This is a genomic window from Pseudomonas sp. AA-38 (genome assembly GCF_029457475.1).
Lineage (GTDB): Bacteria > Pseudomonadota > Gammaproteobacteria > Pseudomonadales > Pseudomonadaceae > Aquipseudomonas.
Genome location: NZ_CP120359.1, coordinates 2520910 through 2577292, shown reverse-complemented (window position 1 = coordinate 2577292; position 56383 = coordinate 2520910). Strand labels below are relative to the sequence as shown.

The window sequence follows — 56383 nt, the reverse complement described above, 5'->3', positions numbered from 1 at the left end:
GTTCATCGGTGAGGGATCAAGCATGAAGTTTCCTGCGCATGAACAGCAAAAAAACAACCAGATTTTCTTCCATCGCCATCCTCGAAAAGAGCCGATATACGGCACTTAAAATAACCTGAACACCTCACCGTCTGGATTGCCTGAATAATTGCAAGGGCAATAAAGCCATTGCACGGAAATATCAAACTCAGGAGGGCCATGACATGGCTGCTAACAAGAATCCGGGAAACTTTGCAAACGACCGCGAAAAGGCTTCCGAAGCCGGGCGCAAGGGTGGCAAGAACAGCGGAGGCAACTTCGCCAATGACCGCCAGCGTGCCTCGGAAGCCGGACGCAAGGGAGGCCAGAACAGTCACGGCAGCCGTGACTCCTGAGCCGTCTGCAAGGCCCGATTTCTCGGGCCTTGCATTATTTCCCAAAGCTGCAAGACCGTGATCGAAAAAAGCCTGGATAAGGGAGAGAGACCATGAACGCCATCGATCTTTTGAAGCAGGATCATGAGACGGTAAAGGCACTGCTCGAACAACTGCAGGATACCAGCGAGCGCGCCGTGCAGACGCGCAAGAAACTGGTGGCGAAGATAGAGCAGGAATTACAGATTCATACCGCACTGGAAGAGCGCATCTTCTATCCGGCTTTCCGTGAGGCCGGCAAGAAAGAAGAAACCGTGATGACCAGTGAAGCCAAGGAAGAACACCGTGCCGTGGATTCTTTGGTATTGCCCGATATCAAGGAAACTTCACCCTCGACCCTGGAGTTCGCTGGGCGGGTGAAAGTGCTCAAGGAATTGCTCGAACACCATATCGAGGAAGAAGAGAGCGACATGTTTCCGCAAGCCAGCAAACTGCTCGGTAAACGCCGCCTGGAGGAACTGGGCGAGCAGATGCAGGCCATGCGCAAGACCCTCGAGAGCGAATCGAAAAAACGCGCCGCTTGAGCCAAGGCGGGGGCCCTGGGCTCCCGCCTCGTGCTCATTGCCGGCAGGTAAGACGCAGGGCCACGCAGGCGATGCGCTCCACCTCGGCGTAAGCCTGATTCTGCAACTCCTCGCCGAACACGTCCGGATCGATCTCTTCGTACTGCCAGTCCCAGCCCGTGTCGCGCAGCGACAGGGCGATGGCGTTGAACAGCGCATCCTCACCCTTGACGATCGCCACCCCACTGTACAGCAGCAGGGTGCCGCCCGGTGCCAGGCGCTCCATGGCGGTGTCGAAGATCGCCAGCGACAGCGCACTGCCATGGCGACCACCGCCATGGCGATAGGTGCGGCGCAGCGGATCGAGCATGTAGGGCGGGTTGGCGATGATCAGGTCGAACTGGCCGTCCACGTCGCGCAGCAGATCGCTGTGCCGGGCCTGCAGGTTGAACAGGCCGGCCAGGCGCGCGTTGACGGTGGTGAAGGCCAGCGCTTCGGGGTTGATGTCCAGGGCCAGCACTTCGCCCTGGGGCCGCGCCAGGGCCGCGCAGATGGCGCCGGCGCCACTGCCGCAACCGATGTCGGCGATACGCCGGATGGGCCGCCGTTCATGGGCCAGGTGCGCCTTGAGCAGGCGCACGAAACGGTAGGTGTCGGGGCCGAAGAACACCGCATCGGCCTGCTCGGTGGGAAAGCCGGCATGCAGGTAGAGTTGTTCATCCAGGCTCGACCAGCGCACCCGGCTGCGCCAGAGATCCCCACAGGGTTGCAGCACCCCGGCGCCACGCATCGCCGTCATGATTGGCTCATCCAGCAGTTCCAGCGAGAAGGGCCGGTTCCAGCCGAATACATCGCGCAGATCGCCGGCCAGGGCTGCATCCGCGCGGGCATTGACCCGTTCGTGGGTCAGTGGCGTGGGCGTGATGAAGTGGTAACCGCGTGCCCGCAGCAGGCTGCCCAGTTGCAGCAGGGCGATGTCGCGTTCGCAGGTCGGGGTCAGGCCGCTTTCGTGCATGGTGTTCTCCAGGTTCAACGGGCCTGTTGCAGCAGGTCGCTGAACAGCCGTGTGGCGGCCAGGCCGGCCACGCTGGGGTGGCGGGCCGGGGCCAGCAGTTCGATCAGACGCGCTTCGCGTTCGTCCGGTTGCAGTGCCCTGAGTTCGTCGCTCAGCGCCTGGCGTTCGGCCTCCTGCAGGGGGGCTTTGGCAGCGGCCGCCGGAAGGCTCAGCACCTCCTTGTGCGGGGGGCGGCGCAAGCTCAGGGTAGGGGCCTGGTCGCCAGCGATCCAGTCATGCAGCAACTGCCGCTCATAGGGGGTGAAAACGCCGAACATGGCTGCCCCTTCACCCTCCACCAGGCGCCAGAAGCGGCTATGGCTGGGGTCGCGATGGCGCCTGATCCAGCCATGACGCTGCAGGGCATCGAGAAAGGCCTCGATGCTTTCGGGCGCTGCCAGCCACTGGTTCACCGTGCGCCCGCCGATGCGGCAATGATCCGAGTGCGCCTGGGCGGCGAAGGGGCGTTTGCCTTCGAGCATGCGCACCAGCTCCTGTTGCAGGTCGAAACCTGCGATCACCGCGCACGAACCGCTGCCCAGATCGTTGAGGCGATAGCCGAGGCGCACGCGGCGGTAGAAGTCCTCGGCATCGCCCACCTGCGGCAGGTTGTCCAGCACGCTCTGCACCGCCTTGGCGGCATGGCCGCTGGCGGCGTTGTCGATGGTGACGTGGAGCTGGAAATAATAGGGGTCGATGCCCAGCTCCTTGAGCTCGTAGGCGCTGATCAGCAGGTGCAGCGGCAATTGTTCGTAGCCGAGGTTGTAGCCGATCACCTCCGGCAGGAAGGTCTCGGCCTGCAGGCCGAGCGCTAGCTGGATGGCGCCCTGGCGATAGAGCCCGTCGTCCAGGGCACTGGGCTGCTCGCAGCCTTGCGCCGCCAGCAGCCGACGGTACAGCAGTACGTGATTCTGCGCGGCCAGGCCGTCGCCCAGCTCTTCCAGATAGGTGCGCACCAGTGGTTGCAGGCGCAGGTCGCGCCAGTACGGCAGGCAGCCATAGAGCCAGGCGCCATCGACCTCCTTGGTGGGTGCCACTGCGCGCAGGAAGTACAGAGCCTGAGCGCGCCCGGCGAAGTACCGTCGGGGGCCACCGGCATGGCGTTCGGCGAGGTAGGCCGCGTATTCGGCGCCGACCTGTGCAGTGTGCAGGCGCGACCACTGGGGCAGCTCGGCGGGCACTTCGGGCAGGTCGCAGGGCAACTGCGCCGCGTCCTCCAGGCTCGCTTCGAGAACGGCCCGTGCCGCAGGCGCACCCGGTCGTGCCGCGAGCAACTGGCGGTAGCTGGCTTGCCAGGGGCCGCTCTCCGGGACTGGGCGCGCAAGCTTGGCGAGCGGCGTGGCGAGGCTGGCAATCGGCATGGATGGTTTCTCCTGTGGCAGGGCCATGTTCTGTCTAGGAGGGGCCGGTTCGGACAAAGATTCCACCTAAATCTCGGCCTGCGGGCGCTCCGTCCGATGGGTTGAACCTGGCAGCCTCGGAGCGGCTCCATCACTGCACCCACCCATGCGAGCAGGCCATGACAGACAGCAGTTTCGGCATCGAAGAGGAATTCTTCCTCACGGATCTGGCCACCAGGAAGGTGGCCCGCGATGGTCTCGACACCTTCGCCGCGACGTGCCGGCAGGCACTGGGGACAGGGTTCACCCGGGAGATGTTCGCCGCCCAGTTCGAGGTGGTGACGCCGGTTTTGCACGACCTCGCCGCAGCGCGCCAGTACCTGAGCCAGGCGCGCCGCTGCCTGGCCCGCCTGGCGCAACGCCAGGGCTGTGGCATCGTCGCCGCCGGCAGTCACCCGCTACCAGACGATCTTCGACGAGTACCGCCTGGTCGCCAGCCGCAGTGTGCTGGCGGGCTTGCACGTGCACGTCGGGGTGCCCGAGGGCGTCGACCGCATCCGCCTGATGAACCGGCTCATACCCTGGTTGCCGCTGCTGCTGGGCCTGAGCGCGTCATCACCCTTCTGGCAGGGGCAGGCGTCGGGCCTGATGAGCTATCGCCAGGCGGTGTGCGATGAGTGGCCACGCATGGGCATCCCTGATCACTTTCGCGACGAGCATGCCTACCAGCAGTATCTGCAGGTGATGACCGACACCGGCTGCATCGCTTCGGCGGCCAACCTGTGGTGGAACATCCGCCCCTCGCTGCGCTACCCGACCCTGGAGCTGCGCATCGCCGATGCCTGCCCCGACCTGGACGATGCGCTGTGCATCGCCGGGCTATTCCGCGCCATGCTCGAGCACCTGTTGGCCACGTCTCACCCGGCCTGGGTGGATGACCCGCTGACCCGCACCCTGACCCTGGAGAACCGCTGGCGGGCCAAGCGCCGTGGTGTGCGCGGTGACTTCATCGAGCCGGCCAGCCGCCGCAGCCTGCCATTCCAGGCCTGGTTGGAACGGGTGCTGGAGCAGATCGGCGAACGGGTGCCGGCCGCTGACCAATGGATACTGGCCCGCGCCCGCCGCCTGGCGCGCCAGGGTGGCAGTGCCGAAGCGCAGTTGCGCAGCTACCGGCAGGCCCGTGCTGCCGGCCTGGGCCATGGCGAGGCGTTGTGCAGCCTGGTCGATGAGTTGATGGTGCAGAGCAGCCTGGCGCCATCCGGCGGGCTGGAACGCAATCCGGCCACTGGCCCGATTGTCTGAACCTTTGCTGGATGGTGGTGCTTCTAAAACACACAGGGGCTGTATCGGCTCCGTCACTGACCAGGAGAACATGCCATGTCATCACTCACTCATAACGTCCACCGTCTGGAGCGTGCGGTTTCCCTCGCCACTGGCCTCACCGCCATAGTCGCTGGCGTATCCCGTGGGGGCGCTGGGGGCGTGCTCAAGGCGCTGGGCGGTGCCGTGCTGGTGCAGCGCGGGCTGACCGGGCACTGCGTGGTCAAGGGGATGGTCAGCGATCCCAAGGCCGAGATCGAGTGCCTGCGCCAGCGCATCGCCGACATGCGGGCCGCACTGCCCAAGGTGCACGAGCAGAGTGCAGCGAGCAGGGCGCCCCACCAGGAGTCCAAGCTCGACCATGCCGTGGAGGAAACCTTTCCGGCCAGCGACCCGATTTCGCCCTGAGTCGAGGCGTCGAGCTAACGCGCGGCGGCTGTATGCCGCCGCCCGCACAGGAGATTTGCCATGCAAGACCGCAATGACAAACCACTGGATTTCCAGGACGACCAGCAAGCGCAGGACGAGCGCACTGCGGAGCGCCAGGCAGGGCTGACCGGCGCCGCCACCCAGGGGCAGAGCGAGCACGAGGACAACGTCAGCCTCGATGATCTCAGCCCGGACACCCTGATCGATGACAGCGGCGCTCGTTCCCCGCACGAGCCGGGCGGCGATCGGCCCATGGACGAGGAACTCAGCGTGGTGGACGAGACCGAGGTGGACCTGGGCATTGGCCTGGACGAAGCCGAACTGGCCCGCTCCGCGCCGCTCGACGGTGAGCCGTGGAGCGACGAGGTAGTCGAGGGCGATGGCGATGACCGCGAATGAATGCCTACATTTTGCGCAGCGCTTCCAGCAGTTCCTGCTTGCGCATGCGTGAACGGCCGGAGAGATCACGCTTGCGCGCCAATTCCATCAGTTCGTCACGGCTCATGGCCTCCAGCTTCTGCCCGGGGCGGGGCACGCCCTGACGCGATTTTGCCGCACGGCGCGCAGAGGATTCGCGCGCCGCTTTTTTCTCCGCACCGCTGGTGCTGCGGCCCGATCCGCCGGGCTTGTCGCCGCCACCGGACTGCTTGTTGACCGTGGCCCAGGCACGCGCTTCGGCTTCGTCCTCCGGCACGCCACGGGCTTTGTAACTGTCCTCGATATGCTCGGCCTTGCGTTTCTGCTTGTCGCTGTACTTGGCTTTGCTACCCCTTGGCATGGTGCTTTCCTCCAGGCGGTTTCGGCCGGATTGCCGATTTCCTAGCAGGAGAAACGCAGGGCAGCGGATTGGTTCCCCGCCCTGGATGAGCGGCCAGGCAAATCCGGGCGAACCCTCACCAGTCTTGGCGCTCAGACAAAGAAAACGACTTGAGGCGGGCGTGCGATGGATCTGGCTGAAACTCTGCTGGCCACCCTGAAACTGGAGCTGGCCGACCTGCTGCAGGTCGAGCACCTGCTACGCTCCAGCCTGCGCCTATTGCTGGCCATGCTGCTGGGTGGCCTGCTCGGCTACGAGCGTGCGGTCACCGGCAAGGCCGCCGGGGTGCGCACGCACATGCTGGTGTGCCTGGGCGCGGCCATCTTCGTCATGGTGCTGGAGCAGGAAGGCGCCGCCGGCGATGCTATGAGTCGGGTGATTCAGGGCGTGGCCACCGGCATCGGCTTTCTCTGCGCCGGCACCATTCTCAAGGGCAACAGCCTGGCCGACGTCAAGGGCCTGACCACCGCTGCCGGGCTGTGGTCGTCGGCGGCCATTGGCGTGGCGGTCGGGGTTGGCAGCGAGGCCATCGCCGTGTTGGCGACGTTGCTGGTGTGGCTGGTGCTGCGGGTGATTCCGCAATGGGTGGATTCGCCGCACAGAAACGGCAACTCCTGAGCAAGATAAGGTTCTTTGCAGAGTCTCGGGAAAATCAGCATTGATACTGGACTGGCAAGTTTGTGTGTTGTTTCGGTGTTCAAGCTGCTTATCGGTGTTTAGCTGATGTCTCCCATTTCGCCCCCCGGCGACCTTCTTTTGTCAAACGCCACAAAAGAAGGCAAAAAGGCCAGGCCCCGCCATCCGGCCCCGGCTGCGCCGGGGTTCGTTCGCTCCATCGCTGCTCCGAGGGTCGGCTTACAAGGGCCATCCCTGGCCCTTTAAGCCTCTCGCGGCATCCATGCCGCTCGCCCCTCTGCGCAACGATTCCACTCACCCTTCTGAAGGGGCCATTCGCGCACCTGAGCGAACCGGCGCTCCAAGGCATGCCCGGCGTGTTCTGGTAACAGCGAAGTCACGACGTGGCCGTCGGTTAAACCAAAACTTTCATTCGCGTAGGGCGTACTCGCGAAGCAGTACGCCGTTGGCAGTACGGGACGTAGGTTGTGGTGCCGAACTCGGCATGGCCCGGCGGACTGTTCGCTGGCGCTACGAGCGGTCGGCGCCCCGATCCGCCCTACGGCTGACCTCATGTTCAACCACTCAGTGCTACTTCTGGGTTACCTCGGGTTCAGGCGCGTGCAGAGCCCGCCCAGGAGGGCGAACGCAATCGTCGTGGAAGAGGTTGAGCGGCATGGATGCCGCGAAAGCCGCGATGGGCCATGGATGGCCCACCGCGGCGGGCCTCTGGAACGGCGATGGAGTGAGCGAACCCTCGCGCAGCGAGGGCCGGATGATCGGGCGGAGGGTTTGGTTACTTTGCCCGCAAAGTGACTCGCCCGGGAGGGCGAAACCAGAGACATCAGCAAAAACGCGGCAATTCAGAACGGGCATGTAAGCCCCCCGCAACAACCCGAAACCCAACACACAAACTTGCCAGTCCGGTACCAACCAAGCACTCCCCCCAAAGAATGCCAAGAACCGCAAAAAATCCCTGAACTTTAGGCCTCGGCGCCGCCTCGGAATTTCAGGCCCCGGGTTTTCCGGGGCGCTCGTTTCCACCGCGCGAACACGCCGTTTGCCAGGCGCAGAGGAGCCAGGATTCATGCTGCCCCCGCACTCCATCGACGACACCCTCGCCAAGGCGCTGACCCAACCACGCCTGGCCATCGAGGCCGTGCAACCCGTGCTGGAGGCGGGGCGCTTCGCCGCCAAGTGCCTGTGCGGCCGGGCGCTGCCGGTGAGTGCGGTGATCTTCGCCGATGGCCATGATCAGCTCGCCGCCGATCTCCTCTGGCGCAGTGGCGAGCAGGCCTCCTGGCAGCGCGTGCCCATGCAGGCGCTGGGCAACGACCACTGGCGCGCCACGCTGCGCATCGACCAGCCAGGCCGCGCCGAGTTCGCCATCGAGGCCTGGCTGGACGTCTACGCCAGCTTCCGTCAGGAGCTGGTGAAGAAACTCGGTGCCGGCGTGCCGGTGGAGCTGGAACTGCAGGAGGGCGCGCACCTGGTCCGGCGCATTGCCGCACAGGCCCCGGAGGCATTGCGCGACGAGCTGGCCGCGCTGGTGGAGCGCATGGAGGCCGCGCAATCGCAGGCCGAGCGCGAGGCGGTGCTGATCGACCCGGCGGTCAACGAGCTGATGCGCCGCGCCGAATACCGCCCCCATCTGCTACGCACGGCCAATTACCCGCTGGATGTGGAGCGCACCCTGGCCGAATTCGCCGGCTGGTACGAGCTGTTTCCCCGTTCGCTGGGCGAGGAGGGGCGCCACGGCACCTTCGCCGATGTGCAGGCGCGCATCCCCGAGATCGCCGCCATGGGCTTCGACGTGCTGTATTTTCCGCCCATCCACCCCATCGGCCGCAGCCATCGCAAGGGGCCGAACAACAGCCTGAGCGCCGGGCCGGCCGACCCCGGCAGCCCCTACGCCATCGGCAGCGAGGAGGGCGGCCACGACGCCGTGCACCCCGAGCTGGGCAGCCTGGAGGACTTCCGCACGCTGGTGCGCGTGGCCCGCGAGCATGGCCTGGAGGTGGCGCTGGATTTCGCCGTGCAGTGCTCGCCGGATCACCCCTGGCTCAGGGAGCACCCCGGCTGGTTCAGTTGGCGCCCGGACGGGAGCATCCGTCATGCCGAGAACCCGCCGAAGAAGTACGAGGACATCGTCAACGTCGACTTCTACGCCGAGGCGGCCATCCCCGACCTCTGGCTGGCATTGCGCGACGTGGTGCTGGGCTGGGTGGAGCAGGGCGTGACGCTGTTTCGCGTCGACAACCCGCACACCAAGCCGATGCCGTTCTGGGAATGGCTGATCGCCGATGTGCGCGCACGCCACCCGGAGGTGATCTTCCTCGCCGAGGCCTTCACCCGCCCGGCGATGATGGCGCGCCTGGGCAAGCTCGGTTTCAGCCAGAGCTACACCTACTTCACCTGGCGCAATACCAAGGCCGAGCTGCAGGCCTATTTCGAGCAGCTCAACCAGCCGCCATGGCGCGACTGCTACCGGCCGAACTTCTTCGTCAACACGCCGGACATCAACCCCTATTTCCTGCAGCGTAGCGGGCGCCCGGGTTTTCTCATCCGCGCCGCCCTGGCCTCCATGGGCTCGGGGCTGTGGGGCATGTATTCGGGCTTCGAGCTGTGCGAGGCGGCGCCGGTGCCGGGCAAGGAGGAATACCTCGACTCGGAGAAGTACCAACTGCGCCCGCGCGATTACCAGGCCCCCGGCAACATCAACGCCGAGATCACCCGGCTCAACCAGATCCGCCGCGACAACCCGGCCTTGCACAGCCACCTGGGCTTCGCCGCCTACAGCGCCTGGAACGACAACATCCTGTACTTCGGCAAGCGCACCGAGGATCTGCGCAACTTCATCCTGGTGGCCGTCAGCCTCGACCCCTACGACGCGCAGGAGGCGCACTTCGAGCTGCCGCTGTGGGAACTGGGCCTGCCCGACGATGCCGCGCTCGACGGCGAGGACCTGATGAACGGCCACCGCTGGACCTGGCACGGCAAGGTGCAGTGGATGCGCATCGAACCCTGGCACCTGCCATTCGGCATCTGGCGCATCCGCGCCCCTCACTGAACAAGGAGCGGCCGACATGGCCAGACGCAAAGCCGCCAAGACCTTCCTCAACGACCCGCAGTGGTACAAGGACGCGGTGATCTACCAGGTGCACCTGAAGTCCTTCTTCGACGCCAACAACGACGGCATCGGCGACTTCAAGGGGCTGATCGACAAGCTCGACTACATCGCCGAACTGGGCGTCAACACCCTCTGGCTGCTGCCGTTCTATCCCTCGCCACGGCGCGACGACGGCTACGACATCGCCATGTACCGTGGCGTGCACCCGGACTACGGCAGCCTCGCCGACGCCCGGCGCTTCATCGCCGAGGCCCATCGGCGTGGCCTGCGCGTGATCACCGAACTGGTGATCAACCACACCTCCGACCAGCACCCCTGGTTCCAGCGCGCCCGCCGTGCCAAGAAGGGCTCCAAGGCGCGCGACTACTACGTGTGGTCCGACAGCGACGACAAGTACGCCGGCACGCGGATCATCTTCATCGACAGCGAGAAGTCCAACTGGACCTGGGACGCCGTGGCCGGGCAGTACTTCTGGCACCGCTTCTACTCGCACCAGCCGGACCTCAACTTCGACAACCCCAGGGTGGTTGAAGCGGTGCTCGGGGTGATGCGCTTCTGGCTCGACATGGGTGTCGACGGCCTGCGCCTGGACGCCATCCCCTACCTGATCGAGCGCGATGGCACCAGCAGCGAGAACCTGCCGGAGACCCACGCGGTGCTCAAGCGCATCCGCGCCGAGCTGGACGCGCGCTACCCCGACCGCCTGCTGCTGGCCGAGGCCAACCAGTGGCCGGAGGACACCCGGCCCTATTTTGGTGGTGAAGAGCACGGCGAAGGCGACGAATGCCACATGGCCTTCCACTTCCCGCTGATGCCGCGCATGTACATGGCCATCGCCCAGGAGGATCGCTTTCCCATCACCGACATCCTGCGCCAGACCCCGGAGATCCCGCCCAACTGCCAGTGGGCGATCTTCCTGCGCAACCACGATGAGCTGACCCTGGAGATGGTCACCGACGACGAGCGCGACTACCTGTGGAACTACTACGCTGCCGACAGCCGCGCGCGCCTCAACCTGGGCATTCGGCGGCGCCTGGCACCACTGGTGGGGCGTGACCGGCGGCGCATCGAGCTGCTCAACAGCCTGCTGCTGTCGATGCCCGGCACGCCGACGCTGTACTACGGCGACGAGATCGGCATGGGCGACAACATCTACCTCGGCGACCGCGACGGCGTGCGCACGCCGATGCAGTGGTCGGTGGACCGCAACGGCGGTTTTTCCCGCGCCGACCCGGCCAGCCTGGTGCTGCCGCCGATCATGGACCCGCTGTACGGCTACCAGACCATCAACGTCGAGGCCCAGTCACGCGATCCGCACTCGCTGCTCAACTGGACGCGGCGCATGCTTGCCATCCGCAACCAGCACAAGGCCTTCGGCCGTGGCAGCCTGGAGATGCTGGCGCCGAGCAACCGGCGCATCCTCGCCTACCTGCGCCTGTACACCACCGACGATGGTGTCGAGCAGCGCATCCTCTGCGTGGCCAACCTGTCCAGCGCGGCGCAGGCGGTGGAACTGGAACTGGCCGACTACCACGACCGGGTGCCGGTGGAGATGGTCGGCGGCGCCTCCTTTCCGCCCATCGGCCAGTTGCCTTACCTGCTGACGCTGCCGCCCTACGGCTTTTACTGGTTCTACCTGGCCGATGCCTCGCAGATGCCCAGTTGGCACCTCAAACCGGTAGAGCGCATGCCCGAGCTGCAGACCCTGGTGCTGAGCCGCAACCTGAGCGAGGTGCTCGAAGGCCGGCCGCGGCAGATCCTCGAACGCGAATCGCTGCCGCTGTACCTGCCCAAGCGGCGCTGGTACGCCGCCGGGCGCCTGGCGGCCGGCGCGGTGCGGCTGCTGTACGTCGTGCCCCTGGGTGCCCAGGCCGACGCGCCGATGCTGGCCGAGCTGGAAGTGCAGGGGGAGGCCGGCGTGGAGCATTACCGCCTGCCGCTGGCGGCAGTGCCGGAACGCGCCGTTGGCAACGACCTGCCGCAGCAGATGGCCCTGGCGCGCCTGCGCCGTGGCCGTCGGGTGGAACTCTTGACCGACGCCTTCAGCCTGCCGCAGTTCAGCCAGGCGATCCTCGCCCTGCTGCGCGAGCAACGGGTGCTGCCCAGCACCGCCGGGGAAATCCAGTTTCGCGCCGAACCGGCGCTGCTGGCCCTGAATGGCCTGGATGAAAGCCCGTTCAAGCTGCTTTCGGCCGAGCAGTCCAACAGCTCGGCGCTTGTGGGCGAACAGGTGCTGCTCAAACTGCTGCGTCGCGGCTTCGCCGGCATCCACCCGGAAGTAGAGATGAGCCGCTTCCTCGGCGAGCAGGGCTTCGCCCATGTCGCGCCGCTGCTCGGCGAAGTGCTGCGGGTCGACGAGCAGGGCCAGCCGCACACCCTGCTGGTGCTGCAAGGCTACCTGGACAACCAGGGCGATGCCTGGCAGTGGACGCTCAACACCCTGGAGCGGGCGCTGCGCGACGCGCTGAACGCCGGCATGAGCGAGCCCGAAGTGGATGCCCTGGGCGAGTTGGCCACCTTCTGCGCCGTGCTCGGCAAGCGCGTCGGCGAGATGCATGCGGTGCTGGCCCGGCAGGTGGACAACCCGGCCTTTGGCAGCCAGCTCAGCGACACGCCGGACTGCGCCGCCTGGCAGGCCTCCATCGGCGCGCAACTGCAGCAGGCCCTGCAGGCCCTCGAACGCCAGCGCGAGGCCTTGCCGGCCGCCAGCCGCGAGCTGGCCGACTGGCTGCTGGCCCGGGCCGACGCCCTGCAGCAGGCCGTCGAACGCCTGAGCCGGGACATGGCCGGGGGCCTGCGCATACGCGTGCACGGCGACCTGCACCTGGGCCAGGTGCTGGTGGTGCAGGGCGATGCCTACATCATCGACTTCGAGGGCGAGCCCAACCGCACCCTGGAGGAGCGCCGCCAGCGCCACAGCCCGTTCAAGGACGTCGCCGGCATGCTGCGCTCCTTCGACTACGCCGCCGCCGTGGCGCAGCGCAACGCCGGCGGCCTGGACGGCAATGCCGAGTCGCAGCAGGCGGCGCAGCTGCTGGCCCGCTACCGCGAGCAGGCCTGCGAAGCCTTCCTCGACGCCTACCGCCTGGCCGCCGCCGGGCTGCCCCACGAATGGCACGCGCGCGACGGCGAGTCCGCCGCCCTGGCACTGTTCTGCCTGGAAAAGGCCGCCTATGAAATCGTCTATGAGAGTGGGCACCGCCCCGACTGGATCGACGTTCCCCTCCACGGGCTGGCACGGCTGGCCCGCCAACTGATCGAGGCAACCCCGTGAACGAAGCATCAATCGAACGTCTCAGACGGGCCGAGGAGGGCGACCCCTTCGCCGTGCTCGGCCCCCATGCGCAGGCCGACGGCACCCTGGTGCGCGTCTGGCTGCCCGGCGCCGAGGCTGTCGAACTGCTCGATGCGGCCGGGCAACTGCTGGGCCCCATGACCCGCCGCGACGACGACGGCCTGTTCGAGCGGCTGCTGGCCGAGCCGCAGGCCTACCGTCTGCGCATCCACTGGCCCGGCAGCGTGCAGGACGTGGAAGACCCCTATGCCTTCGGCCCGCTGCTCGGCGAGCTGGACCTGTACCTGTTCGCCGAGGGCAACCACCGCGAGCTGTGGCATTGCCTGGGGGCGCGCCCCTGCGAGCACCAGGGCGTGCCCGGCGTGAGCTTCGCCGTGTGGGCGCCGAATGCCCGACGGGTGTCGGTGGTCGGCGACTTCAATAGCTGGGACGGCCGTCGCCACCCCATGCGCCTGCGCTACCCGGCCGGGGTGTGGGAACTGTTCATCCCGCGCCTGGCGGCGGGTGAGCGCTACAAGTACGAGATTCTCGGCCCCCACGGCCTGCTGCCACAGAAGGCCGACCCCCTGGCCCAGGCCAGCGAGGCGCCGCCAGCCACCGCCTCGCGTGTGCCGCGCGGCGAGCCCTTCGCCTGGCAGGACGCGCAGTGGATGGAGGAGCGCGCGCAGCGCCACCGGCCCGATGCGCCGCTGGCCATCTACGAGCTGCACGCCAGTTCCTGGCAATGGCAGGACGAGCGCACGCCGAACTGGGACGAGCTGGCCGAGCGCCTGATTCCCTACGTGCAGCACCTGGGCTTCACCCATATCGAGCTCATGCCGATCATGGAACACCCCTTCGGCGGTTCCTGGGGCTATCAGCCGCTGTCGATGTTCGCGCCCACCGCGCGCCTGGGCGATCCGGAGCGCTTCGCAGCCTTCGTCGACCGCTGCCACCGCGCCGGCCTCGGGGTGATCCTCGACTGGGTGCCGGGGCACTTTCCCAACGACCCCCACGGCCTGGCCGAATTCGACGGCACTGCGCTGTACGAATACGCGCACCCCTTCGAGGGCTACCACCCGGACTGGAACACCTGCATCTACAACCTCGGCCGCAGCGAGGTGCACGGCTTCATGCTGGCCAGCGCGCTGTACTGGCTGCGCGAGTACCACATCGACGGCCTGCGCGTGGACGCCGTGGCCTCGATGCTCTACCGCGACTATTCCCGTGCGGAAGGGCAGTGGATCCCCAACCGCCATGGCGGTCGCGAGAACCTGGAGACCATCGAATTCCTCCAGCAACTCAACGAGGTGGTGCGCAGCGAGGTGTCGGGGGCGCTGGTGATCGCCGAGGAATCCACCGCCTGGCCGGGCGTCAGCCGGCCGGTGAGCGAGGGTGGCCTGGGCTTCAGCCACAAATGGAACATGGGCTGGATGAACGACAGCCTGGGTTACTTCCAGACCGACCCTCTGTACCGCCGCCATCATCACCAGCAGATTACCTTCGGCCTGCACTATGCCTTTTCCGAGCGCTACATCCTGCCGATCTCCCACGACGAGGTGGTACACGGCAAGCACTCGCTGATCGGCCGCATGCCCGGCGATCGCTGGCAGCAGTTCGCCAACCTGCGCCTGTTCCTCGCCCTGATGTGGACGCACCCGGGCAAGAAGCTGCTGTTCATGGGCTGCGAATTCGCCCAGTGGCGCGAGTGGAACCACGACCAGCAACTGGACTGGTATCTGCTGCAATACCCCGAGCACACGGCCGTGCAGGCGCTGGTTGCCGAACTCAATCGCCTGTATCGTCAGGAGCCGGCGCTGCACCAGTGGGACGAACGGCCGGAGGGCTTCCAGTGGCTGATCGGCGACGACGCGCACAACAGCGTGTTCGCCTGGCTGCGCCGGGGCGAAGACGGCCGGCCGCTGCTGGTGGTGCATAACGGCACGCCGCAGGTACTCAGTGACTACCGCATCGGCGTGCCGCAGGCGGGGCGCTGGCAGGTGCTGCTCAACAGCGACGAAGGTCGCTGGTGCGGCTCCGGGGCGGGCAGCCAGGGCGAACTGCACAGCGAGCAGGTGGCCGCCCACGGCCAGGCGGATTCGCTGAACCTGCAATTGCCGCCGTTGGGGAGTTTGGTGCTGGGGCTGGGATGAACTGTGTTTAAGCTGCTTATCGGTGTTTAGCTGATGTCTCCTGTTTCGCCCCCCGGCGACCTTCTTTTGTCAAACGCCACAAAAGAAGGCAAAAAGGCTTGGCCCCGCCATCCGGCCCCGGCTTCGCCGGGGTTCGTTCGCTCCATCGCTGCTCCGAGGGTCGGCTTACAAGGGCCGTCCCTGGCCCTTTAAGCGGGGCCGCCATCGGTATCTCGCGGCATCCATGCCGCTCGCCCCTCTGCGCAACGATTCCACTCACCCTCCTGAAGGGGCCATTCGCGCGCCTGAACGAGTATGCACTCCATAGGTTGCTCGGCGTGTTCTAGTAGCGATGAAGTCGCGATTGGGTCGTCGAGTTAAACCAAAACTTTCATTCACGTAGGTTCATTCGCCTGGATAGCTTTCCGGCTTTCAGCCGGCATCCTGGTCAGCCCTAAGGCTGACCCATGTTCAAGCACTCCGTGCTACTTCTGGGTTACCTCGGGTTCAGGCGCGTGCAGAGCCCGCCCAGGAGGGCGAACGGAGTCGTCGTGGAAGAGGTCGAGCGACATGAATGTCGCGACGACTGCATGGATGCAGGAGGTAGAGCGACGCAGGATGCCAAAGCCGAGAGCCGCGATGGGCCAGGGATGGCCCACCGCGGCGGGCCTCTGGAACGGCGATGGAGTGAGCGAACCCTCGCGCAGCGAGGGCCGGATGACCGGGCGGAGGGTTTTGGTTACTTTTCCCGGGCCGGCCATCCGGGGCAAAAGTGACTCGCCCGGGAGGGCGAAACCAAAAATATCAGCAAAACCGCGGCAACTCGGAACAAGCACCGAACAACAGCAAGCCAACACAAACTTGCCGGCCCGGTGCCAAAACCGATTACCCCGATACCCGATATCACTATCCAGAGCCCACATGGGAGAGGCTTCAGCTAGGACTATCGCCCGTAGTTGGAAGCATCTCCTACAAAGGCATACAGCGAAACACCTCAATGCGCGCTCGACACCCCACGCAACAAGGTGTCATTGGCCTGGCGACTATGCCCGGAGGCAATATTCCCCAGCGACACCACCCCAACCAGACGCTTCTCACGGTTGAGCACCGGCAAGCGCCGTACCTGGATGTCGGCCATGTTGGCCGCCACATGCTCGACATCCTCGTCGTCGAAACAGTAACGCACCTGGCCACTCATTACCTGGCGTACCGGCGTGTCGCCGTCCAGCCCGGCGGCCACGGCGCGGATGGCGATGTCGCGGTCGGTGATCATGCCGACCAGACGATCACCTTCGTTGACCAGCAGCGCGCCGCTGTCGATGTCCGCCATCAGCGTGGCAGCCTCGCGGATGCTGCGCTCGGGTTCCAGGGTTTGTACGTTACGGGTCATTAGTTTGCTGATTTTCATGGTTGCGCTCCTATAGGGCACATCTAAAAACTACCTGCGTTGCCATCGCTGCGTTAAAAACAGGCTCGTGCGCGAGTCCGATCAAAATGCTCATTTACACTGCGTAAACTGCGCTTTTTCGCCTGTTTTTGCCTTGCGCTGGCTGCCTCGTCTACGTTTTTATAAGTGCCCTCTCGTGAGTGAAGGGCGAATGCCCAATGACCTGCCGCCGGCACTGAGCCGGCTCAGGAATAACGCACCTGATGGTGCGGATAGTTGCCGACGCGCGCGCCAATCACCATTTCGCTGACCCAGTTGATCAGTAGCCGTGTATAGGCCTGCTGGTCGTGATCCTGGCTCAGGGCGTGGTCGGCGCCGTCGAGAATGCGGTGGGTGAGCGAGTGCGCGCGCTCGAAGGCGGCGCGGTAGCTCATCAGGGTGGCGTGCGGCACGTAATCGTCGTGTTCGGATTCCACCAGCAGCACATCACCAGTGAACTGCGCGCAGGCGGCCAGCGCGCGATTGTCCCTTGGGCTCAAGGCACGCTGGCGGTACTGGGCCAGCCGCGCCACGTCGAGCTGGCGCTTGGGCAGGTGCCATTGCTCGTCCCAGTACAGCGCCGGCACGCGCAGGGCCAGCCAGCGCACGGCGCGGCAGGCACTGAGCAGGGTGGCCAGGTAGCCGCCGTAACTGCTGCCGATCACCGCGATGCTAGCAGTGTCCACCGCCGGATGGGTGAGCAGCCGGTCGTAGGCGGCGATGAGGTCGGCCAGGTTGTGTTCGCGGGTCACGCTTTCGCGCGCGGCGATGGTCTTTTCATGGCCGCGCAGGTCGAAGGTCAGGCAGATGCAACCCAATGCGGCGATGCCCTTGGCCCGCGCCAAATCGCGTTGCTGGCTGCCGCCCCAGCCGTGCACGAAGAGCACGCCGGGTACCTTGGCTGCCGGCTCCAGCAGGGTGCCGGCGATGGCCTGGCCATCCACCCTGATCTCGATGCTTTCGCTGACGGCGCTCATGCCTGGCTCACCTTCACGTATTTGCTGATCGGCCCCAGTTCGCTGCCTTCTCCTTCGTACAGGCAGATGGCGCCTGCCGGCGGCAGCCCCGCGCCGTAGAACTCATGGGTGGAGGCCTGCAGTTGTTGCAGTTCGGGCTGCTCGATGAAGGCTTCCAGGGCAAAGATCTCCGCAGGGCTGGCCCCGCCGATGCGCCAGGACTGTTCCAGCACGCCGCTGCGCGGTCGCCCCATAGCGTTCAGGCCCTGGGCCACGTCGTAGTTGCGCCGCGACGCGCGAATGCTCGGGTAGGCGTCCATGGCGGCCAGCTCGAAGATGCGCGCCTGTTGCACCGCCAGACGTATATCGCGTGGCAGGTCGAGGCTCATCAGCCTCAGGTAGTCGCCGCGCACCAGGGTCAGGCTGGAGCCGCCATAGACCGGCTGCCCGGCATTATCGCGGGTCAGTTGTTGGGTGCCGTAGTAGCTCAGAGTGGTACCCGCCACCTGGATCTGCCCGACGCTGTAGGTGGTCGGTTGCTGCAGGTTTTCCTCCAGCACCAGGCCGTCTGCCTCCAGGGCTTGCTCGTCGAGGCTGGCCAGCGCCGCTTCCAGCTCACCGAGCGTGCGCACCACCTGTTGCCCACGGCCAGCCGTGGCATTCACCGGCTTGAGCCGCAGCGGGCCGTCGCGCAGCAGGCGCAGCCCGGCTTGCCGAGCATCCTCGGTGTGGAAGACGCTGAAGCCGGGCAGGGTGACGCTGGCGATCTGTTCGCCCAAGGCCTGCGACCAGCCCTCGGGCATGCACCGGGCCCCCTCGGGCAAGGTATGGCTGATGGCCTTGGTGGCCATGAACGCCTGGCCCACCTGGCCGCCGAAGAAATCCTCCGGCCCGGCGATGCCCAGCGCGGACTGATCGCCCACCAAGGTGTCTTCGGGGAGGAAATAGCACTGGCTCGCGGCATGCTCGTCGGCCTGGTAGAGGCCGAGAAAGGGGCAACCAAGCAGCACTGCCAGCTTCTCGCCGAGCAGGCGCTGCACGGCGCGTTCGTGGGCCATGTGGCGCCCCGTGCCTGGCAGCAGGGCCAGACCCTGGTAGAGGCTCATGGCTCCTCCCGCCAGGTGCCGCCGCTGCTTTGGCAATCGATGCGCACCTGCTTCAGATCGTCGCCGCGGTAGTAGTGAGTGATCACCCGGGCGTCGTTGGGCACCGCCGGGCGCGGCTTGCCCTGATTCTCGTCGAAGGAGCGGTAGTTGCTCAGCGTTTCCTGGGTCAGCGCCGCCTCGCAGCGGCCGACGCTGCCTGTGGCGCACTTGGCCACGCGCTCTTGGCGCTGGTCGATCATCGTGCCGCCCTGATCGCCGCAGGCCCAGTCGATGGTGCCTTCGTCGACGCCGCTGAACTCGTAGCACAGCTCCTCGGCCACGGCCGGCACCGCCGTGCTCGAGGGCTCGGCGATGACATGGCAGGCCTCGGCCAGCGCCTCGCTGGCGGCCAGGCAAGCCAGCACGAAAATGGGAATGGCAGCTTGCATGATGCTCTCCTCGATCTGGGCATTTATGGATTGGGAGATCGGCCCGGCGAGGGAAGTTCAGGGTTTTGGATGACTGGGGTGGGGCAGGGTTGGCGATGGGGTGGTTGTTCCATGGGACTCTGCGTGCTTGAACATGAGGCAGCCGGGCGGACCGGGACGCCGGCCGCTCGTAGCGCCAGCGAACAGTCCGCCAGTCCATGCCACAGCTCGGTACCACAGCCCTCCAGAAAAACCCTGAACTCGCACCGCCTCCCGGAGCCACAAGAGTAGGGCCCGGCCTCGCCGTGCCGGCCAGAAGGATGAGAAGAGGGAGGGCGAGATGAGCGAATCACAAGTACGAGACGAAGGCGTGGTTGCCGGCTTCAAGGCGGCGATCCTGGCCAAACTGCGTTATGCCGTGGGCAAGGATCCGGCCAATGCCTTCGACCACGACTGGTTCGAGGCCCTGGCCCTGGCCACCCGCGACCACCTGATCGATCACTGGGAAGAATCCAGTGCTCAGGTCACGCGCCAGGACAGCAAGCGGGTCTATTACCTGTCGCTGGAATTTCTCATCGGCCGCCTGCTGATCGACAACCTGAGCAACCTCGGCCTGCTCGACGTGGCACGCCAGGCCATGGCCGAGCTGGGGGTGACGCTGGAGCGCATCCGAGAGGTGGAGCCGGACGCGGCGCTGGGCAACGGCGGCCTCGGCCGCCTGGCCGCCTGTTTCATGGAGAGCATGGCCACCCTGGGGCTGCCGGCTCATGGCTACGGCATCCGCTACGAACATGGCCTGTTCCGCCAGGCCATAGTCGACGGCTGGCAGGCCGAGCAGACCGAAACCTGGCTGGATTTCGGCAACCCCTGGGAGTTCGAGCGCCCGGAGGTGGCCTACCGCATCGGCTTCGGCGGCGGCGTGGTGACCCTGGAAGACGAAGGCGGCTCACGGCAGTTCTGGCAACCCCAGGAAAGCGTGCGTGCCATCGCCTACGACACCCCCGTGCTGGGCTGGCGCGCCGCCTCGGTCAATACCCTGCGCCTATGGCGCGCGCGCGCCGAGGAAGACCTGCAGCTCGACCGTTTCAATGCCGGCGATCACTTCGGCGCGGTGGCCGGCGAGGTGAGGGCCGAAAGCATCTCCCGCGTGCTCTATCCGGCCGACGACACCGAGGCCGGGCAGGAACTGCGTCTGCGCCAGGAATATTTCCTGGTGTCGGCCTCGCTGCAGGATCTGCTGCAGCGCCACCTGCGCCTGCACGGCGACCTGCAAGCACTGCCGCAGCGGGTGGCGATCCAGCTCAATGACACCCATCCGGCCATCGCCGTGGTGGAGCTGATGCGTCTGCTGGTGGACGAGCACCGCATGCCCTGGGCGCAGGCCTGGTCATTGACGGTGGCCTGCACGGCCTACACCAACCACACGCTCTTGCCCGAGGCCCTGGAGTCCTGGCCAGTGGCGTTGATGGAGCGCTTGCTGCCCCGGCACCTGCAGATCATCTACCTGCTCAATGCCGAGCATATCGATGCGCTGCGCGCCAAGGACATCCATGACTTCCAACTGCTGCGCGCGGTGTCGCTGATCGACGAGGACAATGGCCGCCGGGTGCGCATGGGCAACCTGGCATTCATCGGCGCGCACAGCATCAATGGCGTGTCGGCGCTGCACACGCGGCTGATGCGCGAGACGGTGTTCCGCGACCTGCATCGGCTATACCCGGGGCGGGTCAACAACAAGACCAATGGCGTGTCCTTCCGCCGTTGGCTGTTCCAGGTCAACCCGGCGCTTACCCACCTGTTGGTGGACGTGCTGGGCGAGCCGTTGCTACAGCGCCCCGAGGCATCGCTCGAGGCACTGCAGCCCTATGCCGAGCAACAGCCGTTCCGCGACGAATACGCCCTGTGTCGGCAGCGCAGCAAGGAAGCACTGGCCGAACGGGTGCAGCAGCAACTGGGCATCACCCTGGATACCACGGCGATCTTCGACGTGCAGGTCAAACGCATCCACGAGTACAAGCGCCAGTTGCTCAACCTGCTGCATACCGTGGCGCTGTACCAGGCCATCCGCAACGACCCGACCACCGACTGGGTGCCTCGCGTCAAGCTCTTTGCCGGCAAGGCCGCGGCCAGCTACCGCCAGGCCAAGCTGATCATCAAACTGGCCAACGACATCAGCCGCACCATCAATGACGACCCCACCGTGCGTGGCCTGCTCAAGGTGGTATTCATGCCCAACTACAACGTCAGTCTGGCCGAGGCGATCATCCCGGCGGCCGATCTGTCCGAGCAGATTTCCACTGCCGGCCTGGAGGCGTCCGGCACCAGCAACATGAAATTCGCGCTCAATGGTGCGTTGACCATCGGCACCCTCGATGGCGCCAATGTGGAGATGAGCGAGCGGGTCGGCGAGGACAACATGTTCATCTTCGGCATGACCGCGCAGCAGGTGCAGCGGCGCCTGCGCCAGGGGCAGAACATGGGCGAGGAGATCGCCGCCTCGGAGCGCCTGCGCGCCGCGCTCGAAGCGATTCGTGCCGGGGTGTTCTCACCGGAGGATCCCACGCGCTACACGGATCTGATCGACGCGCTGTACTACCACGACCGCTTCATGGTGTGCGCCGATTTCGACGCCTATTGGCACGCGCAGCGCGAGGTCGACCATCTCTGGCGGCAACCGCAACGCTGGTGGCGTGCCGCGGTACTGAACACGGCGCGCATGGGCTGGTTCTCTTCCGATCGCACCATCAGCGAATACGCGCGCGATATCTGGCAGGTGCCATTGCTCGCGCGCGATTAATTAGGTTCTTCGTGGAGCCGTGGGGAAGTCAGTCTTGACACTGGACTGGCAAGTTTGTGTGTTGGTTTGGTGGCTTGTTGGGTGTTCTGGACGCCGCTGCGGTGTTTGCGGGGGACTCCTTGTTTCGCCCCCTCGGGCGACTCACTTTTCTTTGAACTGCGCAAAGAAAAGTAAGCAAAAGAAACGCACCCCCGCCATCCGGAACTAGGCGTCCCCGTCATGCTGCGCTCGACTTCCCTCACTCCGGCACCGCTCCGGGGTCGGCTTACAAGGGCCATCCCTGGCCCTTTAAGCCTCTCGCGGCATCCATGCCGCTCGCCCCCTGCGCAATGCCTACGTTCGGCCTCCTGAAGGGGGCATTCGCGCGCCTGAGAGGACAGATATGCCAGGTTAGTCCTGCGTGCTCTGGCGGCTGTGAAGTCACGATGTAGCCGCCGAATTAAACCGATAGTTTCATTCGCGTAGTTTCAGCGTGCCGGCCTGTGGCCGGCATCTCGGTCAGCCCTACGGCTGACCTCGTGTTCAAGCACTCCGCGCTAATTCTGGGTTACCTCGGGCTCAGGCGCGTGCAGAGCCCGCCCAGGAGGGCGAACGGAATCGTCGTGGAAGAGGTAGAGCGACATGGATGTCGCGAAAGCCGCGATGGGCCAGGGATGGCCGACCGCGGCGGGCCTCTGGAACGGCGATGGAGTGAGCGAACCCTGGCGCAGCCAGGGCCGGATGACCGGGCGGAGGGTTTTGGTTACTTTTGCCCGTCAAAAGTGACTCGCCCGGGAGGGCGAAACCAAAAACACCAGCAAAAACGCGGCAATCCGGAACAGGCATCAGAACAACCAACACACAAACTTGCCAGTCCGGTGTCAACCAAGCATTCCCCCAAAAAATGCGAAGAAAACCATTAATTAGGGGGCGGCGGCTCAGCGCTGCACGCGATGCGCCGGCGTGGTGCCGCGCTTCTTCGGGTGCTGGATGCGCGTGACCTGGATGTCGGTGAATTCGTTCGGCCACTCGAAGGTGTGCAGCGCGCTCAGGTAGACGCGTGCCTGCTCGGGCGTGATCTGCTCGCGATTCGACTCCACCTCCACGCTGTGAGGTTGGTTGTGCAGGATGTAGCTGATCAGGTGCAGGGGCTTGGCCATCTCGTGTCTCCAGGTTTCAAGGGTGACGTGGGATAGACCCATGCCAGGCGCTTGCGAGTTCCGACCATCCGCCGGGCGGTAGCGCACCCGCGGCGCTCAGGCCCGGCGGCTAACCCGGCAGGCCCTCCCTGGCTCCGCTCTGCTGCCCCTGTTGGCGCAACGTGCGGGCGCGCTTTTCCAGCACCAGGTAGCTGATGCTGGCCAGCGCCAGTGGCAGCAGGTAATAGAGCACACGGTAGACGAGCAGGGCGGCGATCAGGCTGGCGTGGCTGTACTGGTGCTGCAGCAGGGCGAGGAACACCGCCTCGAGTACGCCCAGGCCGGCGGGGATGTGGGCCACCACCGCCGCCATGCAACTGATCAGCAGCACCCCCAGTACCGAGGCGTAGGTGGCGCCCTCCGGCAGCAGCCAGTGGATCAGCGCCGCCATCAGCGACCAGTTGGCCGCCCCCAGACACAGTTGCAGCAGCGCCATGCCCGCCGACGGCAGGGTGATGGAACGTTCGCCGAAGTGCCAGACGCGCTGGTGGGCGAAGGCGCAGATGCCGATATAGGCGCTGACCAGCACCAGCATGGCGAAGCCCAACAGTTGCAGGCCGCTCATGCCCAGCGCCCAGCTCTCCGGCAATTGCACCAGGCGCAGGGCGAAGAGGCTGCCGGCCAGCGCCATGTAGCCGATCCAGTTGGTTAGCAGGCCGAGGCTGAGGATGCGGGTCACGGTGGAGGCGCTCAGGCCCAGGCGCATGTACAGGCGATAACGCATGGCCATGCCGCCGATCCAGGTGGTGAAGTTGAGGTTGAAGGCGTAGCACACCATGGCCACGCCGAGCACCTGCGGCGTGGGCAGGCGATGCCGGCTGTAACGCCGTGCCAGCAGGTCGTAGCAGGCGAACACCAGGTAACTGGCGGCCGTCAGTAGCACGCCCACGAGCAGGGTCTGCCCACTGTAGGCGGTCAGCGCCTGGCGCACTTCGCCCCAGTCCTGGTTGCGCAGCAGCATGTACAACAGCACCGCCAGCAGGATCAGGAAAAACAGGGTCAGCAGGCGCTTGCCCCAGCGTAGCCAGGGGCCTTGGACGGGAAACTTCATCGTGGCTGTTCCTTTTCGTAGATATCCATCTCATCGTCGGGCTGCAGGGGCTCGAGGTTCTTGCTGTGGCCCGGCAACCAACCAGCGATGGCCGGAAAGCGCCGGATGAAGTGGAAGCAGAGGAAGATCAGCGGCGCTCGCCACCAGTAGCCGCGCACCGCGCGTTCCTGGGTCACCGCCCGGCAATGTTGGGTCGATAGCTGTTGCAGGTGCTCGTGCAGTTGCTGATTGAAATCAGGGTCGCGAATGATCAGGTTGGCCTCCAGGTTCAAGGCCAGGCTCAGCGGATCGAGGTTGCTGGAGCCCACAGTGACCCAGTCGTCGTCCACCAGCGCTACCTTGCCGTGCAGCGGGCGCTGGCAGTATTCGCGGATCGCCACGCCTTCGCGCAGCAAGTAGTTGTAGAGCAGGCGCGAGAAGGCCTGGGCCCAACGCATGTCCGGCTGGCCCTGGAGGATCAGTGTCACCGCCACGCCACGTCGTGCGGCATTGCGCAGAGCGCGAAGCACGCGATAGCCGGGAAAGAAATAGGCATTGGCCACCACTACGCGCTGGCGTGCGGCATCGAAGGCCGCCAGGTGTTCGTCCTCGATATCGGTGGTATGTCGTTCGTTGTCGCGTTCCACCAGCTTGACCCGCGCCTTGCCGGCAGGTGCCAAGACGGGGCGCGCCGGGCTGGGTTCGGCGATGGCCGGGCTGAAGAAATCCAGCATGGCGGCATGCAGATCGGCCACCACGGGGCCGCGTACCTCCACGGCATAGTCCTGCTTGGCCATCTTGCCGAAATCGCCGAGATGGTCGGCCGAGTAGTTGATGCCGCCGACGAAGGCGCGTTCGCCATCGATCACCAGCAGCTTGCGGTGCAGGCGGCGGAACAGATTGGTACGTACCCCCAGGCGCTTGGGGCTGGGGTCGTAGACTTGCACCTGGATGCCTTCACGGGTCAGCGCGGCCACGTAGTCGCGGCCGAGATCGGCGGTGCCGTAACCATCGACCGCCAGCACCACGCGCACGCCGCGCCGAGCGGCGTCCACCAGTACCCGCTGCAGCTCCAGGCCGACCTTGTCCTCGAAGATGATGAAGGTCTCCAGCAACACTTCCACCTGAGCCTGGCTGATGCACTCGAACGCGCGCGTGTAGAAGCCTTCGCCGTTGATCAACAGGCGCAGTTGGTTGCCCTCTCGCCAGGCACCATTCATAGGTGGATCTCCGCGCTCAGGGGCGCATGGTCGGACAGATGCGACCAGGGCCGGGTGGACAGTACCTGCGGCTTCTGCGCCGTGGCATTGCGCGTGTAGATGCGATCCAGGCGCAGCAACGGGTAGCGTGCGGGGAAGCTGCGCGCCGGCTTGCCGAGGTGTTGGCCGAACGCCTCCACCAACCCATGCGGGGCGAGCAGGGCATCGGCCCGTTGCCGCCAGTCGTTGAAATCCCCGGCGACGATCACCGGCGCCTGCTCGTCGAAGGTGGCCAGCAGATCGAGCAGCAGGCCGAGCTGCTGCCGCCGGTGCGCTTCGCGCAAGCCCAGGTGCACGCACACGGCATGCACCTCGCGGTTGCCGGGAATCTCCAGCTTGCAATGCAGCAGGCCGCGCTGCTCGGTGCCGCTGACGCTCACGTCGAGGTTGCGCTGCTCGACGATGGGGAAGCGCGACAGCAGCGCATTGCCATGGTCACCGGCCGGGTAGGCGGCGTTGCGCCCGTAGGCGAACTGCGGCCACATGCTGTCGGCGAGGAACTCGTACTGCGGCATGCTCGGCCAGTCACTGAAGCGCTTGGCATGCAGCGCGTGGCTGCCCAGTACCTCCTGCAGGAACACCAGATCGGCGCCAGTGGCCTGCACCGCCTGGCGCAGCTCGGGCAGGATGAAGCGCCGGTTGAGCAGGGTGAAGCCCTTGTGGGTGTTGATGGTGAGCATGCGCAGGGACTTGATCGGCGTTACCCGGTCGATGATCACCTCGGGGTTGGGGATGGTCGTGTTCACGCTTGGCTCGCCCTCCATTGCCTCGACATCACAGGTCGCCCGGTCGTTTGGAGCGGGCTTCCTTGAGTGGATCGGCCTCGGCGATAACGCGATCCAGCGCCTCGCCACCACGCACCCGCTCCTCGCTGCCACCGTCACCGGGCTGGCGAGCCGGTTGCAGTTCTACCTTGATCCAGCCGCTGTCGCGCCGGTCGAAGGCCTTGAACGCCTCAATGGCGTCGCTCATGGGTTTGACCTGGGTAAGGATCTTCGCCGGGTCGATGCGCCCGGCCTGCACCATCTCGATCAGTTTCGGGATATAGCGGCGGTGGTTGCAGTTGCCCATGTTGATGGTGAGGTTCTTGTTCATCGCCTGGCCGATGGGAAACTCGCGCGCCTGTTGCGGGTAGACGCCGATGATCGACAGCGTGCCGGCCTTGGCCAGGGCATCGACGGCCCATTGCAGGGCCTGCTCGGGGCCATCGCCGGGTTGCCATTGCTGGGCCGAGTGCGCATGGCCGTGGGTCGGGCATTGGGCGTCGACGCCCACGGCGTCGATGGCGCGATCCACGCCGATGCCATTGGTCAGGCGGCGCAGGGTGTCGACCGGATCTTCGCGGTCGAAGTTGATCACCTCGGCGCCCTGACGGCGGGCCATGTCCAGGCGATCATCCAGGTGATCGATGGCGAACACCCGCGCGGCGCCGAGCAGCTTGGCACTGGCGATGGCGAACTGGCCCACCGGGCCGCAGCCGAACACGGCCACGCTGTCGCCGGGACCCACCTCGGCCAGCTCGGCGCCGAAGTAGCCGGTGGGGAAGATGTCCGAAAGCAGGATGGCCTGGTCGTCGCTGATCTCGCTGGGCAGCTTGACCAGGCCGATATTGGCGAAGGGAATGCGCGCCATTTCGGCCTGCAGGCCATGGAAGGCACCGGTGATTTCCGGGCCGCCATAGAAGGAGGTGCCGGCCTCCTTGCCATTGGGGTTGGCCTCGTCGCACTGGGCGTAGTAGCCGGCGCGGCAATAGCTGCAGTTGCCGCAGGCGATGGTGGAGGGCACCACCACGCGATCACCGATGTTCAGGTTGCGCACGTCGCTGCCCAGCGCCTCGACGATGCCCACGGCCTCGTGGCCGAGGATGGTGCCCTTGCGCATGCCACCCACGGTGCCGCGCACGAAGTGCAGGTCGGTGCCGCAGATGGCCGAAGCGGTGATGCGGATGACCGCATCGGTGCTGGCTTCGACCTCGGGTTCGGGTACATCGTCGAGGCGGATGTCGCCGATATCGTGGAAAACCACTGCTTTCATGTTTGCCTCCCGGTGGCCGGCCAGCGGGCCGGCGCGCATGGGTTATCGCTGGGGACGCTAGATGGCCGCAGGCCAGCCCCAGGCCTTTACTGTTCGAGTGGGTGGGGGAAAACAGGGTTCAGGGTATTTTTTGGGGGGCTTCGGAGGGGGCAGGCTGGGGGCTCTATATTGGGTTTCTGGACGCCGCTATGTTGAGGTCGTTATTCCTTTTGGCGACTAGCCGCCCGAATGAAGGCCGTTGGAGATTGGCCGAGTACCTTGCGAAACATGCTGGAGAAAGCAGCTGGGCTGTCATAGCCGAGTTCCAGCGCGGTTTGGGTAACGGGACTGCCCGAGAGTAGCCTGGGAATAGCCGCCATCAGGCAGGCCTGTTGGCGCCATACACCAAAGGAGAGTCCGGTCTGCTGACGGAACAGGCGATTGAAGGTGCGCTGGCTGCAATGCAACTGCCGCGCCCACTCCTCCGGAAGAGTGTGAATGCTCGGCTGGCCGAGAAACTCTCTGCACAGGCTGGCAAGTGCAAGGTCATGGGGCAGTGGCGCAAATAGTGGCAGGGCCTGAGCCTGTTCCAGTTCGTATAGAAGTAGTTGAGCCAGGGCACCGTCGCGGCCGTTTTCTTCATAGAGCGCGGGGATGTGGGCGGAAGCCAGCAGCAAGTGATGCAGGAGAGGCGTCACGACCAGCACCTCACAGTTGCGCGAAGTGCGTGGCGCAACGTGGGGCTCGATATACAGGCTGCGGGTGCTCACCCCGTTCATGCGTACCTGATGGCGCTTGCCCGAAGGTAGCCAGACGCCGCTATAGGGGGGCACCATCCAGGTACCGTCATCCGTGTCGACTTCCATAAGACCTGTCATCCCATAAAGAAACTGGGCACGGCGATGGGTATGAAAGTCGAGGAGGGTGCCGGGGCGGTAGTCAGTGCCGATGGCCACCACGGGACGTGCAACGTGATCCACCTCTGACAGGAGCGTATTGAGCATTAGCGTGAACCTGGCTGAAACGCGTTGATGGTTGTCCGAATGACGAATGTCGGCCAAACCTCGCCAGCATATAGTCCCTGCTGTTTGGTTTCATCAGGGGCGTGCCGGTGTATAGCGTATTGCTGCTTTGTGGCGTGGGGGCGGGAGTGACCACCGTATTGTTCGGTTTCGGTGGCGGGTTCGTGGTAGTTCCCTTGCTGTATACCCTGCTGATTGCCGTCCATGGGCCGGATAGTGGTATCGGTCAGGCAGCCATGCATATTGCAGTGGCCACCTCGACGGCGTTGATGGTGTTTGCTGCTTCCCTGTCCACATGGCGCCACCACCAACGGCAGACCGTGCAGTGGCATTTGGTGCGTTCGCTGGTGGGCTATATCGCCGTGGGCGCTGTGCTGGGCGCGGCGGCTGCTGTGTCGTTGAGTGGCGAGTGGGTGCGCTGGGCGTTTATCGGCTATCTGGGCATCACGATTACGGATGGTGTTCTGCGGCCCGGTTTTCTGCGCCAGGCGGGGAGTGAGATGTGCCCTATGGGGCGTGGGGTAACGGCGATGACGGGGACATTGATTGGTGCAGTGGCCGCTTTGCTGGGCGTAGGCGGCAGCGTGATGACCGTACCGCTCATGCGCCGTAGAGGCGCGAGCATGACGGCGGCCACTGCCATGGCCAATCCGTTGTCGTTGCCCATGGCGGTGAGTGGCACCGCGACGTATGTGTTGCTGTCGGCAAATCATCCAGCGTTAGGGGACTGGTATGCCGGTTATGTGGATCTGCGCGCCTTGCTGGCACTTGCCGTGGGCTCATGGCTCGGTATCCGTTTGGCGTCGACCTGGATTGGGCGCATTCCTGACCGTCTTCATGCCAGGGTGTACCTGCTATTGCTGAGCATGGTGCTGGTAGTGATGGTTTTTGTGCGTTGAGCATTGCCTGCTTGGCAGATGCCTGTTTTGTGGTGCGGCTCTTTGGCTCTTGCAGTCGAGAACACAGGGGCGAAAACACACCCAAACGAGCCCCCATTCTGCCAATCACCTCTGCAACTCCAACAACTGCAACGACCTTCCTGCCAACTCCACCGCCTCAAACTGCACCGGCGAGGGCCGGGTCTGCCCGCTGTGGGTATCGACCAAACACAACCAATGGCGCCCGCCATTGACCTCAGGGAGCTGAAACTCGCATGGCTCGTGCCCTGCGTTGAGCAACAGCAGCAGGGTGGCGTCGGCGCCGCTGCGCTTGAGCCCCGATGGCTGTGCGCGGCCGTCCATGAGCATGCCCATGCAGCGGGCTTCCTCGTCGTGCCAGTGCTGCTCGGTCATCTCCTCGCCGTCGGGGGCCAGCCAGGTGACGTCCTTGACGTCCAGCTCCTCGTTGTAATGGCCGACCAGAAAACGCTGACGACGCAGGATCGGGTAGTTGTAGCGCAGGGCGATCAGGTGCTGAGCGAAGGCCAGCAGAGCACGGCCTTCATCGTCGAGGCTCCAGTCCACCCAGCTCAGTTCGTTGTCCTGACAATAGGCGTTGTTGTTGCCATGCTGGGTGCGACCGAACTCGTCGCCGGCCAGCAGCATCGGCGTGCCCTGGGCGAACATCAGGGTGGCCAGCAGGTTGCGCATCTGCTGCACGCGCAGGCTACGTATGGCGGGGTCGTCGGTGGCGCCTTCGCAGCCATGGTTCCACGACAGGTTCCTGTCGGTGCCGTCCTGGTTGTTCTCGTCGTTGGCCTCGTTGTGCTTGTGGTCGTAGGACACCACGTCGCGCAGGGTGAAACCGTCGTGCGCGGTGATGAAGTTGACCGAGGCGAAGGGCCGCCGGCCGCGCTGGTTGTACAGGTCGCCCGAGGCGGTGAGGCGGCTGGCCAGTTCGGCCAGCTCGCCGCGATCCCCCTTCCAGTAGGCGCGCAGATTGTCGCGGAACTTGTCGTTCCACTCCGCCCAGCCCGGTGGGAAGCCGCCCACCTGATAACCACCGGGGCCGCAGTCCCAGGGCTCGGCGATCAGCTTGACCTTGCTCAGCACCGGATCCTGGCGGCAGGCGACGAGAAAGGCGTGGCGTTCGTCGAAGCCGTGCGGATGGCGACCAAGGATCGACGCCAGGTCGAAGCGAAAGCCATCCACGCGCATCTCCGTGGCCCAGTAGCGCAGCGAGTCGGTGACCATGCGCAGCACGCAGGGGTGGCTCAGATCCAGGGTGTTGCCGGTGCCGGAGTCGTTGATGTAGTAACGCCGTTCGTCCGGCATCAGGCGGTAGTAGCTGGCGTTGTCGATGCCGCGCATGCTCAGGGTCGGGCCGCGTTCGTTGCCCTCGGCGGTGTGGTTGTAGACCACGTCGAGGATCAGCTCCAGGCCGGCATCATGCAGGTGCGCCACCATCTCCTTGAATTCGCTGATGCGCCCGCTGGCCAGGTAGGCCGGGTGCGGCGCGAAGAAGCCGATAGTGTTGTAGCCCCAGTAGTTGCTCATGCCCTTTTCCAGCAGGTGCTGGTCGTTGACGAAGGCATGCACCGGCAGCAGCTCGACGCTGGACACGCCCAGTTCGCGGATGTGCCGCAGCAGCTCGGGGTGGGTCAGCCCGGCGCAGGTGCCGCGATGGCGTTCCGACACGGCCGGATGGCGCATGCTGATGCCGCGCAGATGGGTTTCGTAGAGCACCGTGCGTTCCCAGGGGATGCGGATGCGTGGCTGCTCGCCCCAGGTGAAGGCCGGGTCGATCACCTTGCTCTTGGGCACGAAGGGGGCGCTGTCGCGCTCGTCGAAACTCAGGTCGCCGTCCGGGTCGCCGATGGTGTAGCCGAACAGGGCTTCGGACCATTGCAGCTTGCCCACCAGTTGCTTGGCATAGGGGTCGATCAGCAGCTTGTTGGGGTTGAAGCGGTGCCCGGCCTCCGGCTCGTAAGGGCCGTACACGCGGTAGCCGTAGACCTGGCCTGGGCGGGCATCGGGCAGGTAGCCATGCCAGATCTCGTCGGTGTATTCGGGCAGCTCGATGCGTTCGATTTCCTTCTCGCCCTGTTCGTCGAAAAGGCACAGTTCCACTCGCGTGGCGTGGGCGGAGAACAGGGCGAAATTGACCCCCAGGCCATCCCAACTGGCACCGAGCGGAAAAGGGCTGCCTTCGCTGATGCGTGAGCGCTGAGTCTTGCGCATGTGGGCCACCTCAGGCTTTCGGCGTTTTCGGGGTGCGCGGCGCGCGCGGTTTCTTCAGCAGGGCCGGCTTTTCGGGCTCCTCGAGCGGCACCGTCTTGGGCTTGCTGATGCGCCGTGGCTTGGGCTTGGCCGGCGCAGCAGGGACGGCGGCCGTCTCCGCCTCGGCCAGCTTGCAGGCCATGCGCCAGTGCCGTTCGTGCTGCCCCTCTGGCCGGCCTTCGGATTCCCAGATCTGGAAGGCGAATTCGCGGATGCGCTGTTCATCGATGTTCATGAGGTGACTCCTATGACCGTGGGGTAAGACGAAGCAGATTGACGGGGCACTCGGCCAGCGCGGCGCTCAGGGCGATGCAGCGCCCATCGCCCGCAGCGCATGGGGCCAGCAGGCCTTCGACCTGGCAGACCTGCAGATCGCCAGGCAGCACCACCCGGGTGTCGCCCCAGCGCTGCGCGGGGACGTGCGGCAAGGGGTGCTCGCCCAGCAGCCCGGCAGCCAGGCGCGGCACGATCACCAGCAGGTGTTGGTCACCCAGGCTGCGCAGGAAGGCCAGCGCGTGGCCCGCCTGTTCTCCCTTGATGCCCAGTGGCCGGTAGCGGCCCTCGGCGAACAGTAGCGGCTGCGCGGCGCGCAGGCCGAGCACGCGCTGGATCAGCCATTGCTTGATGCGCCCGTCCTGCCAGCTCTGCAACTTGCTGGCCGGGCCATCCTCGGCCTGCAGGGCGGCCGAGCGCGCGGCGAAATCCACCGGCCGGCGGTTGTCCGGGTCGACCAGGCTGAAGTCCCAGAATTCGCAGCCTTGATACAGGTCGGGCACGCCCGGCGTGGTCATGCGCAGCAGGCATTGCACCAGGCTGTTCAGCGCACTGGCCGGCGCCACGGCGGCAACGGCGCTGACCAACTCCCGGCGCATGGCCAGCCCCGTGGGTTCGCACAGCAGGCGCCGCAGGAAGTCCGCGCAGGCGGCCTCGTGCTCATCGTTCGGCGCGCTCCAGGTGCTGTTGAGCTTGGCTTCGCGCAGGGCCTTGCGTTGCCAGCCGAGCAGGCGCTGCAGGTAGGCGTCGAGGCCGGCTGCGTCGTCCGCCTCGAGCGACAGCGGCCAACTGCCGAGCAACGCCTGGTAGAGGATGGCCTCTTCGCCGCCGTCCGGTACCGGCCGTATCTGGCTCAGGTGCAGTGGCTGGGCGAGTTGCTGCCAGTGGCGCACGCGTTCGGCGTACCAGGAGGCGCGTTCGCTGAGCACTGCCAGGCGGGCGCGGCAATCCTCGCCGCGCTTGTGATCATGGGTGGCAGTGGCCAGCAGATTGAGCGGATGACGAGCCGCGCGCTCCGCGCAGGCCTGGTGGAACTGCTCGACACTGGCGCTGAAATGCTCGGCATCGAAGCCCACGTCATAGCGCGACAGCAGCACCCCGGCGCGGTACAGGGCGGTGTCCTCGACCGCCTTGGCCGCCACTGGCGAGGTCAGTTGCTGGAAGCGCGTCAGCGCCTGGGCGCGCAGGCGCCGCGCTCGACCAGGGGGCAACTGGCGCAGGCGAGCACCACCGAGCCAGTCGTCGAGGTGCGCGAGCAAGGGCCAGTCGGCTTCGGCCAGGGTTTGTCGCGCGCCGTCCAGGGCCTGCTGGAAGAATTGCTGATCCTGTAGCGAGCGGCCGCAGGCCTGGGCATAGGTGCGGTACACCGGAAAATGCACGATCAGCTCACGCAAGGCCCGGCGGATCGCCCCCAAGGTCAGGTCGCGGGTGGCGATGTCGTGGCGCGCCACCTGCAGCAGGCGCTGGGCCACTTCCTCCAGATCACCGGCCAGCGAGCCGTCCAGCACCAGGCGGCGTGCCTGCAACACTTCTTCGGCGAACGCCGCAGGGCGTCCGCTGAGCTGTTGCCACAGGGTCGCCAGTGGCAGCTCACCATGCGGGTCGTGCTGCAGCAGCGACACCTGATTCATGAATTCGTAGCCCGTGCTGCCATCCACTGGCCATTGCTCCGGCAGTTGCTCGCCGGTGCCGAGAATCTTCTCCACGAAGATGGGGAAGTGCGCATCGCCGCGCAACCGCGTGACGCGCCGGCGCAGGCGGCTGCAATAGGCCCGTGGGTTGGCCAGGCCGTCGATGTGATCCAGGCGCAACCCGTCGATCAGGCCGCGCTCGATCAGCTCGAAGACCTTGGCATGGGTCTGCTCGAACACCTCGCGGTGTTCGACGCGCAGGGCGCCCAGTTCGTTGATGTCGAAGAAACGCCGCCAGTTGATGTCATCCGCCGCCGTGCGCCAACTGGCGACGCGGTAATGCTGGCGTTCGAGCAACTGATGCAGGCGCTGCTGGCTGGCCTCGTTGCGGCCCTGGAAGCGCGCGAGCAGCGCCGGCACCTGCTGCGCCTGGCTGGCCAGTTCGGCGCACAGTCGGCGGGCCTCGTCGCGACCGGCCTGATCGCTGTGCAGGCGGGCGAAGCGTTGGCCCAGCTCGCGCAGGACCGGGTCCTCGCTGGCACGCAGGATCCAGCCGTAGCTGGGTGGCGTCAGCGGCAGGCGATGCTCGAAATGGCGCGCATGGATGCGCCCGCTGTCGGCCTCGAAGACCAGTTCCAGGGTGCCGTCGCGCAGGGCCTCGCCGTAATCGCTGCGCAGGAAGGGCACCAGCAACTGGCCGCTGAGCAGCGGGTCGTGGGATTGCCACTGGATGTCGAAGAAGGCCGCGTAGGGGCTGGCCTGGCCCCATTCCAGCACGTCCAGCCACCAGGGGTTGCCATCGCCGCCGACGGCCATGTGATTGGGCACGATATCCAGGATCAGCCCCATGCCGTGCTCACGCAGACAGGCCACTAGCTGCTCCAGTGCCGCTTCGCCACCCAGCTCGGGGTTGACCCGGTTCGGGTCGATGACGTCATAGCCGTGCTGCGAGCCCGGCCGTGCGGTGAGAATCGGCGAGGCGTACAGGTGGCTGATGCCCAGCCGCGCCAGATAAGGCACCTGGGTGGCCGCATCGTGCAGGGTGAAGCCCTTGTGCAGTTGCAGGCGCTGAGTGGCGCGTAGTTCAGTCATCGCCGGCCTCCCGGCGTGCCTTGTCCAGAGTCGCCAGGCGCTGGCGGGCGGCCGGCTGCTCCAGCAGTTCGTTCACCGCCAGTGGGTAGCGCCGTCGCCAGTTCGGGTGCAGGTCGCCGGGGCCGGGCAGGTTGGGCTGCTGCTCCAGGCCGCAGACGTCCTCCAGCGGCAACAGGGCCAGTGGCGCCGGGGTACGGCCGATGTGCTCGATGCAGGCCAGCAGGCTGGCGTCATCGTCCAGACCGACAGCCATGCCCTGGTGCTCCAGCAACTGGCGCAGGGCCACGCGCTCGCCGGCCCGTTCGGCATGATCGGCCTCCAACAAACTGGCGTCGCGATGCCCGGCGCGCACCCGCCATTCCAGGTCGCGACCGGCGAGCCAGCCCTTGATGGTCGGCAGGTCGTGGGTGGTGGTGGTGGCCAGGGCGTTGTCCGGCCAGCGCGGCGCGGGCACGAAACCCAGGTCGTCCTGCTCGAACAGCAACACCCGGGTGCCGAGAATATTGCGCGCGGCAAGCTTGTCGCGCAGGCCTTCGGGCACGGTGCCGAGGTCTTCGCCGATGACCAGCGCACGGTGGCGCTGCGACTCCAGAGCCAAAAGGCGCAGCAGGTCATCCAGCGGGTAGCGCAGGTAGGCGCCTTGCAAGGGTTCGGCGCCCTCGGGGATCACCCATAGACGTTGCAGGCCCATGACATGGTCGATGCGAATGCCACCGGCATGGGCCAGGTTGGCCTGGAGCATCTCGATGTAGGCGCGAAAACCATGCTGACGCAGCCCCTGCGGCGAGAAGGCGGCCACGCCCCAGTTCTGCCCCTGGCGGCTGAGGATATCCGGCGGCGCGCCGACGGTGACCGAGGGCAGCAGTTCAGCCTGGCGCGACCAGGCCTGGCTGCCGGCGCAATCGGCGCCTACCGCCAGGTCGGCGATCAGGCCGATGCCCATGCCGGCGCCACTGGCGGTGGCCTGAGCGCATTCCAGACCATGGGCGATCAACCACTGGCAGAAGGCCTGGAAGCGCAGTTCGTCGGCATGCTCCATGGTGAAGCGGATCACCGCGCCCTGGGTGGGGCTGCGCAGGGCCTCGGGCCAGGTGCGCCAGTCGCCGCTGGCCCCCTCGCGCAGGCGCTGGGCATGGATGGCCTCGAAGCAGCAATGCTGTTGCAAGGGCTCGCCGGCCTGCTGACAGAAGGCCTCGAACCGCCCCAGCAGTTCGCCAGGCGCCTCGCGGAAATCCGCATAGAGCTGGCGTAGCAGGCGTTGCCGGGCCGTGGCCACGGCGGGCCAGTCGATCAGCTCCAGGGCTTGCAGGCGCGCCATTTCCGCCGCCAGGCCGGCACGCTGGATGGCGCGGTCGACGCGCTCCTGGCCCAGCAGCATGGCTGGTGCGGCATACAGGCTGTTGAAGAACAGACGGCTGGAAGGGGAGTAGGGGCCGAAGCGCTGCACCTCGGCGCCGAACGGCGCGTGCACAGGGCTCAGGGCCAGGGCATCGGCACCCTGGTCGGCGGCATGCCGGGCCAGATCGGCCACGGCCTGGGTGTCGCCCAGACCACCATCGCCCTCGCGGCGCAGGCCGTAGAGCTGGACGGCGAGCCCCCAGATGCGCGGCTTGCCGCACAGCTCCTGCACCGACAGGCAGGTAGCCGGGGCCACGGCCAGGCGGTGCTGGGTGTCGCGAATCTCCAGTTGGTAGTAGCCGGGCTGGTGGTGCGCAGGCAGATGGCCATTGGCGTCGAGCCGGCCTTCGCTGGTATTGCCCTGCTCGTCGGTCAGCCGATAGGGGCTGTCGGCCGGGTACAGGGTCAGGGGCAGCGGCTGGCCCTGATCCTGGAACAGCAGCGCGGCGTCTTCCGGCACATGGCGCTGTTGCACCAGAGCGGCCAGGCTGGCCCGCAATTGTTCGGGGCTCTGCGCTGGATAACCGAGCGCCTCCAGCAGGGTGCGTTGCGCTTCGGGGGTGACGCGTTGCGCCTGGCCATGGGCATCGACCCAGTCGATGCTCAGGTCGGCGGCCTGGGCCAGTTCGGTCAGTAATTGATCGCTCATTGGGCGGGCTCCAGGGTGACCAGGGCGCTGTGTGCGGGTAGCTGCTCCTGGCGCAGATCGGCGTCGTCGATACGCCAGGTGTAGAGGCGTTCGGCGCGGAAATCGGAAGCGGGCAGGTGCACGGCGCTGCTGCCCAGGTTGAGGGCGATGGTCAACGCCGGGCCGTGCCCCAGGCGCCAGCGGGCCAGCACCGCGCCGTCCCCCAGTACCTGGGCACCGAGGCTACGCGCCTCCTGCAAGCCCGGCTGCAGGCGCGTGCGGCGCACCTGCAGCAGGCCCCGGTAGAACGCCAGCCAGTCGCGCTGTTCAGGTTCCAGCGCCGGCGCCAGATCCGGCTGCGAACGCTGGAAGCTGGCCAGGGCATTGGGGTCGGCGATGGCCTCGCGGGCATGCCCGGCGCTGAACTGGGAAAACTCGGCGAATTCATTGCGCCGCCCCTCACGCACGGCATTGGCCAGCTCGTCGTGATAATCGGTGAAGAACAGGAAAGGGCGCGTGCAGCCCCATTCCTCACCCATGAACAGCAGCGGCACCATGGGGCACAGCAACAGCAGCACGGTGGCGGCCTTCAGCGCATCGGCATCGGCCAGCAGCGTCAAGCGCTCGCCGAAGGCGCGGTTGCCCACCTGGTCGTGGTTCTGCAGGAACAGCACGAAGGCATGCGGCGGCAGGTCGGCGCTGGGCTCGCCACGCGCGCGGCCCTGGCGGTTGGCCTGGCCCTGGTAGACGAAACCCTGCTCCAGCAGGGTGGCCAGCTTCTGCGTCGGCGCCTGGGCGTAGTCAGCGTAGTAGCTTTCGTTCTCGCCGGTGAGCAGCACGTGCAGGGTGTTATGGCCGTCGTCGTTCCATTGCCCATCGAAGCCGTCGCGCAACAGGTGCGCGGCGTTGTGCTCGTTCTCCAGCACCAGATGCACCTGGCGCTGCGCGGGCAGTGCCGCGTGCACGCGGGCGGCCAGCTCGCGGAGAAAAGCGCTGTTGTCGATGGCATGCACGGCATCGAAGCGCAGGCCGTCGACGCGATAGTCCAGCAGCCACATCAGGGCGTTCTCGCAGAAGAAGTCACGCACCTGGGGGCGATCGAAATCGATGGCCGCGCCCCAGGGGGTGATGCGCTCTTCATGGAAGAACTGCCGCGCATACAGGCCCAGGTAATTGCCGTCCGGGCCGAAGTGGTTGTAGACCACGTCGACGAACACCATCAGGCCCAGGGCGTGGGCGGCGTCGATCAATTGCTTGAGCTGCTCGGGCGTGCCGTAGGCATTGGCCGGGGCGAAGGGCAGCACGCCGTCGTAGCCCCAGTTGCGCGTGCCGGAAAAGGCGTTCAGCGGCATTAGCTGTACTGCGCTCACGCCCAGATCCGCCAGGTGCGGCAGGTGTTCGATCACGCCTTCATAACCGCCGAACAGACCGACATGCAGCTCGTAGAGCACGGTTTCGTGCCAGGGCCGGCCCTGCCACTCGGGGTGCGCCCAGTCGTGGGCGGCATGGTCGACCACCAGGCTGAAGCCATGCACATCGGTGAGCTGTTGGCGAGAGGCCGGATCCGGCACCGACCACTGGCCGTCGATGCGGTAGCGGTAGGCCGTGCCCACCGGGCAGTCGAACAGCAGCACGTACCAGCCTTCGCTCTGCGCCACCATCGGCCAGAGTTCGCCGCCTTGCAGCTCCAGATCCACCTGCTGCGCGCTCGGTGCCCAGAGGGCGAAGCGCACCCGACCATCGGCCACGGGCCGGGCTCCGTGACTGAACATCAGCACGCTTCCCGGCGCGCATGGGTGTGGCTCAGCAGGCGTTGGTAGAGGCGGTCATAGGGCTGCACCGCCTGCTGCCAGTACAGGGGGGCTTGCATGGCCCGGCAACGCATCGCCTCCAGCAGTTCGGGGTGGGCATGCACCTGCAGGGCGCGGTCGATGGCCGCGCGGTAATCCTCCACCTCGGCTTCGTCGAAGAGAAAGCCGCTGACACCATCGTCGATGGTGTCGGCCAGACCGCCGGTGCGCCGGGCGATGGGCAGCGAGGCGTAACGCTGGGCATACATCTGGCTGAGGCCGCAAGGCTCGAAGCGCGAGGGCATGAGCAAGAAGTCGCTGCCGGCATAGATGCGCCGCGCCGCGCCCTCGGTGAAGCCGATGTGCACGCCGATGCGTCCGGGATGACGTCGGCCCAGGTCAGCCATGGCCGCTTCCAGAGCCGGCTCGCCCAGGCCGATGGCGGCGATGCGGCCACCATGAGCGACGATATGCTCGGCCACCGCCAGGGTCAGGTCGATGCCTTTCTGCTGCACCATGCGCGAGACCACCGCGAACAGCGGCCCATTGCCTTCGAGCCCCAGCCACTGCGCCACATGCTCGGCATTGGCCTGTTTGCCGGCCCAGTCGCGCGGGGCGAAGCCTTGCACCAGGTGCGGGTCGCCCTGTGGCTGCCAGCTTTCGTCGATGCCGTTGACGATACCGCTCAACTGGCCGCTCGCCATCTTGCGGCGCAGCATGCCGTGGAGCCCGCAGCCGAGCCGCTCGGTGGTGATCTCCAAGGCGTAGCGCCGGCTGACCGTGGTGACATGGCTGCAATAGGCGATACCGGCCTTGAGAAACGACAGCCGGCCATGGAATTCCATGCCGTCCATGCCGCAGGCCTCCATGGGAACCGCCAGCTCGCTGCTGCAGGCCATGTCGCACAGGCCCTGATAGGCCAGATTATGCACGGTGAGCAGTGTCGGAACCTTGACCTGCTGCCAGGCCATGTAGGCCGGTGCCATGGCCGCGGGCCAATCATTGGCATGCACCAGTTCCGGTCGCCACTGGATATCGGCATTGCCGGCGGCCATCTCGGCCGCCGCCAGGCCCAGGCGGGCGAAGCGGATGTGGTTGTCGGCCCAGTCATGGCCCTGTGGGTCGACGTAGGGGGTGCCTTCGCGGTCGTACAGCTCGGCGTTGAGCAGCACGTAGACGATCAAGCCATCCGCCAGATCCATGCGCCCGATGCGGCACGGCGGCAGGGCCGCCAGGCCCGGCATCTGGCCGACGATACGAATGGGCCGACCGCTCTCGAGCACCTGGCGGTAGCCCGGGATGAGGATGCGGATGTCGTGCTGGGGCGACAGTGCCCGTGGCAGTGCAGCGGAGACATCGCCGAGGCCGCCGCATTTGACCAGGTCAGCGAACTCGGAGGTGACGAACAGTACGCGCTTGCGCTGTGGATGCTGGCTCTGCATGCGCAGTGGCGATTTGGCGGCTGCCGGAAGGTGGGGCTCGGGTTGTAGTCGGGCGGGGGCTGCAGCGCTTGCCATGTCTTTCTCCATCGTTCGGGTGTGTAGACGATCCTTGACCTGCCGATGGCAGGTGCGTGGGATCTCGGAAAGCCCGGAAGAGGGCGCATCCCACACTCTTTTGCTGACGGGGCACGGCGGATAAAGGTTCGACCTTTTTTTGCGTGGGGCGCTGGGGATTGAGGGTGAATGGGCTTGGTGGTGGGCTAGCGAGTTTGGGGGCTTCGTTGGGGTTTCTGGACGCCATTGCGGTGTGTCAGATATTCCGGGGTTCGCCTCCTCAGGCGAGTCGCTTTCGGGCTTTGCCGGAAAAGTAGCCGACACCTTCGTTGCTTGTTCCGAATTGCCGCGTTTTTGCTGATGTTTTTGGTTTCGCCCGTGAGGGCCAAACCCGGAGTTTCAGAAAACACCGCAGCGGCGTCCCGAACACCAAAAATACCCAAGAAGTCCCCCGCCAGCGTCAATCACACACCTCGAAAGGTTGAACTTTGCCACCGGCACCGGCTTCCACTAGGCAAGCCAGCACAACCGAGGAGAACGCCTGATGGACAGTGTCGAGCAGGTGGTGAATTTTCTGCGCAAGTACAAGCTGCGCCTGAGCACGGCGGAATCCTGCACCGCCGGGCTGATCGCCGCCATGGTGGCGGATGTGCCCGGCAGCGGCGCGGTGCTCGACTGCGGCTTCGTGGTCTATTCGCCCGAGGCCAAGCAGCGCTGCCTCGGCATATCGGCGCAGACCATCGAGCGCTACGGGCTGACCAGTGAGGAAGTGGCGCGGGAAATGGCCCTGGGCATGCTGCAACGCAGCGACGCCGACATTGCCCTGGCCAATACCGGGCTGGCCGAAGCCGAGGACGAGCGCGATGGCTTGCAATGCATCGCTTGCGCCATCCGCCTGCACCAGCACGAAGGCATCGTCAGTGAAACGCTGCAGTTCAGCGGCGAGCGCAACGAGGTGCGTGCGGCAACGGCGCGCTACGCCCTGCTGCAACTGCCGTATTACTACGAGCGCCTGCGTGCTAGCTGAGCCAGGACGTTGAAAAACTGCCTGCATGGGCAAAGGGCAGGATGGTCACGAAAAGGCTCGCCAGCCCTGCCGCCAGTAGCACCGCGTGCCGGCCAGGACAGGAAGGCGAGCCAGTCACCACTCAGGATCAGTTCTCGGGCAGTTCACCGTTGATGCGCTGAGCCCGCTCCAGGTGCTTCTCGAGCTTGGGCAGGGTTTCCCGGGCGAAGGCGGCGATGTCCTGATCCTGCGCCTTCATGCCGCGCTTGAACAGCTCGATGGCCTCCTGGTGAGCGCCGACTTGGTTGTTCATGTAGGCCTTGTCGAAGCTGTCCTCGTCACGCATCTTCAACACCATGGCCTTGGCTTTGTTCATCAGCTCGGCATCGTCGGACACGTCCAGGTTCTTGCGCTGGGCCAGTTCCTTGAGCTGCTGATTGGCCCGACCGTGGTCGTCGATCATCATCTGGGCGAAGCCCTTGACGTCTTCGCTACGGGCTTTTTCCAACGCCAGCTTGGCGGCCTCGATCTCGGCGATACCCTTGGCCGAGGCTTCCTCGACGAAGTCCTCGGTGTCGATCGCCTCGACCTGATCGGCAGCCTGCAGGCTACCAACGGCAAACAGGGCCAGAGCGAGGAGGGCCAGCAAGCTCAGTGGTTTGAATGGACGCATGGTCGTTTCTCCTGTGTTTATGCATTCATGGGGGTAGAAGGCCAACTCATGGTCTTGGTTCAGGGAGAATTTGCCTAAAGGGTGCGGAGGGCTCACGACGGCGCGCGCTCGTCCTCGATCAGCGAGCCTGGATCCTCGTTGCCTGGATCGTTGATCAGCACCTCGTCGGCGCAGGCCTGGCAGCTTTGCGCGCAGGCCTGGCAATGCGTGGCGTCATGACTGAGACATTCTTCCGCGCAGGCCAGGCAGGCGACCCGGCAAAGTTGTGCACAGACATCCGCGTAGTCACTGTTTCGTAACATGAAAATTGCCGTCTGCCGACAAAGATCAGCGCAGTCACGGCACAGTTCGATACAACGAAAATAGGTAGCGCTCTTTTCGCTGAGGCACAGGGCAATACAATGTTCGCAAGCATCGGCGCAACTGTTGTATGTCATTATTTCATTCACATGATTATACGCATCTTTCATCTCTCCATTCTCCTGTACAGGTGCTGTAAAGGTTTTCGGAAGTGCAATATTCAATTGCCACTATAGTTCGACTAATATCTCGCTCCATGAGCAGCAACAGATAACTTGAGAATATCAGGTGATAAGTATTTGTTTATCACTTGCTATGTTCCGGTGATTGTGGGCCGTCATCATGTCCACGCGGCCCGGCAATACCCCAGACAACCAGGCCAATGACCGGTACGAGTCCGATGAACAATGCCCAGCGAGTCTTGCTGGGCAATGGCTTGTCACTGCGAAAGACGTTGGCGATGGCCCACAGGTGAATGAGCGCGATGATCACGGCGAGCGCGATCCAGAAATAGACGAGTGCGTCCGGCATGATCCGGTGATCCTTTGGGGTGGGTAAGAAAAGGGGGCGGGCAAGCCTGGCCAAAGGGCGGCCAGGCCAGAGCCTTCAGAAGCTTCTGCTGACGGGCGCCGCCTGGATGATCCGGTTCTGTACATGGCTGTGTGCCGGATACATTCCCGGTACGACGCTGTCGCTGCGGCAGGTGAGAAGCGAGCGGCTGAAGCGTGGGTCATCGATATCCGCAGGCTCTGCGAGCTCCGCGCTGCTGACCGTGCTACGCCCCTGATCCTGCAGGCAATCGGCGGTTATCTCCTGCAGCGAGCGGTGGCCCGCAAGGCTTGCATCGGGCCGCGTAGCGATTGCCGAGGACGAGCCGAAGGGATGCAGGATCAGCAGCGCCACCAGGCAGGTCGAACAGGCCATGTATGGCCATTCATCAGGGAGGTGCAGGCTACAGGCCGCATGCCGGCTGGCGCAGCGAGACAGAGCCTGGATACGTGGATGGGACAGTGAGTCTAGGGGTGTCGGCATAACGTCGGCTCCTCATGGATTGGTAATCTTTCTGAGGGCCCATAACCGGGCGTGACGCGTCCGGAAGATGGGCTCGCGCGAGTACGTCGGCAGTTGAGTGCAATTGCAGTATTTGACCGCTTCGTTGATCGCCTCGTCAGTCTCGTCCAAGGTCATGTCGAACTTGATGAGACGCACGGTCTGTTCAGGGTCACTGTTCGGTTCGATGACCCGAACGATCTTTTTTTCTCCGTGTTTTACCGTCAACACCACACTGCCATCGGGGCGATGAGTTTCATCGATTGCATAGCAAGAGAGTGCTGACTTGATTCTATCTATATCCGCTTTCATTGTTGCCTCCTTGTTGGGAACAACAATGAAACATAGCGATATCTTTCTGCCCGTCCAGTCGGCAGGACGAATGGTCGGAATTTCTATCAATTTGATATCAAATGACTTTGAAGTTGTGTTGCATATAATTGACGGTGTCGACAAATAAAAAATTCAAGCACGCCTGGGAGAAAGGTTTTATTGATTTTTTTCCGTCACTTGAATAGGGCGAGTAATACGATTGGGAAAGTGACAATAAAACAACTCCAAAGTTGATTGCATTTAGCCATACTTCATTCTCGGACTGGCTCGAAGTTCAGCCCGTCTGCGGCTGGCGACGCCAGATACGGCTCAGCCAGCGCCAGGTGATCCAGGCGGCGGCAGCCAGGTAGACCAGGCTGCCCGGCACCCACATCAACAGCCCTGCCAATTGCTGATCGGCAATGGCTCGCTCGGCGCCATAGAAGGAGCGATTGCCGAAGGTGAGCAGCGCCCCCAGCAGGCCGGTGTGCATCAGCGTCAGCAGTATCGCCATCAGCGCTTCTGGCACGCGCCTGGGGCTGGCGTGCAGGCACGACCACCAGAACAGCCAGGCGCTGAACAGGAAGCAGGCATGCTCGACGGCGTGCCAGGCGGGATCTCGCAGCGCCAGCAGGTACAGGCTGGGGCTGTGCCAGATCCAGATCATCGCGCCATGCAGTATGGCCAGCGTCACCGGGTAACGGCCGCTGCGCAGCACCGCGTCGAACACCGGGCGCGGCCAGTGGCCGAGCATCGCCCGCCATTGCGGCAAGGGCCGCGCCAGTGCCCACAAAGGCGCGATGACGATCATGAACAGCATGTGCTGCACCATGTGCAGGCTGGTGCTGGTTTCGGCCCACTCGTCCAGGGGGCCGAACACCGCCAGCAGGGTGATCAGCATGGCCAGGTGCATCCACCAGGCCTCGCGCCCGTGCGGGCGTACCCGGCGCGAGCCGAGGCCATAGAGCAGCCAGGCCGTGCCGAGCAGCAGCGCGGCGAGCAGCAGGGGCAGGCGCTCGTCCAGGCTCAACTCGGGGGTCAGTACGCCATGGGCGTATACCTGGCCAGGCAGCAGGGCAAGCAGGGCGAGGATCAGATGCATGGCGGCAGCAGCAGGGTGGTCAGGCCGATGAACAGCGTGGCGATCGCCCCTACCAGATGCACGCTGGCGGCCAGCCGCGCGACGAAGCCCTGCGCCGAGCCCGCGGCGCTGCGCCTGGCCGCTAGCTGAAAACGCCGCGCCAGCCACAGCAGCACCAGCAGGGTAAGCAGGCTCATCACCCCAAGCAGAGCATTGAGCCAGTTCCACGGGCCTTGCGCCGAAGGTGGCGGAGCGGCTGCGCAGCCCAGCGAAAGCCCGCTGTACAGCGCCACGAACCACAGGCTCCAGAGCACCAGGCCGAGCACCATGTGCAGCGGGTTGTAGGGGGAGCGCAAGGATTGCATCAAAGGCCTCCGAAGGTGGGCGGGAATAGCACCAGGGCGCAGTAGCTGATCCACAGCACCGCCAGGTTGTAGTGCCAGAGCTGGGCGACCACCAGTGGCTCGTAAGGTGCCTGACGGCCCACGTAGCCGTGGTGCACGCGCAGCGCCTGCAGGGCACTGAGCACCGAGGCCAGCAGGCCATGCACCAGGCTGTAGCCCAGCAGCACCAGCGTCACGGCATCGTGTGCGTTCGCGCGCGGTGCCAGTTGCCCACCGAGCATGGCCCAGAGCAGCAACGCCGATTGCAGCAGGCCGAGCAGGGCGATGCCGCTGAAGCACCTGAGCAACGCCGTCGGCTCGCCCTGGCCCTTGCGCAGGCGCTGTAGCAGCGGGCGTTGCCAGAGCACGGCAAGGCTGAGCAGCACGCCGCTGGCCAGCACCAGACGCTGGTCGAAGACCGGTTGCGGCGGCGCCTGCCAGTGTGGCGCCACCGTCCACAGGTAGAACCAGCCGAACAGCAACGACAGGTACAGCGCGCCGTTGGCCAGCAGCGTCACCCCCATGCCCCACAGGCCCGGCCCATCGCAGGTGCGCGAGTGCAGCGGCGGCTCGCCGGGTTGGGTGCGGGCATCCGGCGCGGCGCGCGGATGTGCGCCGTTCTCCCAGCTCCAGCGCAGCAGCAGCGCCAGCGCCACCAGGCAGGCGAGCAGGGCGCCCCAGTACAGTTTGAACAGCAGCCCCAGGCACAGCACGGCGATAGCCAGGGCAGCGAGAAAGGGCAGCGCACTGTTGCCGGGCAGGTGGATGATCTCGCGCACCTTGCCGGTCAGCGGCTCGACGCCCCAGGTTTCCCGGCGGCCGTGGTCGATCACCGTCAGCGCGTGTTCACCACGGGCGATGCTGTGCGGCAGTTGCGGCGCATCCCACAGCGGATGGCGGCTGTCGATGCGCGGCAAGCTGACGAAGTTGTAGGGGCTCGGTGGCAGGTGCGTCGCCCACTCCAGGGTATCGGCCTGCCAGGGGTTGTCGGCGGCCGGCAGGCCGAAGCGAAAGTGCAGGACGATATCCAGCAGCACGGTGGCGATGCCGATGGCCATGATGAAACTGCCGATCGATGACAGCAGGTTCGGCAAGTCCCAGCCCAGCTCGCCCTGGTAGGTGTAGATGCGCCTGGGCATGCCCATCAGGCCGGTCCAGTGCATGATCAGGAAGGTCAGGTTGAAGCCGCTGAACACCAGCCAGAAGCCCCATCTGCCCAGACGCAGCGACGGCATGCGCCCGGAAAAGTGCGGCAGCCAGTAATACACGCCGGCTAGCAGCGGGAAGAACATGCCGCCCACCAGCACGTAGTGCATGTGCGCCACCACGAAATGGGTGTCGTGCACCTGCCAGTCGAAGGGCACCAGGGCCAGCATCACCCCGGTCAGGCCGCCACAGACGAAAATCACCAGAAAGCCCAGCAGCCACAGCATGGGTACGTGATAGCGCGGGCGCCCCAGCCACAGGGTGGCGATCCAGGCGAACACCTGAATCGCCGTCGGCACCGCCACCAGCATGCTCGCCGCCGAGAAGAAGGCCTGCGCCAGTTGCGGGATGCCCACGGTGAACATGTGGTGCACCCACAGGCCGAAGCTGATGAAGCCGGTGCTGAGGATCGCCAGCACCACCCAGCGGTAGCCCACCAGCGGGCGCTGGCAGAACACCGGCAGCAGGGTGGAAACGATGCCGGCGGCCGGCAGGAAGATGATGTACACCTCGGGGTGGCCGAACAGCCAGAACAGGTGCTGCCAGAGCAGCGGGTCGCCGCCACGAGCCACCTCGAAGAAGGGCAGGTCGGCGGCGCGTTCCAGCTCCAGCAATATGCTGCCGAGGATCAGCGGCGGGAAGCCGACCACGATCATCATGGCCATCACCAGGATGTACCAGGCGTAGATCGGCATCTTGTTCAGCGCCATGCCCTCGGCCCGCGTGCGCAGGATCGACACTACCAGCTCGACGCCGGCCGACACCGCGGAGATTTCCACGAAGGTGATGCCGATCAGCCAGAAATCCGAGTTCGGCCCCGGCGTGTGGGCCGCGCTGGACAGCGGCGTGTACATGAACCAGCCGGCCTTGGGGGCAATGCCCAGCAGCAGGCTGGCACAGAGGATCAGCCCGCCGAACAGGTAGCACCAGTAGCCCAGCGCCGACAGCCGGGGGAACACCAGGTCGCGCGCGCCGAGCATCTTGGGGATCAGGTAGACCGCCAGGCCTTCCATCATCGGCACGGCGAACAGGAACATCATCACCGTGCCGTGCATGGTGAAGACCTGGTTGTACAGATCCGGCGTGAGGAAATCCCGCCCGGGCAGCGCCAGTTGCGTGCGAATCAGCATCGCCAGCAACCCGCCGAAGAGGAAGAAGCCCAGGCCGGTGAGCATGAAGCGCACGCCGACGGTGCTGTGGTTGACGATGGTCAGGGCCTTCCAGCCGCGCGGGTTGCCCCAGACCTCGTTGAACTGGTCGTGTAGCTGTTGCGCGTCGAGTGTCGCGTCGGCTTTGTCGTGGCTCACGGTGCCAGGGTCTCCAGCCAGTCGGCGATGGCGCCGAGGTGATCGGGGTCGAGATCGTCGTGGTGCGGCATGGCATTGCCAGGCTTGAGCTGCTGGTGCTGCTGCAGCCAGCGCAGAGTGGCGCCGGGCTCGTTGGCCAGCACGCCGGCACCGAGCTGGGCGCGGCTGCCGACATCGCTGAGATCCGGCCCGCGCGTGCCCGCACTGACACCCGCGACGCGATGGCATTGGCCGCAACGGGCCTGGAAGGTGGCGCCGGCTGCGCCCGGCAGCGCCGCAATCTGTGGCTCACGGCGGGCCTGCAGCCAGGCCTGGAAGTCTTCGGGCGCGTGCGCCTGCACGTCGAGAATCATGTGGCTGTGCTGGGTGCCGCAGAACTCCGAGCACTGGCCACGAAACACGCCTGGCGCATCGGCCTGCAGGCGGATGCGGTTGTGCCGGCCGGGGATCATGTCGATCTTGCCGCCCAGGCGCGGCACCCAGAAGGCATGGATGACGTCGGCGCTGCTCACGTCCAGATCCACCGGCTGCCCAGCCGGCAGGTGCAACTGGTTGGCGGTGAACACGCCGCTTTGCGGGTAGCGCACCTCCCACCACCACTGGTGGCCAATCACCTCGATGCGCAGCGGTGGCTCGTTCAGCGGCAAGGGCAGCATGTGCTGGCCGATGGGCACACCGAACAACAACAGCAGCACGATGCTCAGGCTGGGCAACAGCAGGCCACCGCCGACCAGCCAGCGCAGGGTGATGGTGCGCGCCCTGGCCTCGTCCATCGCGTGCGGTGCACGGCGCATGGCATGCACCCAGAGCGCGGTCACCAGTAACAGCACCAGGCTGGCAAAGCCACACATCACCCACCACAGCACGGCCACTTCGCGCGCCATGGGGCCGGCCGGGTCGAGCATCGACTGCGGCCCCTGGCAGGCACAGATAAGCGGAACTGCCAGGGTCAGCGCGGTCAATTTCAGACGAGGGCGGCGTCTTTGCCGGTGTCGGGCGCCTTCATTCATCTGCTCAGGAAAACTGCGATGCCCCCAAGCAACGAACCTATCGTCAGCCGCGCCGCCATTGCCGGCCACCCGCTGCACCCGATGATGATTCACTTCCCCGTGGCCGCCTTGCTCGGCCTGGTGGCCAGCGACATGGCCTACCTCTGGCTGGGCGACCCGTTCTGGGCACGTGCCAGCCTCTGGCTGGCGGGCGTCGGTGCCTTCGGTGGCTGGGTTGCCAGCATCGCCGGGCTGGTGGATCTGCTCAGCGTCACCAGCATTCGCCGCAAGGTCACCGCCTGGTGCCATGCCATCATCGCCGTGATGATGCTGTCGCTGGCGTCGCTCAACTGGCTGCTGCGCTATGCCGGCCCGGAGCAGGGCATGGAGCGCTGGGGGCTTTACCTGTCGCTGCTCACCGCCATGCTGATCGCCCTGGCGGCCTACCTCGGCGGACGCCTGGTGTACGAACATGGCGTGGGCGTCGATACCCGGCCGTGAGTGGCGCGCGAGCGGGGCTGGGGGCATGTGCGGGAGGCTCCTCGTTCAGAAGGGTTTGGCCAGTACCAGCCACAGCGTGCAGCCGATCAGGGTCAGAATCAGCACGCCGATCACCGCGCATTGACGGCGCAGCGAAGGCTCTGCCACCCGCTCGATACGCAGGATCAGCACGCCGCACAGGGCATGGCAGACCACCATGCCGGCCACGCTGGTGAGCTTGACGATCAGCCAGGCGTCGAATAGCTGCTCGCGCAGAAACAGCGCCGTGCCCGAGCCGATGGCCAGCAAGGCGGCCGGCGTGGCCACTAGGTTGAACAGCATGCGGGTGAGATGCGCGTGGTCGCGGTAGAACAGGTCATCGCTGCTGCGGGTACCGGCGGCGATCATCGCCGGCAGGTAGAGCAGGGCACCGCACCAGCAGATCAAAGTGGACAGATGCAGCAGTTTGAGCAGCGGCATGGAATGCGCTGGCCTCCTTTGGTTGTCAGCGGCTACCTGGCGGCTGGCCGCCTGAGGCGATGCGAGCGCGGCCTCTTCACGCCCTCGGCAGGAAAGACAAAGAAGGAGCCGCCGCAAGGAGAAGGAGGGAGACGATGCGGCGGCCCCGGGGGAATTTCGATCACAGGCCTGGATCGGGTGCGCGAGGCACCGTAATTCCCTTGTAAGCACTGAGTTCGGGCGGGCTCGATATGTTCAGGTTTTTTGTTTGGCGCCGGGCGTTGCTGCCGTGTGCTGGTTTTCGGTTGTTTCGGGGTTCGATGCTTGTTCCGAATTACCGCGTTTTTGTTGATGTCTTCGTGAGCCATGGTGCCGAGCTCGGCATGGCCCGGCGGACTGTTCGCTTAGGCTCCTGAGTCCGCCCTACGGCTGCCCTATCAAACACTCTGCGCTACTTCTGGGTTACCGCTGGTTCAGGCGCGTGCAGAGCCCGCCCAGGAGGGCGAACGGAATCGTCGTGGAAGAGGTTGAGCGACATGGATGTCGCGACGACTGCATGGATGCAGGAGGTAGAGCGACGCAGGATGCCAAAGCCGAGAGCCGCGATGGGCCAGGGATGGCCCTTCGCGGCGGGCCTCTGGAACGGCGATGGAGTGAGCGAACCCTGGCGAAGCCAGGGCCGGATGACCGGGCGGAGGGTTTTGGTTACTTTTGCCCTACAAAAGTGACTCGCCTGGGAGGGCGAAACCAAAAACATCAGCAAAAACGCGGCAATTCGGAACAAGCAGCGGGGGTTTTGTCGGGTCGGCCTGCCCGAGAGGGCGAACCCCGGAGTTTCTGAAGGCCCCAGAACACAAGGGCAAAAGCAGCACCCCCCACAGCCCCAACACCTAAGCAAGCCAATATGAACAGGCCCACCCCTGCCAGGCAGAAAAATGAAACCCTGACGGCCAATCCCCACTCCTTGAAGAGGAGGCCATCTCAAGGCGCCTCGTTGGCAGAGGAGATCATCATGAGAACCCACGTCGTGCATTTCACTGCACCGATCAACTCCTACACCTGCGGGCAGTTGATCGACAAATGCAGCCAGGCCATCCACCAGGGGGCCGATGAGCTGATCGTCAAGATCGCCACCATGGGCGGGGAGTGCAGCTACGGCTTCTCGCTGTACAACTTCCTCATTTCCTTGCCGGTGCCGGTCACCACCCACAACCTGGGCACGGTGGAATCGATGGGCAACATAATCTTTCTCGCCGGGCAGACCCGCACGGCCTGCCCGCACAGCAAGTTCCTCTTCCATCCCTTTCACTGGACGGTCAACGGCGCGGTCGACCATTCGCGCATGTCCGAATACGCCATGAGCCTGGACTATGACCTGCAGCTCTATAGCGACATCGTCAAGGAGCGCACCCTCACCGCCGAGTCGCCACTGAACGTGCTCGACTGCCTGACCTGCGCGCCGCGCATTCTCAATGCCGAGGAGGCATTGCAGGCGGGCGTGATCGACCGCATCGACTGCCTGGGCATGCCAGCAGAAGCCGTCAACTGGTGCGTGCACACTTGAAGCCGAATACCAGCCGCCTGGAAAATTACCTGAACGTTCGCAGCAAGCGGCCCGTCGGATTCCATGTACCCCGACAGGGCACTTCTTCAGGCACCCCGCTGCAATCAGCGCAACGTTGACGCGGGGCCCGGAGGTGTCCGCCAGGGGCATCCAGCAACCAGCATCGGCCGTCATCACGGCCCGGAGGTCAAACATGGATAACCCGGACGATCGCAAAGCACTCATCCGCACCCTCAACAAACTGATCGAGACCTGCAAGGACGGCGAGGCTGGCTTCAAGGCCTGTGCCGATGACATCTCCCGCCCGGACATCCAGGAGCTCTTCACCCGGCGCGCACGGCAATGCGCCGAGGCCGCCGAGGAGCTGCAGAAAACCGTGCTGGCGTTCGGTGCCGAACCGGAAGACAGCACCAGCACCGGCGGGGATCTGCATCGCCGCTGGGTCGATCTCAAGGCCCTGGTCACCGGCAAGGATGACACGGCCATCCTCAACGAAGCCGAACGCGGTGAGGACGTGGCCAAGTCGCGCTACAGCGAAGCCTTGAAGGAAAACCTGCCCAGCGACATTCGCGCCATGGTGCAGCGTCAGTACGAAGGCGTGCTGCGCAACCACGACGAGGTGCGCGCGCTGCGCAACGCCGAGCGCGCCAAGAGCTGATAACCCTCATGCCGGGCGTGCGCCACGCGCCGCCTGGCTTCATCCATCCCCGCGAATCTGAAGACAAGCAGCACGCATGCCCACCCTGGACAAGACCATCGCCCACCTCAAGCGCCTGCACCTCACTTGCTTGTGCGCGCAACGCAACTTCCGCCAGCTCGCAGCCAGTGCCCAGGCGGCGCCTCTGCGCCAGTTCCTGGCCGAGCGTGAACGCGAACAGGGCGCCCTGAGCAACTGCCTCCACGGGCAGATCACCAGCTATGGCGGCTTGCTCGCCAGACACCGTGGCCTGCTCGGCCTATGGCGGCGCTGTCGTACTGCGTTCAGCGCACTGGGCGCTCCCGGCGGTGACCGAAACCGGCTCGCCCTGGCACTGCTGTGCGAAACCGAGATCGAGCACGACTTCGAGAGCCTGCTTGGACAAACCCTGTCACCGGCGTTCAGGCGCCAACTGGTCGAGCATCATCACTGCGCCCAGGCGCGCATCCGCCAGTTGCGGGCAGCGCGTGCGCACTGGCCGCAACTGGATGCGCTCGACCCCATCGCCGATCTCGACTGAACCGCGCCTCAGCCTGGCAGCGAACGCTTGCTCAGCGGCTCGCGCGCCGGGCCGTGCCTGACGCTGCCGTCGGCCTCGAAGATCGAACCATGGCAGGGGCAATCCCAGGTGCGATCAGCGTTGTTCCAGGTCACCGCACAGCCCTTGTGCGTGCAGGCCGCGGACAGCGCATGCAAGGCGCCGGCATCGTCACGCCAGACCGCGAGCCGGTCTTCACCCTGGTTGATCACGCCACCCTCTCCGGGAGCGAGGGCAGCCAGGGAATCGATGGGCGTGTGCGTGTCACTGCTCTGGTTGAGCTGCTGACTGGGTGGCCGCCGAGGGTCGAAGAGGCTGCCCCAGGGCCAGTGCCCGCTGACGATCTGCTGCGCCAGACCATGACCGGCCGCCGTACCGTTGCTGATGCCCCAGGCGCTGAAGCCGGTGGCGATGTACAGCCCCGGCGAGCCACTGGGGTCGGGTTCGCCGACATAGGCCATGCGATCCGGCGTGTCGTAATCCTCGTTGCACCAGCGCCACAGGGGCTCGGCTACCGGCAGATGCGCCCGGGCCCAGCGTTCCAACTCGACGAAACGCCGCGCTACGTCGCCATCCTGGCCGGTGTTGAAGCGCGGCCCGAGCACGACGATCAGCGGCCCTTCGGCGTCTCGGCCCATGCGGATGGAATGCGTCGGTTGCTCGACCGCGATGAACATGCCCTCCAGCGTCTGGCCGGGTTCGGGGCGGAAGGCCATGGCCACGTGGCAGCGGGGTTGGGTCGGGCTGATGTAATCCACCGGCGTCTGCACCGGCATATGCGTGGCCAGCACCACCTTCGCGGCGCTGACACTGCCTTGCGTGCAGCCGATCCTCCAATGCCCGTCCTGCTGCTCGAAGCTCATCGCCCGACTGTGCTCGAAGACCCGTCCTCCCTTGCTCTGCACGGCATGCGCCAGGCCAACCAGATAACTGGCCGGGTTGAACTGTGCCTGGTCGGGAAACTCCAGCGCACAGGCGGTGGCGAAGGGCAGGGGCGCATGGGCCAGCACCCGAGCCTCCAGCCCCAGCAGCCGCGCCGCTTCCGCCTCCCTGACCACCGCGCTTCGGGAGGATTGCGAGAAGCCATAGGCATAGGCTGAGCAGGGCTGGTAGTCACAGGCGATGTGGTAATCGCGAATCCAGCCCGCTATCCGACGTAGCCCTTCGCGATTGGCGTCGGCATAGGCCTGGGCCATCTCCGCACCGACACTGTCGATCAGTTCGCGATAGATCAGCCCATGCTGGGTAGTGATCTTCGCCGTCGACAGCCCCGTGACCTGGCGCCCCACCTGCCGCGCTTCGAGCACCATCACCGACTTGCCGGCTTCGCTCAACGCCATGGCGGTACTCAGCCCGGCGATACCGGCGCCGACCACCGCCACCTCGCATTGGCGTTCACCTTCAAGCCTGGCGAAGTGGCCCTCGGGGGCGGAGTCGATCCAGCAACAGCGGGGTGTGGCAGAGCGCGCGGACATGGTCATTTCTCCTCGTTCGGGCAGGTCATTGCTGTGTAGAAAGCCCGCCGCGCAAGGCGGTTCAACCTTTTTCCGCAGGGCAGAATGCCTGCAGATACCGCCCATCATCGCCGCGAAAAATTGCCTGAACCGTCCTCGAATCCACCCACTCCCTCTTAGTGAGGGCCAACGCAATCACGCGAACCCTTTCCCTTTGAACGCGAAGAAATGGAGGTTTCCATGACCACGCAGAAAGGCAAGATGACCGTAGAAGAAGCAGGGCGCAAAGGCGGCGAAAGCACCTCGGCCAGCCACGACAAGGAGTTCTACCAGGATATTGGCAGCCAGGGCGGGCAGAACAGCGGCGGCAACTTCAAGAATGACCCGCAACGGGCTTCCGAAGCCGGCCGCAAGGGTGGACAGGCCAGCGGCGGCAACTTCGCCAATGACCCCGAGCGTGCTTCCGAGGCTGGCCGCAAAGGCGGCGAGAACAGCCACGGCGGTCGCAACCAGTAAGCCCATGGGCGGGGGCTTCGGCCTCCGCTCCTTTTACGGAGGTGCAGCATGACCCGAGGCATGGGTGGCGACTCGCCCGCCAACGTCGCGAACTATCTCAAAGGCATCGATTACCCCACCGGCAAGCGCGAACTGCTTGCGCATGCGCAGAAAAATGGTGCCGAGCAGGAGGTGCTCGATACCCTCGAGCAACTGCCGGAACAGCAGTACGAGAACATGGCCGAGGTGATGAAGGGCTACGGCCAGAGCCACTAGCGCCAGAGGGTGGGCCCGGATGGCACACCCCCTTCCAATGGCACCATCCGAACCAGGCAAGGGTAGGGTGGTAGCGTCTTACTCCCCGCTCGGCCGCTCGGCATGGTTCCAAGGTCGAGCTGAGCTGTCCTCGGATTTTTCGATCACCTCGCCGTGCGCACGCTCGGCACGGGTTGCGGGCGCCTGAGGGAAATGCTGGGCAAGGGGCAGGTGGGCATCCACCTTCTGCGATGGATGCCCATGGCGCCTGGCCTGCTAGACCTGGCGCACGATTTCGTCCTTGAGCCACTGACGAATGCTCTGCAGGTGTACCTGCTCCTGATTCAGCGCCTTGTAGAAGCTCTTGGCGATCTCGGGCTGGCCACAGGTATCGGCCAGCTCGATCAGCAGTTCCCAGCCGGCGTTATCGGTCAGCTCGGCGGTCAGCAGGGCATTGAGCGACTGGGCCAGGTTGGTACGCGGGTCGCTGATGGTCTTCACCAGTCCCATCGCGGTGACGCCGGCAACATCCGCACAGGGCGTCATTGCCGTGGGATCGGCGCCGAGCTTTTCCATGGCTGCCTTGACCAGCTCGAAATGCTCGGCTTCCTCGGCGCGAAAGCGTTGCAGGGTTTGCAGTTGCGCCTCGTCGACCACCTCGATGACCGAGACCTTGGCCAGCAGCGCGTCGTAAAGACGCACGCCGGTGCGCTCGAACGCCAGGCGTTCGCCCAGCTTGTCGATGAGCATTTCCGGGCTGACACCGACCAGCTTGTTCAGTGCGCTCTTGACCATGCCTTTGGCCGAGCCAGGCAATGGCACCGAACCTATGGCATCGGCACTAGCCACTTCCTCGCTGCGCACCAGGGCCAGTTTGCGGGCGTCGCCGGGCACGTCCGGCAGCACCTCCTGGCTGGCCTTGAGCATGGCTTTGGTATCGATCGGCGACATCTGCGCGCCGGTGTGGTTGAGTCCCATCTTGGTTGCGTTTTGCATGACGATCTCCTCAGGAAGCCTTCAGATTGAGTTCGGTGCCCGGCGCCCAGCGATAACCCGCAGACACCACTTCGGCCGGCACACCATCGGCGTTCAACTGGTTGCGGTAGTCACGGCTGGCCTGCCCTTCGTGCTGTTTGTCGACGTAGTCGTGGCCATTGGTGCGCAGGTCGATTTCCTCGGCCAGGGTCTTGCGCACGAACTCGCGCTGGCTCTTGAACGCAATCAGCTTGGGCACGGCACCGCCGAGAATTTCCGCCGGATCACGCCGCTCGTACTGCTTGAACAGCTCGCAGACCAGGTGCAGATGGCCTTGCTCGTAATCGAGGAAACGCTCCCAGATCGCCTTGATCCTCGGGTTGTCTTCCTGCTCCAGGCAACTGTGGTAGGCGTAGACCTCCATGGCTTCGTGAATCAGCCATTTCTCCAGAAAGCTTTCGTCCGGATCCTGCAGCGAGCCGTATTGGGTCACGTGCTGCTCCTCGACCGAGGCGATCTCGGCATAGAGCTGGCGGGCCAGCGGGTCGGCGAAGGTCGGCCCGATGTTCATGTAGTAATCGTGCGTCTGGTATTCGGCGGCGGTGATCATCGCCGCGTGGATCTTGGTGATCAGCGCGGCGGAATCGCGTTGGTAGTGATCGCGCAGATCGTCCTCGGGCGCGCGATGATGCACGGTGGTGGGCCGACCGGGGATGATGTCCGTATAGCCCTGCAGGATGTTGTTAGCGTCCTTGCCCTCCAGACGGTCGAGCATCGCCGAGTAGCGGTAGAGGTGGTCGAAGTCTTCGAGCAGGCCGAAGCGATAGGTCTGCGCCTGGTAGGGGTCGGGTTCGTTCTGCGCCACGGCGGCGGTGACCTCGATCGCCACCTGCTCGTAGGCCACGGTGGTTTCCAGCGGCGAGTGATCGGCCGAGAGCAGCCAGTTGACCATGGTGGCCTGGTGCTGCTCGGTACGCCGCACCTGCGCCAGGGCCTCACGCAGGTGGCCGTTGAAGCGCGCACCGATGTGCTTCAGACGCAGTGCATCGGCCTCGATCCCGTTCATCAGAATGATGCGCACCCGGGTGAACGCATCGTCATCGAGCTTGCTGATGGGCTTTTCCGCCATCTCACGCCAGGTGAATCGTTGTTTTTCCAAGGGGCAGCCCTTGGTGTCGAACAGGCCAGTCAGGGTTTCCATCTGTAATCCTCCAGCACGGTTGCAGGCAGTAAGAGCCTGTGCGTCTGGAGTGGCGGGGGGAGCACAAGGTTGCAGTATTACGATGAGTGGCGAAGAGGAGGGCGAACGCATCAAGGCCTCGCTTGGGGTCGGCATCGGCTTCGCTATGTTTTAAGATGCGCGGTTGGCGAAAGCGCCGTCACGGCCTCGACGGACTTTCATCCTTACCAACCAGCGGGGGGAAAATGACCAGGCCTTTCATTTCGCTGTGCCCTGAAATCACCCGGGCACA

The 56383-nt window shown here is 65.3% G+C and carries 51 protein-coding genes and 2 pseudogenes (1 of these 53 cut by a window edge); 21 read left to right on the top strand and 32 right to left on the bottom strand.

The genetic code is table 11. The annotated features are described in order from the left end of the window. The first annotated feature begins 203 nt into the window (after positions 1 to 203). A complete protein-coding gene (locus PVE35_RS11745) occupies positions 204 to 374 on the top strand; it encodes a general stress protein (RefSeq protein WP_268183978.1) in 171 nt (56 codons plus the stop codon). A gap of 92 nt (positions 375 to 466) precedes the next feature. Beyond that, positions 467 to 937, top strand: a complete 471-nt coding sequence (locus PVE35_RS11740) for a hemerythrin domain-containing protein (protein WP_268183979.1) — start codon at positions 467 to 469, stop codon at positions 935 to 937. Positions 938 to 971: 34 nt separating this feature from the next. On the opposite strand, the gene PVE35_RS11735 is transcribed toward PVE35_RS11740, so the two are convergent. Both PVE35_RS11735 and PVE35_RS11730 read right to left on the bottom strand, forming a co-directional pair. Next, positions 972 to 1931, bottom strand: a complete 960-nt coding sequence (locus PVE35_RS11735; RefSeq protein ID WP_277374730.1) for a class I SAM-dependent methyltransferase — start codon at positions 1929 to 1931, stop codon at positions 972 to 974. A gap of 14 nt (positions 1932 to 1945) precedes the next feature. After that, positions 1946 to 3331, bottom strand: a complete 1386-nt coding sequence (locus PVE35_RS11730; protein ID WP_268183981.1) for an iron-containing redox enzyme family protein — start codon at positions 3329 to 3331, stop codon at positions 1946 to 1948. 158 nt (positions 3332 to 3489) lie between these two features. Between PVE35_RS11730 and PVE35_RS11725 the strand changes: the two are divergent. From PVE35_RS11725 to PVE35_RS11710, 4 genes and pseudogenes are all read left to right on the top strand, one after another. After that, positions 3490 to 3747: pseudogene (locus PVE35_RS11725) on the top strand (glutamate-cysteine ligase family protein); the annotation flags it as partial. Next, the gene (locus tag PVE35_RS11720; RefSeq protein WP_277374729.1) at positions 3740 to 4612 is read left to right on the top strand and encodes a YbdK family carboxylate-amine ligase; all 873 of its coding nucleotides are present in this window, start codon (positions 3740 to 3742) and stop codon (positions 4610 to 4612) included. The pseudogene PVE35_RS11725 and the gene PVE35_RS11720, both read left to right, overlap by 8 nt. Positions 4613 to 4687: 75 nt before the next feature. Next, positions 4688 to 5038 (top strand): DUF2892 domain-containing protein, encoded by a 351-nt coding sequence (locus tag PVE35_RS11715; RefSeq protein WP_268183984.1) that lies wholly within the window; start codon positions 4688 to 4690, stop codon positions 5036 to 5038. A 60-nt stretch (positions 5039 to 5098) separates the two neighbouring features. Further along, on the top strand, positions 5099 to 5458 hold the full coding sequence (locus PVE35_RS11710; RefSeq protein ID WP_268183985.1) for a hypothetical protein: 360 nt from the start codon (positions 5099 to 5101) through the stop codon (positions 5456 to 5458). A gap of 4 nt (positions 5459 to 5462) precedes the next feature. Here PVE35_RS11710 and PVE35_RS11705 read toward each other — a convergent pair whose 3' ends face one another. Beyond that, a complete protein-coding gene (locus PVE35_RS11705) occupies positions 5463 to 5837 on the bottom strand; it encodes a Rho termination factor N-terminal domain-containing protein (RefSeq protein WP_268183986.1) in 375 nt (124 codons plus the stop codon). A gap of 165 nt (positions 5838 to 6002) precedes the next feature. On the opposite strand from PVE35_RS11705, the gene PVE35_RS11700 reads away from it, so the two are divergent. The 4 genes from PVE35_RS11700 to glgB all read left to right on the top strand — a co-directional run bounded on the left by PVE35_RS11700 (position 6003) and on the right by glgB (position 15048). After that, positions 6003 to 6494, top strand: coding sequence for an MgtC/SapB family protein (locus tag PVE35_RS11700; RefSeq protein WP_277374728.1), 492 nt, complete (start codon positions 6003 to 6005; stop codon positions 6492 to 6494). A 1084-nt stretch (positions 6495 to 7578) separates the two neighbouring features. After that, entirely contained in the window at positions 7579 to 9561 is a 1983-nt protein-coding gene (locus tag PVE35_RS11695; protein WP_277374727.1) for an alpha-1,4-glucan--maltose-1-phosphate maltosyltransferase, read from the top strand. Between the two features lie 16 nt (positions 9562 to 9577). Continuing rightward, positions 9578 to 12895, top strand: coding sequence for a maltose alpha-D-glucosyltransferase (gene treS / locus PVE35_RS11690; protein ID WP_277374726.1), 3318 nt, complete (start codon positions 9578 to 9580; stop codon positions 12893 to 12895). Then, positions 12892 to 15048: a 1,4-alpha-glucan branching protein GlgB gene (gene glgB, locus PVE35_RS11685; RefSeq protein WP_277374725.1), complete on the top strand. Its 2157-nt coding sequence runs from the start codon at positions 12892 to 12894 to the stop codon at positions 15046 to 15048. Before treS ends, glgB begins: the two co-directional genes overlap by 4 nt. A 973-nt stretch (positions 15049 to 16021) precedes the next feature. Here the strand turns inward: glgB and PVE35_RS11680 are convergent. The 4 genes from PVE35_RS11680 to PVE35_RS11665 form a co-directional block, all read right to left on the bottom strand. Continuing rightward, entirely contained in the window at positions 16022 to 16435 is a 414-nt protein-coding gene (locus tag PVE35_RS11680) for a CBS domain-containing protein (protein WP_268177667.1), read from the bottom strand. Positions 16436 to 16659: 224 nt separating this feature from the next. Then, on the bottom strand, positions 16660 to 17430 hold the full coding sequence (locus tag PVE35_RS11675) for an alpha/beta fold hydrolase (RefSeq protein WP_277374724.1): 771 nt from the start codon (positions 17428 to 17430) through the stop codon (positions 16660 to 16662). Beyond that, positions 17427 to 18515 carry a DUF3182 family protein gene (locus PVE35_RS11670; RefSeq protein WP_277374723.1) on the bottom strand — a complete coding sequence of 363 codons (1089 nt, stop codon included), beginning with the start codon at positions 18513 to 18515 and terminating at the stop codon, positions 17427 to 17429. The genes PVE35_RS11675 and PVE35_RS11670 overlap by 4 nt, the downstream gene beginning before the upstream one ends. Further along, entirely contained in the window at positions 18512 to 18943 is a 432-nt protein-coding gene (locus PVE35_RS11665) for a hypothetical protein (protein ID WP_268177664.1), read from the bottom strand. The genes PVE35_RS11670 and PVE35_RS11665 overlap by 4 nt, the downstream gene beginning before the upstream one ends. A gap of 319 nt (positions 18944 to 19262) precedes the next feature. Between PVE35_RS11665 and PVE35_RS11660 the strand changes: the two genes are divergently transcribed. Further along, entirely contained in the window at positions 19263 to 21719 is a 2457-nt protein-coding gene (locus PVE35_RS11660; protein WP_268177663.1) for a glycogen/starch/alpha-glucan phosphorylase, read from the top strand. 917 nt (positions 21720 to 22636) lie between these two features. Here PVE35_RS11660 and PVE35_RS11655 read toward each other — a convergent pair. From PVE35_RS11655 to PVE35_RS11630, 6 genes are all read right to left on the bottom strand, one after another. Further along, positions 22637 to 22858 carry a hypothetical protein gene (locus PVE35_RS11655; protein ID WP_268177662.1) on the bottom strand — a complete coding sequence of 74 codons (222 nt, stop codon included), beginning with the start codon at positions 22856 to 22858 and terminating at the stop codon, positions 22637 to 22639. Between the two features lie 109 nt (positions 22859 to 22967). Next, positions 22968 to 23948 carry a lysylphosphatidylglycerol synthase domain-containing protein gene (locus PVE35_RS11650; RefSeq protein WP_277374722.1) on the bottom strand — a complete coding sequence of 327 codons (981 nt, stop codon included), beginning with the start codon at positions 23946 to 23948 and terminating at the stop codon, positions 22968 to 22970. Beyond that, complete coding sequence (gene clsB, locus PVE35_RS11645) at positions 23945 to 25147, bottom strand: cardiolipin synthase ClsB (RefSeq protein ID WP_268177660.1); 1203 nt, start codon at positions 25145 to 25147, stop codon at positions 23945 to 23947. The genes PVE35_RS11650 and clsB overlap by 4 nt, the downstream gene beginning before the upstream one ends. After that, the gene (locus PVE35_RS11640) at positions 25144 to 25932 is read right to left on the bottom strand and encodes an endonuclease/exonuclease/phosphatase family protein (RefSeq protein ID WP_277374721.1); all 789 of its coding nucleotides are present in this window, start codon (positions 25930 to 25932) and stop codon (positions 25144 to 25146) included. Before PVE35_RS11640 ends, clsB begins: the two co-directional genes overlap by 4 nt. Positions 25933 to 25960: 28 nt before the next feature. Then, positions 25961 to 27220, bottom strand: coding sequence for a zinc-dependent alcohol dehydrogenase (locus PVE35_RS11635; RefSeq protein ID WP_277374720.1), 1260 nt, complete (start codon positions 27218 to 27220; stop codon positions 25961 to 25963). A 200-nt stretch (positions 27221 to 27420) separates the two neighbouring features. Next, positions 27421 to 28203, bottom strand: coding sequence for a helix-turn-helix transcriptional regulator (locus tag PVE35_RS11630; RefSeq protein WP_277374880.1), 783 nt, complete (start codon positions 28201 to 28203; stop codon positions 27421 to 27423). A gap of 146 nt (positions 28204 to 28349) precedes the next feature. Here PVE35_RS11630 and PVE35_RS11625 point away from each other — a divergent pair, with 146 nt between their 5' ends. Further along, positions 28350 to 29120 (top strand): sulfite exporter TauE/SafE family protein, encoded by a 771-nt coding sequence (locus tag PVE35_RS11625; protein ID WP_277374719.1) that lies wholly within the window; start codon positions 28350 to 28352, stop codon positions 29118 to 29120. A 105-nt stretch (positions 29121 to 29225) separates the two neighbouring features. Here the strand turns inward: PVE35_RS11625 and glgX are convergent, their stop codons facing one another. Genes glgX through glgA form a run of 6 tightly spaced genes read right to left on the bottom strand, consistent with a single transcriptional unit; the run spans position 29226 to position 39708 of the window. Next, on the bottom strand, positions 29226 to 31340 hold the full coding sequence (gene glgX, locus PVE35_RS11620) for a glycogen debranching protein GlgX (protein WP_277374718.1): 2115 nt from the start codon (positions 31338 to 31340) through the stop codon (positions 29226 to 29228). 10 nt (positions 31341 to 31350) lie between these two features. Then, positions 31351 to 31614, bottom strand: coding sequence for a DUF2934 domain-containing protein (locus tag PVE35_RS11615; protein ID WP_268177654.1), 264 nt, complete (start codon positions 31612 to 31614; stop codon positions 31351 to 31353). A gap of 10 nt (positions 31615 to 31624) precedes the next feature. After that, positions 31625 to 34375 (bottom strand): malto-oligosyltrehalose synthase, encoded by a 2751-nt coding sequence (locus PVE35_RS11610; protein WP_277374717.1) that lies wholly within the window; start codon positions 34373 to 34375, stop codon positions 31625 to 31627. After that, positions 34368 to 36422, bottom strand: a complete 2055-nt coding sequence (malQ, locus tag PVE35_RS11605) for a 4-alpha-glucanotransferase (protein WP_277374716.1) — start codon at positions 36420 to 36422, stop codon at positions 34368 to 34370. The genes PVE35_RS11610 and malQ overlap by 8 nt, the downstream gene beginning before the upstream one ends. Then, positions 36419 to 38173 carry a malto-oligosyltrehalose trehalohydrolase gene (gene treZ, locus PVE35_RS11600; RefSeq protein WP_277374715.1) on the bottom strand — a complete coding sequence of 585 codons (1755 nt, stop codon included), beginning with the start codon at positions 38171 to 38173 and terminating at the stop codon, positions 36419 to 36421. The genes malQ and treZ overlap by 4 nt, the downstream gene beginning before the upstream one ends. Further along, entirely contained in the window at positions 38173 to 39708 is a 1536-nt protein-coding gene (gene glgA, locus PVE35_RS11595) for a glycogen synthase GlgA (RefSeq protein ID WP_268177650.1), read from the bottom strand. The genes treZ and glgA overlap by 1 nt, the downstream gene beginning before the upstream one ends. Before the next feature lie 523 nt (positions 39709 to 40231). On the opposite strand from glgA, the gene PVE35_RS11590 reads away from it, so the two are divergent. Further along, a complete protein-coding gene (locus PVE35_RS11590; RefSeq protein ID WP_277374714.1) occupies positions 40232 to 40714 on the top strand; it encodes a CinA family protein in 483 nt (160 codons plus the stop codon). A 127-nt stretch (positions 40715 to 40841) separates the two neighbouring features. Here PVE35_RS11590 and PVE35_RS11585 read toward each other — a convergent pair whose 3' ends face one another. The 9 genes from PVE35_RS11585 to coxB form a co-directional block, all read right to left on the bottom strand. Beyond that, entirely contained in the window at positions 40842 to 41366 is a 525-nt protein-coding gene (locus PVE35_RS11585; protein WP_277374713.1) for a DUF4142 domain-containing protein, read from the bottom strand. 92 nt (positions 41367 to 41458) lie between these two features. After that, positions 41459 to 41836 carry a four-helix bundle copper-binding protein gene (locus PVE35_RS11580; RefSeq protein ID WP_277374712.1) on the bottom strand — a complete coding sequence of 126 codons (378 nt, stop codon included), beginning with the start codon at positions 41834 to 41836 and terminating at the stop codon, positions 41459 to 41461. 136 nt (positions 41837 to 41972) lie between these two features. After that, positions 41973 to 42197, bottom strand: a complete 225-nt coding sequence (locus PVE35_RS11575) for a hypothetical protein (RefSeq protein ID WP_277374711.1) — start codon at positions 42195 to 42197, stop codon at positions 41973 to 41975. A 75-nt stretch (positions 42198 to 42272) separates the two neighbouring features. Continuing rightward, the gene (locus tag PVE35_RS11570; protein WP_268177645.1) at positions 42273 to 42590 is read right to left on the bottom strand and encodes a hypothetical protein; all 318 of its coding nucleotides are present in this window, start codon (positions 42588 to 42590) and stop codon (positions 42273 to 42275) included. 120 nt (positions 42591 to 42710) lie between these two features. Further along, positions 42711 to 43028, bottom strand: a complete 318-nt coding sequence (locus PVE35_RS11565) for a hypothetical protein (RefSeq protein ID WP_268177644.1) — start codon at positions 43026 to 43028, stop codon at positions 42711 to 42713. A gap of 295 nt (positions 43029 to 43323) precedes the next feature. Then, positions 43324 to 44130 (bottom strand): cytochrome c oxidase assembly protein, encoded by an 807-nt coding sequence (locus PVE35_RS11560; protein ID WP_277374710.1) that lies wholly within the window; start codon positions 44128 to 44130, stop codon positions 43324 to 43326. Further along, the gene (locus tag PVE35_RS11555; protein ID WP_268177641.1) at positions 44121 to 44474 is read right to left on the bottom strand and encodes a hypothetical protein; all 354 of its coding nucleotides are present in this window, start codon (positions 44472 to 44474) and stop codon (positions 44121 to 44123) included. Before PVE35_RS11555 ends, PVE35_RS11560 begins: the two co-directional genes overlap by 10 nt. Then, positions 44474 to 47005, bottom strand: coding sequence for a cytochrome c oxidase subunit I (gene ctaD / locus PVE35_RS11550; protein ID WP_277374709.1), 2532 nt, complete (start codon positions 47003 to 47005; stop codon positions 44474 to 44476). Before ctaD ends, PVE35_RS11555 begins: the two co-directional genes overlap by 1 nt. Beyond that, positions 47002 to 47889, bottom strand: coding sequence for a cytochrome c oxidase subunit II (gene coxB, locus PVE35_RS11545; protein WP_277374879.1), 888 nt, complete (start codon positions 47887 to 47889; stop codon positions 47002 to 47004). Before coxB ends, ctaD begins: the two co-directional genes overlap by 4 nt. Positions 47890 to 48033: 144 nt before the next feature. Here coxB and PVE35_RS11540 point away from each other — a divergent pair, with 144 nt between their 5' ends. After that, a complete protein-coding gene (locus PVE35_RS11540; protein WP_268177638.1) occupies positions 48034 to 48495 on the top strand; it encodes a DUF2231 domain-containing protein in 462 nt (153 codons plus the stop codon). A gap of 45 nt (positions 48496 to 48540) precedes the next feature. Here the strand turns inward: PVE35_RS11540 and PVE35_RS11535 are convergent, their stop codons facing one another. Next, the gene (locus PVE35_RS11535; protein ID WP_277374708.1) at positions 48541 to 48954 is read right to left on the bottom strand and encodes a CopD family protein; all 414 of its coding nucleotides are present in this window, start codon (positions 48952 to 48954) and stop codon (positions 48541 to 48543) included. Positions 48955 to 49945: 991 nt separating this feature from the next. Here PVE35_RS11535 and PVE35_RS11530 point away from each other — a divergent pair. From PVE35_RS11530 to PVE35_RS11520, 3 genes are all read left to right on the top strand, one after another. After that, positions 49946 to 50497 (top strand): ATP-dependent Clp protease proteolytic subunit, encoded by a 552-nt coding sequence (locus PVE35_RS11530; protein WP_277374707.1) that lies wholly within the window; start codon positions 49946 to 49948, stop codon positions 50495 to 50497. Positions 50498 to 50690: 193 nt separating this feature from the next. Beyond that, positions 50691 to 51155, top strand: a complete 465-nt coding sequence (locus PVE35_RS11525) for a PA2169 family four-helix-bundle protein (protein ID WP_268177633.1) — start codon at positions 50691 to 50693, stop codon at positions 51153 to 51155. A gap of 76 nt (positions 51156 to 51231) precedes the next feature. Continuing rightward, positions 51232 to 51714, top strand: coding sequence for a hypothetical protein (locus PVE35_RS11520; RefSeq protein ID WP_277374706.1), 483 nt, complete (start codon positions 51232 to 51234; stop codon positions 51712 to 51714). A gap of 8 nt (positions 51715 to 51722) precedes the next feature. Here PVE35_RS11520 and PVE35_RS11515 read toward each other — a convergent pair whose 3' ends face one another. Next, positions 51723 to 53207 carry an FAD-dependent oxidoreductase gene (locus tag PVE35_RS11515; protein ID WP_277374705.1) on the bottom strand — a complete coding sequence of 495 codons (1485 nt, stop codon included), beginning with the start codon at positions 53205 to 53207 and terminating at the stop codon, positions 51723 to 51725. A 207-nt stretch (positions 53208 to 53414) separates the two neighbouring features. Between PVE35_RS11515 and PVE35_RS11510 the strand changes: the two are divergent. The 3 genes and pseudogenes from PVE35_RS11510 to PVE35_RS11500 form a co-directional block, all read left to right on the top strand. Next, positions 53415 to 53527: pseudogene (locus PVE35_RS11510) on the top strand (glucose starvation-inducible protein B); the annotation flags it as partial. Further along, on the top strand, positions 53523 to 53702 hold the full coding sequence (locus tag PVE35_RS11505) for a general stress protein (RefSeq protein ID WP_268184303.1): 180 nt from the start codon (positions 53523 to 53525) through the stop codon (positions 53700 to 53702). The pseudogene PVE35_RS11510 and the gene PVE35_RS11505, both read left to right, overlap by 5 nt. Before the next feature lie 48 nt (positions 53703 to 53750). Further along, on the top strand, positions 53751 to 53957 hold the full coding sequence (locus tag PVE35_RS11500) for a DUF2795 domain-containing protein (RefSeq protein ID WP_277374704.1): 207 nt from the start codon (positions 53751 to 53753) through the stop codon (positions 53955 to 53957). Between the two features lie 255 nt (positions 53958 to 54212). Here the strand turns inward: PVE35_RS11500 and PVE35_RS11495 are convergent, their stop codons facing one another. Further along, on the bottom strand, positions 54213 to 54932 hold the full coding sequence (locus PVE35_RS11495) for a ferritin-like domain-containing protein (RefSeq protein WP_277374703.1): 720 nt from the start codon (positions 54930 to 54932) through the stop codon (positions 54213 to 54215). 10 nt (positions 54933 to 54942) lie between these two features. Beyond that, positions 54943 to 56112 carry a hypothetical protein gene (locus tag PVE35_RS11490; protein WP_277374702.1) on the bottom strand — a complete coding sequence of 390 codons (1170 nt, stop codon included), beginning with the start codon at positions 56110 to 56112 and terminating at the stop codon, positions 54943 to 54945. Positions 56113 to 56336: 224 nt separating this feature from the next. On the opposite strand from PVE35_RS11490, the gene PVE35_RS11485 reads away from it, so the two are divergent. Beyond that, positions 56337 to 56383, top strand: the 5' end (the start) of a protein-coding gene (locus tag PVE35_RS11485) for a bifunctional GNAT family N-acetyltransferase/nucleoside diphosphate kinase regulator (protein ID WP_277374878.1). 865 nt of this gene lie beyond the right edge of the window; only the first 47 of its 912 coding nucleotides appear in the window; its start codon is at positions 56337 to 56339; its stop codon lies beyond the right edge, outside the window.

Bases quoted from the DNA above. Each gene is read 5' to 3' on its own strand.
- PVE35_RS11745 (WP_268183978.1), top strand. From the start codon at position 204: ATGGCTGCTAACAAGAATCCGGGAAACTTTGCAAACGACCGCGAAAAG.
- PVE35_RS11740 (WP_268183979.1), top strand. From the start codon at position 467: ATGAACGCCATCGATCTTTTGAAGCAGGATCATGAGACGGTAAAGGCA.
- PVE35_RS11735 (WP_277374730.1), bottom strand. From the start codon at position 1,931: ATGCACGAAAGCGGCCTGACCCCGACCTGCGAACGCGACATCGCCCTG.
- PVE35_RS11730 (WP_268183981.1), bottom strand. From the start codon at position 3,331: ATGCCGATTGCCAGCCTCGCCACGCCGCTCGCCAAGCTTGCGCGCCCA.
- PVE35_RS11715 (WP_268183984.1), top strand. From the start codon at position 4,688: ATGTCATCACTCACTCATAACGTCCACCGTCTGGAGCGTGCGGTTTCC.
- PVE35_RS11710 (WP_268183985.1), top strand. From the start codon at position 5,099: ATGCAAGACCGCAATGACAAACCACTGGATTTCCAGGACGACCAGCAA.
- PVE35_RS11705 (WP_268183986.1), bottom strand. From the start codon at position 5,837: ATGCCAAGGGGTAGCAAAGCCAAGTACAGCGACAAGCAGAAACGCAAG.
- PVE35_RS11700 (WP_277374728.1), top strand. From the start codon at position 6,003: ATGGATCTGGCTGAAACTCTGCTGGCCACCCTGAAACTGGAGCTGGCC.
- PVE35_RS11695 (WP_277374727.1), top strand. From the start codon at position 7,579: ATGCTGCCCCCGCACTCCATCGACGACACCCTCGCCAAGGCGCTGACC.
- treS (WP_277374726.1), top strand. From the start codon at position 9,578: ATGGCCAGACGCAAAGCCGCCAAGACCTTCCTCAACGACCCGCAGTGG.
- PVE35_RS11680 (WP_268177667.1), bottom strand. From the start codon at position 16,435: ATGAAAATCAGCAAACTAATGACCCGTAACGTACAAACCCTGGAACCC.
- PVE35_RS11675 (WP_277374724.1), bottom strand. From the start codon at position 17,430: ATGAGCGCCGTCAGCGAAAGCATCGAGATCAGGGTGGATGGCCAGGCC.
- PVE35_RS11670 (WP_277374723.1), bottom strand. From the start codon at position 18,515: ATGAGCCTCTACCAGGGTCTGGCCCTGCTGCCAGGCACGGGGCGCCAC.
- PVE35_RS11665 (WP_268177664.1), bottom strand. From the start codon at position 18,943: ATGCAAGCTGCCATTCCCATTTTCGTGCTGGCTTGCCTGGCCGCCAGC.
- PVE35_RS11660 (WP_268177663.1), top strand. From the start codon at position 19,263: ATGAGCGAATCACAAGTACGAGACGAAGGCGTGGTTGCCGGCTTCAAG.
- PVE35_RS11655 (WP_268177662.1), bottom strand. From the start codon at position 22,858: ATGGCCAAGCCCCTGCACCTGATCAGCTACATCCTGCACAACCAACCT.
- PVE35_RS11650 (WP_277374722.1), bottom strand. From the start codon at position 23,948: ATGAAGTTTCCCGTCCAAGGCCCCTGGCTACGCTGGGGCAAGCGCCTG.
- clsB (WP_268177660.1), bottom strand. From the start codon at position 25,147: ATGAATGGTGCCTGGCGAGAGGGCAACCAACTGCGCCTGTTGATCAAC.
- PVE35_RS11635 (WP_277374720.1), bottom strand. From the start codon at position 27,220: ATGAAAGCAGTGGTTTTCCACGATATCGGCGACATCCGCCTCGACGAT.
- PVE35_RS11630 (WP_277374880.1), bottom strand. From the start codon at position 28,203: ATGCTCAATACGCTCCTGTCAGAGGTGGATCACGTTGCACGTCCCGTG.
- glgX (WP_277374718.1), bottom strand. From the start codon at position 31,340: ATGCGCAAGACTCAGCGCTCACGCATCAGCGAAGGCAGCCCTTTTCCG.
- PVE35_RS11615 (WP_268177654.1), bottom strand. From the start codon at position 31,614: ATGAACATCGATGAACAGCGCATCCGCGAATTCGCCTTCCAGATCTGG.
- PVE35_RS11610 (WP_277374717.1), bottom strand. From the start codon at position 34,375: ATGACTGAACTACGCGCCACTCAGCGCCTGCAACTGCACAAGGGCTTC.
- malQ (WP_277374716.1), bottom strand. From the start codon at position 36,422: ATGAGCGATCAATTACTGACCGAACTGGCCCAGGCCGCCGACCTGAGC.
- treZ (WP_277374715.1), bottom strand. From the start codon at position 38,173: ATGTTCAGTCACGGAGCCCGGCCCGTGGCCGATGGTCGGGTGCGCTTC.
- glgA (WP_268177650.1), bottom strand. From the start codon at position 39,708: ATGGCAAGCGCTGCAGCCCCCGCCCGACTACAACCCGAGCCCCACCTT.
- PVE35_RS11590 (WP_277374714.1), top strand. From the start codon at position 40,232: ATGGACAGTGTCGAGCAGGTGGTGAATTTTCTGCGCAAGTACAAGCTG.
- PVE35_RS11585 (WP_277374713.1), bottom strand. From the start codon at position 41,366: ATGCGTCCATTCAAACCACTGAGCTTGCTGGCCCTCCTCGCTCTGGCC.
- PVE35_RS11580 (WP_277374712.1), bottom strand. From the start codon at position 41,836: ATGAAAGATGCGTATAATCATGTGAATGAAATAATGACATACAACAGT.
- PVE35_RS11575 (WP_277374711.1), bottom strand. From the start codon at position 42,197: ATGCCGGACGCACTCGTCTATTTCTGGATCGCGCTCGCCGTGATCATC.
- PVE35_RS11570 (WP_268177645.1), bottom strand. From the start codon at position 42,590: ATGGCCTGTTCGACCTGCCTGGTGGCGCTGCTGATCCTGCATCCCTTC.
- PVE35_RS11565 (WP_268177644.1), bottom strand. From the start codon at position 43,028: ATGAAAGCGGATATAGATAGAATCAAGTCAGCACTCTCTTGCTATGCA.
- PVE35_RS11560 (WP_277374710.1), bottom strand. From the start codon at position 44,130: ATGCATCTGATCCTCGCCCTGCTTGCCCTGCTGCCTGGCCAGGTATAC.
- PVE35_RS11555 (WP_268177641.1), bottom strand. From the start codon at position 44,474: ATGCAATCCTTGCGCTCCCCCTACAACCCGCTGCACATGGTGCTCGGC.
- coxB (WP_277374879.1), bottom strand. From the start codon at position 47,889: ATGGCGCGCGAAGTGGCCGTGCTGTGGTGGGTGATGTGTGGCTTTGCC.
- PVE35_RS11540 (WP_268177638.1), top strand. From the start codon at position 48,034: ATGCCCCCAAGCAACGAACCTATCGTCAGCCGCGCCGCCATTGCCGGC.
- PVE35_RS11535 (WP_277374708.1), bottom strand. From the start codon at position 48,954: ATGCCGCTGCTCAAACTGCTGCATCTGTCCACTTTGATCTGCTGGTGC.
- PVE35_RS11530 (WP_277374707.1), top strand. From the start codon at position 49,946: ATGAGAACCCACGTCGTGCATTTCACTGCACCGATCAACTCCTACACC.
- PVE35_RS11525 (WP_268177633.1), top strand. From the start codon at position 50,691: ATGGATAACCCGGACGATCGCAAAGCACTCATCCGCACCCTCAACAAA.
- PVE35_RS11520 (WP_277374706.1), top strand. From the start codon at position 51,232: ATGCCCACCCTGGACAAGACCATCGCCCACCTCAAGCGCCTGCACCTC.
- PVE35_RS11515 (WP_277374705.1), bottom strand. From the start codon at position 53,207: ATGTCCGCGCGCTCTGCCACACCCCGCTGTTGCTGGATCGACTCCGCC.
- PVE35_RS11500 (WP_277374704.1), top strand. From the start codon at position 53,751: ATGACCCGAGGCATGGGTGGCGACTCGCCCGCCAACGTCGCGAACTAT.
- PVE35_RS11495 (WP_277374703.1), bottom strand. From the start codon at position 54,932: ATGCAAAACGCAACCAAGATGGGACTCAACCACACCGGCGCGCAGATG.
- PVE35_RS11490 (WP_277374702.1), bottom strand. From the start codon at position 56,112: ATGGAAACCCTGACTGGCCTGTTCGACACCAAGGGCTGCCCCTTGGAA.